The organism is Nitrospirillum goiasense (assembly GCF_034427435.1).
Classification (GTDB): Bacteria; Pseudomonadota; Alphaproteobacteria; order Azospirillales; family Azospirillaceae; genus Nitrospirillum.
The window spans coordinates 56,929-113,869 of record NZ_JAXQNP010000001.1; the positions used below are offsets into that span (position 1 = coordinate 56,929).

The 56,941-nt window shown below is 66.8% G+C and carries 44 protein-coding genes, 12 pseudogenes, 1 riboswitch and 1 other annotated feature (2 of these 58 running past the window's edge); of the genes and pseudogenes, 22 read left to right on the plus strand and 34 right to left on the minus strand.

Going from position 1 to position 56,941, the window contains the following annotated elements; genetic code table 11:
* Positions 1-545 carry the 3' portion of an NUDIX domain-containing protein gene (locus ULB03_RS00240; RefSeq protein ID WP_322481323.1) on the plus strand. The gene continues 34 nt to the left of window position 1, outside the view, so 545 of the gene's 579 nt are visible here — the last part of the coding sequence; its start codon lies off the left edge, out of view; the stop codon is at positions 543-545.
* A 26-nt stretch (positions 546-571) separates the two neighbouring features.
* Here ULB03_RS00240 and ULB03_RS00245 read toward each other — a convergent pair whose 3' ends face one another.
* The 4 genes from ULB03_RS00245 to ULB03_RS00260 all read right to left on the minus strand — a co-directional run bounded on the left by ULB03_RS00245 (position 572) and on the right by ULB03_RS00260 (position 4,274).
* Positions 572-958: a type II toxin-antitoxin system VapC family toxin gene (locus tag ULB03_RS00245; protein ID WP_322481324.1), complete on the minus strand. Its 387-nt coding sequence runs from the start codon at positions 956-958 to the stop codon at positions 572-574.
* Complete coding sequence (locus ULB03_RS00250; RefSeq protein WP_416210994.1) at positions 955-1,194, minus strand: type II toxin-antitoxin system Phd/YefM family antitoxin; 240 nt, start codon at positions 1,192-1,194, stop codon at positions 955-957. The genes ULB03_RS00245 and ULB03_RS00250 overlap by 4 nt, the downstream gene beginning before the upstream one ends.
* 129 nt (positions 1,195-1,323) lie before the next feature.
* On the minus strand, positions 1,324-2,712 hold the full coding sequence (locus ULB03_RS00255; protein WP_322481326.1) for a serine hydrolase domain-containing protein: 1,389 nt from the start codon (positions 2,710-2,712) through the stop codon (positions 1,324-1,326).
* 95 nt (positions 2,713-2,807) lie between these two features.
* Positions 2,808-4,274, minus strand: a complete 1,467-nt coding sequence (locus ULB03_RS00260) for a catalase (protein ID WP_322481327.1) — start codon at positions 4,272-4,274, stop codon at positions 2,808-2,810.
* A gap of 393 nt (positions 4,275-4,667) precedes the next feature.
* Between ULB03_RS00260 and ULB03_RS00265 the strand changes: the two are divergent.
* Positions 4,668-5,516 (plus strand): annotated as a pseudogene (locus ULB03_RS00265) (LysR family transcriptional regulator); the annotation flags it as partial.
* Between the two features lie 134 nt (positions 5,517-5,650).
* On the opposite strand, the gene folB reads toward ULB03_RS00265, so the two are convergent.
* A complete protein-coding gene (gene folB / locus ULB03_RS00270) occupies positions 5,651-6,103 on the minus strand; it encodes a dihydroneopterin aldolase (protein ID WP_322481328.1) in 453 nt (150 codons plus the stop codon).
* 130 nt (positions 6,104-6,233) lie between these two features.
* On the opposite strand from folB, the gene ULB03_RS00275 reads away from it, so the two are divergent.
* Complete coding sequence (locus tag ULB03_RS00275) at positions 6,234-7,340, plus strand: threonine aldolase family protein (protein ID WP_322481329.1); 1,107 nt, start codon at positions 6,234-6,236, stop codon at positions 7,338-7,340.
* Here the strand turns inward: ULB03_RS00275 and ULB03_RS00280 are convergent.
* A complete protein-coding gene (locus tag ULB03_RS00280) occupies positions 7,313-7,957 on the minus strand; it encodes a histidine phosphatase family protein (RefSeq protein WP_322481330.1) in 645 nt (214 codons plus the stop codon). The genes ULB03_RS00275 and ULB03_RS00280 overlap by 28 nt on opposite strands.
* Before the next feature lie 61 nt (positions 7,958-8,018).
* Positions 8,019-8,101, plus strand: a riboswitch (cobalamin riboswitch).
* A 52-nt stretch (positions 8,102-8,153) separates the two neighbouring features.
* On the opposite strand from ULB03_RS00280, the gene ULB03_RS00285 reads away from it, so the two are divergent.
* Together ULB03_RS00285 and ULB03_RS00290 are read left to right on the plus strand one after the other, a co-directional pair.
* Positions 8,154-8,372, plus strand: coding sequence for a CbtB domain-containing protein (locus ULB03_RS00285; RefSeq protein WP_322481331.1), 219 nt, complete (start codon positions 8,154-8,156; stop codon positions 8,370-8,372).
* Positions 8,373-8,405: 33 nt separating this feature from the next.
* Entirely contained in the window at positions 8,406-9,218 is an 813-nt protein-coding gene (locus tag ULB03_RS00290) for a CbtA family protein (protein ID WP_322481332.1), read from the plus strand.
* 4 nt (positions 9,219-9,222) lie between these two features.
* On the opposite strand, the gene ULB03_RS00295 is transcribed toward ULB03_RS00290, so the two are convergent.
* Positions 9,223-10,224 carry an RDD family protein gene (locus tag ULB03_RS00295; RefSeq protein ID WP_322481333.1) on the minus strand — a complete coding sequence of 334 codons (1,002 nt, stop codon included), beginning with the start codon at positions 10,222-10,224 and terminating at the stop codon, positions 9,223-9,225.
* 193 nt (positions 10,225-10,417) lie between these two features.
* Between ULB03_RS00295 and ULB03_RS00300 the strand changes: the two genes are divergently transcribed.
* Positions 10,418-11,272, plus strand: coding sequence for an EamA family transporter (locus tag ULB03_RS00300; protein ID WP_322481334.1), 855 nt, complete (start codon positions 10,418-10,420; stop codon positions 11,270-11,272).
* A gap of 21 nt (positions 11,273-11,293) precedes the next feature.
* Here ULB03_RS00300 and ULB03_RS00305 read toward each other — a convergent pair whose 3' ends face one another.
* A complete protein-coding gene (locus tag ULB03_RS00305; RefSeq protein ID WP_322481335.1) occupies positions 11,294-13,684 on the minus strand; it encodes a YbcC family protein in 2,391 nt (796 codons plus the stop codon).
* 85 nt (positions 13,685-13,769) lie between these two features.
* Entirely contained in the window at positions 13,770-15,269 is a 1,500-nt protein-coding gene (locus tag ULB03_RS00310; protein WP_322481336.1) for a proton-conducting transporter transmembrane domain-containing protein, read from the minus strand.
* 121 nt (positions 15,270-15,390) lie between these two features.
* Between ULB03_RS00310 and ULB03_RS00315 the strand changes: the two genes are divergently transcribed.
* A complete protein-coding gene (locus tag ULB03_RS00315; RefSeq protein WP_322481337.1) occupies positions 15,391-16,287 on the plus strand; it encodes a LysR family transcriptional regulator in 897 nt (298 codons plus the stop codon).
* A gap of 9 nt (positions 16,288-16,296) precedes the next feature.
* Here the strand turns inward: ULB03_RS00315 and ULB03_RS27330 are convergent, their stop codons facing one another.
* The 3 genes and pseudogenes from ULB03_RS27330 to cobA form a co-directional block, all read right to left on the minus strand.
* Positions 16,297-16,740, minus strand: coding sequence for a hypothetical protein (locus ULB03_RS27330; RefSeq protein WP_416210963.1), 444 nt, complete (start codon positions 16,738-16,740; stop codon positions 16,297-16,299).
* 89 nt (positions 16,741-16,829) lie between these two features.
* Positions 16,830-17,642: pseudogene (locus ULB03_RS27335) on the minus strand (cobyrinate a,c-diamide synthase); the annotation flags it as partial.
* The gene (gene cobA / locus ULB03_RS00325; RefSeq protein ID WP_322481338.1) at positions 17,635-18,423 is read right to left on the minus strand and encodes a uroporphyrinogen-III C-methyltransferase; all 789 of its coding nucleotides are present in this window, start codon (positions 18,421-18,423) and stop codon (positions 17,635-17,637) included. The gene cobA and the pseudogene ULB03_RS27335, both read right to left, overlap by 8 nt.
* On the opposite strand from cobA, the gene ULB03_RS00330 reads away from it, so the two are divergent.
* Complete coding sequence (locus ULB03_RS00330) at positions 18,422-19,579, plus strand: cobalt-precorrin-5B (C(1))-methyltransferase (protein WP_322481339.1); 1,158 nt, start codon at positions 18,422-18,424, stop codon at positions 19,577-19,579. The genes cobA and ULB03_RS00330 overlap by 2 nt on opposite strands.
* Here ULB03_RS00330 and cobM read toward each other — a convergent pair.
* Genes cobM through cbiE form a run of 3 tightly spaced genes read right to left on the minus strand, consistent with a single transcriptional unit; the run spans position 19,558 to position 21,976 of the window.
* Positions 19,558-20,319, minus strand: a complete 762-nt coding sequence (gene cobM / locus ULB03_RS00335; protein ID WP_322481340.1) for a precorrin-4 C(11)-methyltransferase — start codon at positions 20,317-20,319, stop codon at positions 19,558-19,560. The two genes, ULB03_RS00330 and cobM, sit on opposite strands and share 22 nt — an antisense overlap.
* Positions 20,316-20,756 carry a cobalamin biosynthesis protein gene (locus ULB03_RS00340; RefSeq protein WP_322481341.1) on the minus strand — a complete coding sequence of 147 codons (441 nt, stop codon included), beginning with the start codon at positions 20,754-20,756 and terminating at the stop codon, positions 20,316-20,318. The genes cobM and ULB03_RS00340 overlap by 4 nt, the downstream gene beginning before the upstream one ends.
* On the minus strand, positions 20,753-21,976 hold the full coding sequence (gene cbiE, locus ULB03_RS00345) for a precorrin-6y C5,15-methyltransferase (decarboxylating) subunit CbiE (protein ID WP_322481342.1): 1,224 nt from the start codon (positions 21,974-21,976) through the stop codon (positions 20,753-20,755). The genes ULB03_RS00340 and cbiE overlap by 4 nt, the downstream gene beginning before the upstream one ends.
* 29 nt (positions 21,977-22,005) lie before the next feature.
* Between cbiE and ULB03_RS00350 the strand changes: the two genes are divergently transcribed.
* Positions 22,006-22,749, plus strand: coding sequence for a cobalt-precorrin-6A reductase (locus ULB03_RS00350; RefSeq protein WP_322481343.1), 744 nt, complete (start codon positions 22,006-22,008; stop codon positions 22,747-22,749).
* On the opposite strand, the gene cobJ is transcribed toward ULB03_RS00350, so the two are convergent.
* The 7 genes from cobJ to cobW form a co-directional block, all read right to left on the minus strand.
* The gene (gene cobJ, locus ULB03_RS00355) at positions 22,725-23,504 is read right to left on the minus strand and encodes a precorrin-3B C(17)-methyltransferase (protein WP_322481344.1); all 780 of its coding nucleotides are present in this window, start codon (positions 23,502-23,504) and stop codon (positions 22,725-22,727) included. The two genes, ULB03_RS00350 and cobJ, sit on opposite strands and share 25 nt — an antisense overlap.
* The gene (locus tag ULB03_RS00360) at positions 23,501-24,280 is read right to left on the minus strand and encodes a precorrin-2 C(20)-methyltransferase (RefSeq protein WP_322481345.1); all 780 of its coding nucleotides are present in this window, start codon (positions 24,278-24,280) and stop codon (positions 23,501-23,503) included. Before ULB03_RS00360 ends, cobJ begins: the two co-directional genes overlap by 4 nt.
* A 5-nt stretch (positions 24,281-24,285) precedes the next feature.
* A complete protein-coding gene (locus ULB03_RS00365; protein ID WP_322481346.1) occupies positions 24,286-24,966 on the minus strand; it encodes a precorrin-8X methylmutase in 681 nt (226 codons plus the stop codon).
* Between the two features lie 14 nt (positions 24,967-24,980).
* A complete protein-coding gene (cobG, locus tag ULB03_RS00370) occupies positions 24,981-26,342 on the minus strand; it encodes a precorrin-3B synthase (RefSeq protein ID WP_322481347.1) in 1,362 nt (453 codons plus the stop codon).
* On the minus strand, positions 26,339-29,428 hold the full coding sequence (cobN, locus tag ULB03_RS00375) for a cobaltochelatase subunit CobN (protein ID WP_322481717.1): 3,090 nt from the start codon (positions 29,426-29,428) through the stop codon (positions 26,339-26,341). The genes cobG and cobN overlap by 4 nt, the downstream gene beginning before the upstream one ends.
* Positions 29,314-30,039 (minus strand): hypothetical protein, encoded by a 726-nt coding sequence (locus ULB03_RS00380; RefSeq protein ID WP_322481348.1) that lies wholly within the window; start codon positions 30,037-30,039, stop codon positions 29,314-29,316. The genes cobN and ULB03_RS00380 overlap by 115 nt, the downstream gene beginning before the upstream one ends.
* A gap of 145 nt (positions 30,040-30,184) precedes the next feature.
* On the minus strand, positions 30,185-31,234 hold the full coding sequence (gene cobW, locus ULB03_RS00385; RefSeq protein ID WP_322481349.1) for a cobalamin biosynthesis protein CobW: 1,050 nt from the start codon (positions 31,232-31,234) through the stop codon (positions 30,185-30,187).
* A 167-nt stretch (positions 31,235-31,401) separates the two neighbouring features.
* On the opposite strand from cobW, the pseudogene ULB03_RS00390 reads away from it, so the two are divergent.
* The 6 genes and pseudogenes from ULB03_RS00390 to ULB03_RS00415 all read left to right on the plus strand — a co-directional run bounded on the left by ULB03_RS00390 (position 31,402) and on the right by ULB03_RS00415 (position 40,501).
* Positions 31,402-32,552, plus strand: a pseudogene (locus ULB03_RS00390) (IS3 family transposase).
* Positions 32,553-32,766: 214 nt separating this feature from the next.
* The gene (locus tag ULB03_RS00395; protein ID WP_322481350.1) at positions 32,767-34,590 is read left to right on the plus strand and encodes an HAD-IIIC family phosphatase; all 1,824 of its coding nucleotides are present in this window, start codon (positions 32,767-32,769) and stop codon (positions 34,588-34,590) included.
* A gap of 281 nt (positions 34,591-34,871) precedes the next feature.
* Positions 34,872-36,179, plus strand: coding sequence for an ATP-grasp domain-containing protein (locus ULB03_RS00400; protein ID WP_322481351.1), 1,308 nt, complete (start codon positions 34,872-34,874; stop codon positions 36,177-36,179).
* Between the two features lie 35 nt (positions 36,180-36,214).
* Positions 36,215-37,330: a DegT/DnrJ/EryC1/StrS family aminotransferase gene (locus ULB03_RS00405; RefSeq protein ID WP_322481352.1), complete on the plus strand. Its 1,116-nt coding sequence runs from the start codon at positions 36,215-36,217 to the stop codon at positions 37,328-37,330.
* A 79-nt stretch (positions 37,331-37,409) separates the two neighbouring features.
* On the plus strand, positions 37,410-38,135 hold the full coding sequence (locus ULB03_RS00410; RefSeq protein WP_322481353.1) for a hypothetical protein: 726 nt from the start codon (positions 37,410-37,412) through the stop codon (positions 38,133-38,135).
* Positions 38,132-40,501: a glycosyltransferase gene (locus ULB03_RS00415; protein WP_322481354.1), complete on the plus strand. Its 2,370-nt coding sequence runs from the start codon at positions 38,132-38,134 to the stop codon at positions 40,499-40,501. Before ULB03_RS00410 ends, ULB03_RS00415 begins: the two co-directional genes overlap by 4 nt.
* 56 nt (positions 40,502-40,557) lie before the next feature.
* Here the strand turns inward: ULB03_RS00415 and ULB03_RS00420 are convergent.
* Positions 40,558-40,853 (minus strand): annotated as a pseudogene (locus tag ULB03_RS00420) (transposase); the annotation flags it as partial.
* 118 nt (positions 40,854-40,971) lie between these two features.
* On the opposite strand from ULB03_RS00420, the pseudogene ULB03_RS00425 reads away from it, so the two are divergent.
* From ULB03_RS00425 to ULB03_RS27345, 3 genes and pseudogenes are all read left to right on the plus strand, one after another.
* Positions 40,972-42,225, plus strand: a pseudogene (locus ULB03_RS00425) (IS3 family transposase).
* Positions 41,278-41,394: a sequence feature (AL1L pseudoknot), on the plus strand. (Overlaps the previous pseudogene by 117 nt.)
* Before the next feature lie 827 nt (positions 42,226-43,052).
* Positions 43,053-43,562: a hypothetical protein gene (locus tag ULB03_RS00430; RefSeq protein WP_322481355.1), complete on the plus strand. Its 510-nt coding sequence runs from the start codon at positions 43,053-43,055 to the stop codon at positions 43,560-43,562.
* Between the two features lie 246 nt (positions 43,563-43,808).
* A pseudogene (locus ULB03_RS27345) lies at positions 43,809-43,949 on the plus strand (transposase); the annotation flags it as partial.
* A 198-nt stretch (positions 43,950-44,147) separates the two neighbouring features.
* Here the strand turns inward: ULB03_RS27345 and istB are convergent.
* Entirely contained in the window at positions 44,148-44,996 is an 849-nt protein-coding gene (gene istB / locus ULB03_RS00435; protein ID WP_322481356.1) for an IS21-like element helper ATPase IstB, read from the minus strand.
* A pseudogene (locus ULB03_RS00440) lies at positions 44,993-45,322 on the minus strand (Mu transposase domain-containing protein); the annotation flags it as partial. The gene istB and the pseudogene ULB03_RS00440, both read right to left, overlap by 4 nt.
* A 114-nt stretch (positions 45,323-45,436) precedes the next feature.
* On the opposite strand from ULB03_RS00440, the gene ULB03_RS00445 reads away from it, so the two are divergent.
* Positions 45,437-46,993, plus strand: a complete 1,557-nt coding sequence (locus ULB03_RS00445) for an ISL3 family transposase (RefSeq protein ID WP_322481357.1) — start codon at positions 45,437-45,439, stop codon at positions 46,991-46,993.
* A 51-nt stretch (positions 46,994-47,044) separates the two neighbouring features.
* On the opposite strand, the pseudogene istA reads toward ULB03_RS00445, so the two are convergent.
* Positions 47,045-48,020 (minus strand): annotated as a pseudogene (istA, locus tag ULB03_RS00450) (IS21 family transposase); the annotation flags it as partial.
* 257 nt (positions 48,021-48,277) lie between these two features.
* Between istA and tnpB (ULB03_RS00455) the strand changes: the two are divergent.
* Complete coding sequence (gene tnpB, locus ULB03_RS00455; protein ID WP_322481718.1) at positions 48,278-48,436, plus strand: IS66 family insertion sequence element accessory protein TnpB; 159 nt, start codon at positions 48,278-48,280, stop codon at positions 48,434-48,436.
* A gap of 226 nt (positions 48,437-48,662) precedes the next feature.
* Here the strand turns inward: tnpB (ULB03_RS00455) and ULB03_RS00460 are convergent.
* The 6 genes and pseudogenes from ULB03_RS00460 to ULB03_RS00485 form a co-directional block, all read right to left on the minus strand.
* Positions 48,663-48,983 (minus strand): annotated as a pseudogene (locus ULB03_RS00460) (IS3 family transposase); the annotation flags it as partial.
* A 31-nt stretch (positions 48,984-49,014) separates the two neighbouring features.
* Positions 49,015-49,620, minus strand: a complete 606-nt coding sequence (locus tag ULB03_RS00465; protein ID WP_322481358.1) for a plasmid pRiA4b ORF-3 family protein — start codon at positions 49,618-49,620, stop codon at positions 49,015-49,017.
* A complete protein-coding gene (tnpC, locus tag ULB03_RS00470) occupies positions 49,617-51,197 on the minus strand; it encodes an IS66 family transposase (protein ID WP_322481359.1) in 1,581 nt (526 codons plus the stop codon). The genes ULB03_RS00465 and tnpC overlap by 4 nt, the downstream gene beginning before the upstream one ends.
* An 87-nt stretch (positions 51,198-51,284) precedes the next feature.
* Positions 51,285-51,632 carry an IS66 family insertion sequence element accessory protein TnpB gene (gene tnpB / locus ULB03_RS00475; RefSeq protein ID WP_322481360.1) on the minus strand — a complete coding sequence of 116 codons (348 nt, stop codon included), beginning with the start codon at positions 51,630-51,632 and terminating at the stop codon, positions 51,285-51,287.
* The gene (gene tnpA, locus ULB03_RS00480) at positions 51,629-52,063 is read right to left on the minus strand and encodes an IS66-like element accessory protein TnpA (RefSeq protein WP_322481361.1); all 435 of its coding nucleotides are present in this window, start codon (positions 52,061-52,063) and stop codon (positions 51,629-51,631) included. The genes tnpB (ULB03_RS00475) and tnpA overlap by 4 nt, the downstream gene beginning before the upstream one ends.
* A 72-nt stretch (positions 52,064-52,135) precedes the next feature.
* Positions 52,136-52,294 (minus strand): annotated as a pseudogene (locus ULB03_RS00485) (DDE-type integrase/transposase/recombinase); the annotation flags it as partial.
* 58 nt (positions 52,295-52,352) lie between these two features.
* Here ULB03_RS00485 and ULB03_RS00490 point away from each other — a divergent pair.
* Together ULB03_RS00490 and ULB03_RS00495 are read left to right on the plus strand one after the other, a co-directional pair.
* A pseudogene (locus tag ULB03_RS00490) lies at positions 52,353-53,598 on the plus strand (IS256 family transposase).
* Positions 53,599-54,097: 499 nt separating this feature from the next.
* A pseudogene (locus ULB03_RS00495) lies at positions 54,098-54,325 on the plus strand (transposase); the annotation flags it as partial.
* Between the two features lie 53 nt (positions 54,326-54,378).
* Here the strand turns inward: ULB03_RS00495 and ULB03_RS00500 are convergent.
* Together ULB03_RS00500 and ULB03_RS00505 are read right to left on the minus strand one after the other, a co-directional pair.
* The gene (locus ULB03_RS00500) at positions 54,379-55,554 is read right to left on the minus strand and encodes a glycosyltransferase family 61 protein (RefSeq protein ID WP_322481362.1); all 1,176 of its coding nucleotides are present in this window, start codon (positions 55,552-55,554) and stop codon (positions 54,379-54,381) included.
* Between the two features lie 136 nt (positions 55,555-55,690).
* Positions 55,691-56,941 carry the 3' portion of an MFS transporter gene (locus ULB03_RS00505; RefSeq protein WP_322481363.1) on the minus strand. 72 nt of this gene lie beyond the right edge of the window, so the window shows 1,251 of its 1,323 coding nt (coding positions 73-1,323); its start codon lies off the right edge, out of view; the stop codon is at positions 55,691-55,693.

The window sequence follows — 56,941 nt, forward strand, 5'->3', positions numbered from 1 at the left end:
TCCTGTCCAAGGGCTGGTCCGAACTCCGCAGCGTCACCTTCGATTACCGCCGCCGCGACGGCGATTGGCAGACCATGACGCGCGAAGTTTATGATCGCGGGCACGGCGCCGTTATCCTGCCCTATGACCCCACGCGCGGCACCGTGCTGCTGGTCAGCCAGTTCCGCTACGCCGTTTACGTCACCGGGCATGACGCCCCGCTGATCGAGGCCATCGCCGGCCTGCTGGACGACACCTCGCCGGAGGAGACTATCCGCCGCGAGGCGGAGGAGGAGGCGGGGTGCCGCATCGGCGAGGCGCGCCGGGTGTTCGAGGCCTTCATGAGCCCCGGCTCCGTCACCGAAAAGCTGACCTTCTTCGTCGCCCCCTACAGCGCCGCCGACCGCGTGGGCGCCGGCGGCGGCCTGGCGGCGGAAGGCGAGGATATCGAGGTGCTGGAACCCACCTTGGAGGAGGCCTTGGCCATGGTGGCGGACGGCCGTATCATGGACGCCAAGACCATCATGCTGCTGCAATACGCCAAGCTGAACGGCCTGGCGGGCTGACGATCTGCACCGAGGGCTCGGGCTGGTCAGACGCGCCTGACCAGCCCGCAATAGCCTGCAACGATGGGGTCCGCCGTCAGAAGGGGAATACCTTCGGCATGGGATTGGGCGATCAATATTCGATCAAACGGATCCCGGTGCAGGGGCGGCAGATCTTGCACCGCCAACGCATGGGCCCCCGTGATCGGCAGTTCCTCATAACCGTTATCCAGAAGCCCTCGCCGTAACAGATTTGGGTCCACTTGAAAGTCTGGGCGTCCCAGCCCGCGCTTAATCACGACTTCCCAAAGGCTGGCGACGCTGAATAGGCAGTCATTGTTAAGGTCACCCAACAGGGTTCGGATATCGTCCGACAGGCGATGCGGTTCGCTGGCGGCCCAGAGAAGGATGTGGGTGTCGAGCAAAACCTTCACGGCGTACCGCCGGAAAACAGGTCGGTAATGGTATCGCCACCCATGCGGTCGAAGTCGTCCGGAACGTGAATCAGCCCCGCCAGAAAACCTAGGCGCTGCGGCGCATCTGAATCCTTTTCCGCCAGCGCGATGACCTTCACCATTGGTTTGCCGGCCTTGGCGATGATGAAGGATTCGCCCTGAGCCGCTTGGTCCACCAGACGGGACAGATGCGTCTTGGCTTCATGAATGTTCACCGTGCGCAAAGAGGCCTCCATCTGTGAACCAAGTCCCCTTAGTTTAGTCCGGTTCTCCCCCTGCCGCCATTCTCCTTTCCATCCGCTTTCACCGCCCGTCTCTCGTCAACTGGGCGGTGCGCGCGGGTTTCAATCCACATAGATCATGAACTGCTCGTACCGTCCGGCATCCGCCCGGGCGACGATGCGCACGCTGCGGCTGGCGAAGGTGGCCTGGTAGATCTCTTCGGTGAAGCCGCCGCGCAGGCGGCGGGCGATCGGCTTCACATCCTTCAACGCGCCCAGCGGGCCCAGGGTGGCGGCATAGTCGGCCAGGGCGGCCGGGCTGAAATAGGCGGCGCCATTGGCCGTCAGGTGCGCGGTGTCGGCGCGGCCCTGGGCCAGGCCTTCCAGGAAGGCGCGGGCGGTGGCCGTCTCCGCCGCGCTGGGCTGGGTCGACAGCGGCAGCGCCGCACTGATCTTCTGGGCGATGGCGGCGGGGTCGCCATAGTCGCTGTTGACCAGCACGACGATGGCCATGCCCAGGTCCGGCCACACCCGGTTCTCCGCCAGGAAGCCTGAGACCTCGCCACCATGGCGCAGCAGGCGGGCGGCACCGTCGCTGGTGACCGTCAGCCCCAGCCCATAGCGCGTGTCCTGTCCGTTGTTCAGGCGCACGCTGGTTTCCATGGCCGTCCAGCTTTCCGGCTTCAGCAGCTTCCGCTGCATCAGGGCGATGTCCCAGCGCGCCAGGTCCTGGGGCGTCAGGGCCAGTTGGGCCGCCCCGACCAGCCAGCCCGCCGCCTCCTTGGGCGCGGGGCGCGGCTGGCCCAGGGCGAAGCGGGTGTAGCCGGCGGCGTCCCTGGGTCCCAGCGGGCCTTGGTCGATGTCGGCGGCATCCAGCCCCAGGGGCTTCAGCACCCGCTCATTCAGGAAGGTGAAGAAGGGCTTGCCCGACGCCTTCTCCACGATGCGGGCGGCGATGGTGAAGCCGGTGTTGGAGTATTGCCAGGACTCGCCGGGCTGGAAGTCCAGCGGCACCCGGGCCCAGCGGTCGAAGATGCCATCGGTGGTGATGGGCTTTTCCATCATGGCCGGGACATAGTCCTGCGGCCAGAAGTCCCGGTAGCCCGCCGTGTGGCTCAGCACCTGGCGGATGGTGATGTGGTCGCCATCGGTGAGGTTCGGAATGAACTTGCCCACCGTGTCGTCCAGCGACAGCGTCCCGTCCTCCACCAGCAGCATCAGGGCGGCGGCCGTGAACTGCTTGGAGACGGAGCCGATGGCGAAGCGCTGGGCCGGTGTCGCCGCCACCGCCGGGTCGCGGCGGGCCTGGCCATAGGCATGGACATAGGCGATGGCGCCATCGCGCACCACGGCGATGGAGGCCGCCGGCGTGCCTGTGTCGGCCAGCGCCTGCGTCACCGCCGCGTCGATCTTGGCGTTCACCTCGGGGGCGAGATCCGCGCCGATGGCGGGGCCGGACAGGGCGCCGCCGATGAACAGGGAGGCGAGCAGGGGGACGAACGGGAACCGCATGGATTTTCCGGACCGTGGTGGGAAGAGGGTGGCCATATTCCCACCACGGCCCGGTTTAGGAAACGGGGCTTATGGCCGCCCCCCGCTTGGCTTCCTCAGCGCGCCGTCGCCACCGCCAGGGCGCGCAGGGCCAGGGCCACGCCCTCGCCATAGGCCGGGTCGGCCTTGGTGCAATTGGCGATGTGCCGCTCCTGGATGGCGACGTCCGCCCCGCCCAGGGACCGGGCGGTGTTCTCGAACAGCAGCTTCTGCTGCGCCGGACTCATCTTGCGGAACAGGATGCCCGGCTGCTCCCAATGGTCATCGTCCACGCGGTGGTCCCAGTGGGTGGCCGTCCCTTCCAGCGGCAGGGGCGGCTCGGCGAGGTCGGGATGGTCCCGCCATTCGCCCTGGCTGTTGGGGTAGTAGTGCGGCGTGCCGCCCAGGTTGCCGTCGGTGCGCATGGCGCCGTCGCGGTGATAGCTGTGGAACGGGCACTTGGGCGCGTTCACCGGGATGTGGTTGAAGTTCACGCCCAGGCGATAGCGCTGCGCGTCACCGTAGGAGAACAGGCGGGCCTGCAGCATCTTGTCGGGGGAGAAGCCGATGCCCGGCACGATGTTGGCGGGGGAGAAGGCCGCCTGCTCCACCTCGGCGAAGACGTTGTCCGGGTTGCGGTTCAGTTCCATCACCCCGACCTCGATCAGGGGGAAGTCCGCCTTGGGCCAGGTCTTGGTCAGGTCGAAGGGGTTGTGTTTGTGCGCCTTGGCCTGGGCCTCGGTCATGACCTGGATGGACAGGGTCCAGCGCGGGAAGTCGCCGGCCTCGATGGCGCCGAACAGGTCGCGCTGGTGGCTTTCGCGGTCCTTGCCGATGACGGCTTCGGACTCCGCGTCCGTCAGGTTCTCGATGCCCTGCTGGCAGGTGAAATGGAACTTCACCCAATGGCGCTCATTGGCGGCGTTGATCAGGCTGAAGGTATGGCTGCCGAAGCCGTGCATGTGGCGATAGCTGCGGGGGATGCCGCGCTCGCTCATGACGATGGTGACCTGGTGCAGCGCCTCGGGCAGCAGGGTCCAGAAGTCCCAGTTGTTGTTGGCGCTGCGCATGCCGGTGCGCGGGTCGCGCTTCACGGCGTGGTTCAGGTCGGGGAAGCGCAGGGGGTCGCGGAAGAAGAACACGGGCGTGTTGTTGCCCACGATGTCCCAGTTGCCTTCCTCGGTATAGAACTTCACGGCGAAGCCACGGATGTCGCGTTCCGCGTCCGCCGCACCGCGTTCCCCGGCGACGGTGGAGAAGCGCACGAACAGGGGCGTCTGCTTGCCAACCTCGGAAAAAATCCGGGCCTTGGTGTAGCGACTGATATCCTGGGTCACGGTGAAGGTGCCGTGGGCGCCGCTGCCCTTGGCATGCATGCGCCGCTCGGGAATGACCTCCCGGTCGAAATGGGCCAGCTTCTCGATCAGCCAGATGTCCTGCAGCAGGGCTGGGCCGCGCGGGCCGGCGGTCTGGATGTTCAGGTTGTCCACCACCGGCGCGCCGGTGGCATGCGTCAGGGCGGACTTTGGCGGCGTGTCGGACATGGGATGCGGGCTCCGTGGCGTCATAGGGGATGCACCCGGGATGCGTCCCGGGGCTCACGCGTCGGATTTGGCCGCCAAGCACCCACCGGTTTCATTCACAACCCGGCCCCGCCGTTGTTGCGCCCGGCGCACCGTCGCGCCGCCGGATGGAAAAGTGCGCACTCGCAACATTTAACAGGGCTTAACGTCAAATCGGTGCAGGTCCGGACAAGAGTGATGCGCCGGCCGCACCTACAGTGGATGGCGGTAGGGGGTTGAACCGCCGCCTGGTTGGGGCCTTGGGGCATGTCGCCCAGGACCTATGGCGTCCCCCGTGATCATGAGGCCAGGGACCGCGATTCCCGGATCGCCGGCCCAAACAGAGATGAGGGACGCGAGATGTCAGACGTTGCGATGAAATACTTCTACGCCACCGCCATCCATGGCTCGATGCGGGCGGCCAGCCAGAAGATGAACGTGGCGGTGTCCTCCGTCAGCCGCCAGATCGCCCAGCTAGAGGCGGCGATGGGCATGCCCCTGCTGGAGACGGGCCGCCGCTCGGTCAAGCTGACCACCGCCGGGCAGATGGTGTTCGACTATTACCAGGCGCAGATGGCCGACCGCGAGGCTTTCTCCGCCCGGCTGGAGGCCCTGCGTGGCATGCGCATGGGCACGGTGGAATTGGCGGTGGGCGAGGGATGCACCGTGCAGGCGGTGCAGGCCGTGCTGGACAGCTTCCAAAGCCGCTATCCCGGTGTCGAGCTGGCCTTGCACAGCGTCTCCACGGCGGAGCTGTTGCGCATGGTGGTGGATGACGAGGTGCACATCGCCATTGGCGCCTTGATCCCCTGTGATCCCAAGGTGCGTGTCCGCACCACGGCCCGCCAGCCGCTGGTGGTGGTCAGCCGGCCGGACCATCCCGTGGCAAAGCGCGGGGCGGTGACCTTGCAGGATCTGTCGAGCCACGATTTGTGCCTATCCCCCCGCGACACCCGTATCCGCCAACTGCTGTCGGCGGCGGAGATGCGCCATCAGGTCTGGCTGCGCGCCACCATCACCACCAATTCCGTCCACACCATGCGGGACCTGGCGCTCAGCGGCCGCGCCGCCGCCATCCTGCCGCGCGCGGCCGTGCTGGCTGAGCTGGAGGACGGCTGCCTGGTGGCCACGCCCTTGTGCGATGTTGAGGCGGACAGCACCACCGTCGACCTGGTGACACGCCTGGGCCGCCAACTTCCCCATGCGGCCACCCTGGCCCTGTCGCTGCTGGAACAGCAGGTCCACCGCTGGGGGCAGGGGGCGGCCAAGGCGGCGTGCGGCCCGAACGTCGGGTGGGCCCCAGCCTTGTGGTCGAGGCCGTGGCCTGACCCTTCCTCGTCGATATGGGCGGGGCGGGCTCAGCGACCGGCGCGGGCGCGGTGGATGCGCACCGACACGCCATCGATGATGGCGGGAACGGGTGCCGAGGGCTTGTCCACCTGCACCGTGATGGTGTCGATGCGGGGGAATTCCTCCAGCAGGGTGCCGGCTACGGCCTCCGCCACCGCCTCTATGGTCATGAAGCGCCGCGCGGTGGCCACCCGCGTCGTGGCGGCGGTCAGCTTGGCGTAGCAGACGCTGAGATCCCAGTCGTCGGCCTTGCCCGCCACCGACAGGTCCAGCGTGCAGTCCAGCGAGATGAAGAAGCGCTGGCCCAGCTTGGCCTCCTCCACCGTCAGCCCATGATGGGCGTAGATGGCGATGCGGTGGACCAGGATGTGATCGGTCATGGGACGCTTCCCTGTCAGGCCGGCGACGGCGGGGCACAGGCTGCCTTTTCCCACGGGTCCTGTCACGCGTTCATGGGTCACGCCGTTGCTGTCCCTGCCGCGCGGCGCTGTGGCATAATGTGGGCCGATGATTTGGCCGTTGCGCCGGCGGTGGCGGCATCGCAGGGTGGCTGGCCCCCACGCCCCTTGTCGACGACCGGACTGCCCGCCCATGCCTGCCGCCCCTGCCGGGACCCTCGCCGCCCATCGCCTGCGCCTGCGCCAGGACTGTGACATCGTGTTCCCGGGCTTTCGAACCTTGAGCCCGGCGGAGGAGTTCCGCGCCGTGGCCGATTGGTGCGAGGCGAACGGGGTCACTCATGACCAGTATGGCCAGGGTGACCTGCTGGCGGCGTTCGAAGGCACGGTGGCGGGACTGTTGGGCAAACAGGCGGCGGCCTTCATGCCCAGCGGCGTGATGGCCCAGTTGATCGCCCTCCGGCTGTGGACGGAGGTCAGCGGCGTTCCCCGCTTCGGTATGCCCCACACCTCTCATTTGGCTCTGCATGAGGAGGAGGCGTACCAGGCGCTGTTCAACTTCCATGGCGTGCCGGTGGGTGACCGCCGCCGTCCGCTTCTGGCCCGCGACCTGGCGGCGGTGGCCCAGCCGCTGGCCTGCCTGCTGGTCGAACTCCCCTTGCGAGAGATTGGCGGACAGTTGCCGGAGTGGGATGAGCTGCAGGCGTTGAAGGATCTGGCGCGGGCGCGCCAGCTGCCGCTGCACATGGACGGCGCCCGCCTGTGGGAAAGTCGCGCCTATTACGGCCGCAGCTATGCCGAGATCGCGGCCGGCTTCGCCTCCGTCTATGTCTCGGTCTACAAAGGCATCGGTGGGATCGCCGGCGCTGTGCTGGCGGGCGACGCCGACTTCATCGACAACGCGCGGCTGTGGCAGCGGCGCCTGGGCGGTACCCTGGTGCGGCAAAGCCCCATGGTGGCCACCGCCGCCATGCGGTTCGAGGCGCGGTTGGGCCAGATGGACGCCTGCTACCGCCGGACGCTGGACCTCGCGGCGGGCCTCTCCGCCCTTCCAGGCATCCGCCTGAACCCGGCCATGCCGCAGACCAATATGCTGCACCTCTTTTTCGACCGTCCCGCCGACCAGGTGGCCGAGACGCGCGACGCCATCGCCAGCAGCGACGGCCGCTGGGTGGCCGGGGAGATCCGCCCAACCGATGTCCCGGGCTGGAGCGTGACGGAGCTATATGTGGGCGACACCCTGCTGGGCCTGGACAACGCCCAGGTGCTGCCCTACTTCGCCCGGCTGGTGGGCTCCTGACCGAACTCCCGCGCGTCCACGCTGGTGGCGCGCACGGTCCAGCGCCGGTTCCACCGCAGGTCGGTCAGTGACAAGGGCGCGATGTCCAGGCGCCAGAAGGCCTGAAGGGGGGCGTCCAGAACCTGGATCACCGCCATCCGGATCACCGCCGGGTGGGTGACCGCCAGCATGTGACGACCGGCGGCATCATGGGCGGCGATACGCGCTAGCCACGCCGCTACCCGTGCCTGAAGTTGGACCAGCGATTCGCCCCCGTGGGGCCGGGCCTCCGGATCGCCCAGCCAGGCGGCCACGGCCTCCGCCTCCTCGGCCGACAGCGCCGCCAGGCTGTGGCCCTGCCAGGTGCCCACGTCCAGGTCGGTCAGCGCCGCGTCCTCCACCACCGCCACGCCCAGGGCGTCGGCCAGCGCCGCCGCCGTCTGCCGGGCGCGGTCTTCGGGCGCCGTCAATAGCTGTCCGACCTTCCGTAGCGCTCGCGTCTCCGCCCAGTGCCTGGCCTGCGCCAGGCCCGCCTCTTCCGCCGGCTCCGTCGCGGGCGCGAAGATCGCGTCGCGCTGGGCGCGGGTGGGGGCGTGGGCCAGCAGGATCAGGCGCCGGGTCGGATCGGATGCGGTCATGGGAGATAGTCCTTGAATGCGCGGTCCCCCCTCCCTACCATTCCATCCTCACTCGCGCATGGGGGAAGCCGGTGCAAATCCGGCACGGTCGCGCCACTGTAACCGAACCACTTGCCTTGCGGGTGGGGCGGAAGCCAGACCCCCCGTCGCATTCGGCACACCGCACACGGGACGCGTAATCCCAGGGAGCGTTTTCATGGCCCACGCCACCACCCATTCCGGCACCCCCGCCGTCGCCTTGCCCGTGATCTCGGCCGCCGAGCTGCTGCCCTGGGCCGTGTTCGGCGGGCTGCTGCTGGTGCTGATGGTCTATTTCGTGGGGGCGGAGCAGGGCGCCACCTCCCTGGTGCAGGGCCGCGCCGTGCATGAATTCGTGCACGACGCCCGCCACCTGCTGGGCTTCCCCTGCCACTAAGGCGGGGCGACCCGTCTCATCATGATTGGAATCTTGCTCGGCCGCGGGATGCTCATCGGCATCCTGGCGGGTTTGTTCGCCTTCGGTGTGGCCACGCTGATTGGCGAGCCGCCGGTGGAGCGCGCCATCGCCTTCGAGACCGCGCAGGGCGCGTCTCATGCTAATGACCATCACGACCACGCCGCACCCAGCGCGCCGGAGGGCGGCGGCCATGACCATCACCACCATCACGCCGACGCGGATGATGAGGGGGAGTTGTTCAGCCGCGGCACCCAGGCGGGCTGGGGCCTGCTGACCGGCCTGTTGGTCTACGGCGCCGCCGTGGGCGGCTTGTTCGCCCTGACCTATGCCTACGCCCAGGGCCGCATGGGCGCGCTGGGGCCGCGGGGCCTTGCCAGCGTGCTGGCCCTGCTGGGTTTCCTGGCGCTGGTGTTGGTGCCGGGCCTCAAGTATCCGGCCAATCCACCGGCCGTGGGCGACCCCGACACCATCCAGCAGCGGACGGCCCTGTACTTCATGCTGCTGATCCTGTCGGTCGCCGCCATGGTGGGGGCCGTGGTCACCGCCCGGCGGCTGGCCGCCCGCTGGGGTGCCTGGAACGCGGCCCTTGCCGGCGGCGTGCTGTTCCTCGCGGTCATGGTCGCGGCGGGCGTCGCCCTGCCCGAGGTGAACGAGGTGCCGGACGCCTTCCCCGCCCAGGTGCTGTGGCGTTTCCGCCTCGCCTCCTGGGGCATCCACGCCACCCTGTGGGCGGCGCTGGGCCTGGGCTACGGCTGGTTGTGCCAGGCGGCGCAGTCCCGTGACCTTCAGGCCCTGCGCCGGGGAGGCCGGCCGGCGCTGTTCTGATCAGTCAACCCGGCGCCATCTTGGTGATGAAGTCTTGCCAGGCCGCCGGAGTGCCATTGTCGCTGAAGCCCCGGAAGGAACTGGCGAAGCCGAAATCGAAGCCATAGTTCAGGGATACCACCATGCGGGTGGTCGGCGCGACCGGCGCCGCCTTCAGCACCACGGCGGCGACGCGGGCCAGTTCGCGCTGGCGGTCCTGCAAGGACCCCAGGGACTTCACGCGGGCGTTGATCGTCAGGATCTCGGAAGCCTCGGCGCTGCTGTTGGTGGCTGAGGCGCTGGCGACGATCATCTTCTGCTCCATAACACTGACGCTCAAAACCTCAGGTAGGTCATAGGCGGCGGCATGGGTCGCTAGCAGGGCGGGACTGAAGAATCGGTAAAACGCTAGGGGGGCCTGCAGCAGCACGATGGCGGGAATCGCCAGGCCCACCCAGACGCGGCGGCTGGGTGTGGTGGGGCCGGAGGGCAGGATGGCGGAGGCGGCGCTGACGACGCAGGAACGGCACAGCAGGTCATGCAAGCTGCGGCGGCTGGGCCGGTTGAAGAGGAAAAGATAGATCAGCGTGACGTTGCCACCCAAGGTGGTCAGTCCCAGAGCCCACCCCACGACTTTGGTGGCCACGTCGCCGGATAGTGCGGCTAGGCCATAGCCGTTCAGGAACCAGGGGCCTGTCAGCAGGGCCGCGCGCACCAGGGCGGTGCCCAGGTCCAGCGGGGCGCCGTCCATGCCCAGCACCCGTAGTTTCAGCAGGCGCTTGCCCACGGTTTGCCCGTTGGCGATCCGGCTGTTGAGCAATCCCAGATAGAGGATGGCGACGCCCCAGCCGATCAAACGGCCGTTGGCCCCCAGGGCGGCGGCCTGGTCGAAGAACAGGGTGCCCAATGTGAACCCTGGAATACCCAGGACAAGGCCGTCCACCGCAAAGGCGCCCAGGCGCCGCCAAAAGCCGGCGAAGGCTGGCGCCGTTATGTTGCCCTCGGTTGTCACCGCATCACCGCTCATGCTGTCCCCAACGGGCATTCGCCCACTTAAACGGTTAAATCCCCATCCCACCTATGCCATGGCGCGCGGCTATCCGCCAGCCCGGCACCGGGTGCCGTCGGTGGGGGAAGCAGCCATACCCCTCTGATCGGTGACAGCGGCGGGTCCCCACCCCTAAGAATGGGCGATCCGTCAGCAGGATCGCCCCGCGCCCATGTCCATCACCGTCTTCGCCATCGTGCTGTTCGCGGCACTGTTGCACGCCACCTGGAATGCCCTGGTGAAGGGGGCGGGGGATAAGCTGATGGCGGCCATCCTGGTGGCCGGCGGGGCCGCGCTCATCGCCATCGTGACCTTGCCCTTCCTGCCCCTGCCGGCGGCGGCCAGTTGGCCCTACCTGATGGTGTCCAGCCTGTTGCAGGTGCTGTACCTGACCCTGGTCGCCCGCGCCTATCACGTCGCGGACATGAGCCAGACCTATCCCCTGATGCGGGGAACGGCGCCGCTGTTGGTGGCGGTGGCCAGCGGGCTTTGGTTGGGGGAGGCGCTGTCCGTCCACGCCCTGCTGGGGGTGGGGATCATCTGCGCCGGTATCCTCAGCATGGCGTGGATGGGCCGGCGCGGCGGGCCGGTCCCCATGGGCGGGGGCGCCGGCGGCACCCGGCTCGCCCTGCTGACCGCTGTCGTCATCGCGGGTTACACTCTGGTCGATGGCCATGGCGTGCGCCTGTCAGGGGCGCCGGCGTCCTACGTGCTGTGGGGGGTGCTGCTCAACGGTTTGCCGTTGGTGGCCTGGGCCCTGCTGGCCCGGCGGCCGCTGTTCCTGCAGCACGTCATCTGCCAATGGCCGCGTGGCCTGGCGGGCGGGGCCGGCACCCTGATCTCGTACGGCTTGGCGCTTTGGGCCATGACCGTGGCGCCGGTGGCCGTCATCGCCGCCCTGCGTGAAAGCTCCATCCTGTTCGGCACCGCCATCGCCGGCCTGGTGCTGAAGGAACGGGAGGGCCCCCACCGCCTGGCCGCCGCCTGCCTCATCGCCGTCGGCGCCATGGTGCTGCGCTTGGCGTGAGGCAGGCGGCGCCAGGCCACCTCAGGCGGCGCGGGCCAGCCCGGCCTCATCCCAGCCGGTGTCGCGGTGCCAGCGCGCGGTGATGCGCCCGTGCTCCAGGGCGAACAGGGTCAGCCAGCCGTTATCGAACAGCGCCCGCACCTGCGCGTGACGGGCCAGCACCTCGGCGATGGCATGCCGCGGCGCCTCCACCAGCACCGAGAGGCGCAGGGGCGCGTGGGCCAGCCTTTCCCCATCATGGACCGCCTGCCACGGCAGGCCGGTGCGCAGCATGCCGCCGTTGCCCTCCACCACGCCGATGCCGGCGGTGACATTGTGGATCAGCTTGTCCCCGCCACCGAACAGCGCGGGCGCCACAGCCGACCCGTAATATTGCAGGCTGATCCAGCTGGCCACCACCACCGGCGCCGTCAGGATCAATTCCAGCGTGGCGAAGTCGCGGTCCTCCCGCCAGTCGTAGGAGTGCAGGAAGGCCCGGCCTTTCAGGTCGCCCGAGGCGGTGACGGCGCGCGGGGCGGCGACGAAGGCGGCACATCCGGCCAGCCCCCATTCCGGCCGGATCTCCGCCCAGTTGTGGGCACGGGCGGCCAGCGACGCCGCGCTGGCGCCGGGAAGGCGTGCCGCCCGTTCCAGCCGCACCTGGCGCCCCGCCCGGTCCAGCCAGTCGCGGGCGCGGCGGATGTCCGCCTCATGATCACGGCCGGCGCCATCGGTGTAAAGGGTGACCTGGTCGGTGACCGTGTCATGCAGACCGGCTAGGAACAGGGTGTCGGCCGGCAGGTCGATGCCATGGGCCGGCAAGCCCGCCCGCGTCTCCGGATCGTTCAGCAAGCCCGCCAGCAGGCGGGCGGAAACATCGCCCTGATGGCCGCCGCAGGCGCCGCAGTGATAGGCGCTGTGGTGCGGGTTGTTGTGCAGTGTCGCCCCGTGGCCGATCAGCAGGACCAGGCGCGCATGCCCCTGGGTCAACGACATGGCCTTCAGCACCTGCGCCGCAGTCGCCGCCTTCGCATCGGCCGGCAGGGCGGGTGTGAAGGCCGGTGCCGGGTCGGATCCCCGCGTCCGGGCCAGCCCCAGGGCATCGCGAAGCAGCTTCACGGCGTACAGGGGGCCCGCCGACTCCACGAAGGCGAAGGAGGATACCGCCGCCTGGCGGAACCGCCCCAGGGCGCGGGCGGAGCGGGCGGCGATGCGCCGCTGCCGGTCCTGGGCGGGCGGCAGCGGCGTGCAGGACTGCACACGGGGCGGCAACAGGACGGGCAGCCGCGCCTCCTTCAGGTCGGACGCCGCCGGGTGGTGGTCCACGGGCAGGCCGAAGAAGCCGGCGAAGCCTAGCGTGCCGATGCCGGTGTCCAGGCTTTCCAGGGCCCGGCGGAAGGGCTCGGAGCGCACGTCGATGCAGAACGCGGCCTGCATCACGGGCCGGTGGTCCTGGTGGCCTTGGGGGGCCGCCGCGCCGGTTCCCCGCAGCACGGCGTCCAGCCCTCGCTGATAGGCCGTTTCTGCTGCCTGCTGCAGGATGGTGTCGATCACCAGGTCGGCGTCCGGCGTCACGGGCCGCGCGTGGGCGGCCAGCACGTCCGCCCAGGCCGGGGCCACCGCCGGCACATGGGCCAGCAGGGCTTCCTCCCACACCAGGCGGATCGCCAGCAGGTCGGCCAGCGTGCCGTCGCTCTCGCCCGCCAACTCGGCCTGCCATTGCAGCCAACGCGCATGCTGGGCCCAGCCCCCAAGATCGGTCAGCAGTCGGTGGAAGGTGGTCTCCGCCGCATCGGCCGTGAGGTCCAGGGCAGCCGCGGCGCGCAGCAGGGCGCGGCCGGGGGTATCCGGGCAATTGGCGACGTGGCGGCAGAAGCCCGTCAGGCCAGCCAGTTCGGGCGTCAGGTCATGGGTCGCCCATTCCCGCCAGGCGGCGAAGGCTGAAGACCCGGGGGCGGGCGTCCACAGGGCTTGTCCCCGGTCGAAGTGGCCCGCCGCCCACAGCCCCAGGCAGCGGCGGATGATCGCGGGCCAGTCGGTGCCGGAGGCGCGCGCCGCCAGTTCCGCGATGGTGGGCAGCGCCTGCGGGGCGGGTTGGGCCTGATGGGCCCGCGCCGTCAGGGCGGTCCCGTCGGCCGGCTTGCCCGGATGGGGGCAGGCGGCCAGCGCCGCCGCCAGGTCGTCGGCGGTGATCTCCCCGGCGGCGATCATGGCGGCATACTCCTCCCGGCTGCGGGTCAGGCGCACCCCGGCGACGCGGGCCAACCGGGCGGCGGCATGCGCCAGGTCTTCCCCGGTCTGGCCCAGGAAGGGATTGACGGCCACGGTGGCGTCCAGGGGAAAGGCCGGCGGGATGGCGCGCATCGCCACCTCGGCCGCCGCGAACAGGGCCTTGGCCGGTGTCGGCGCGATGTCGGGCTGATCGTGGAACATGGGGTGGTCTCCCAGACGGACGGTTTGCAGAAGGGCGGTTTGCGGAGGGATGGTCATCAGGACCGGACGGCGCGGAAGCCGCCGATCAGCCGGTCGAAGGCGGCGTTGAGGTAGAAGCCGTTGGCGATGTGGACCCGCAGGCCCGCCGCCGCCGGATGGTGCGCCCAGTGGGGAACAGCGCCTGCGCCACGGCCACGACGCAGAAGGAGGTGACGGTCAGCCCGATCAGCGCCCATTCCAGCGCCCCCGCCACCGGCGGCGCGGGCAGGGTGCTGCCCGCCGCATGCACCGCCAGGGCCTGCAGCCCGAAGTAGGAGAGGGTGACGGCGGTGGAGGCAATCAGCGTCCGCTGGGTCAGGGCCCGGGGTGCGGCATCCGCCAGCCCTTGCGCCACCAGGTAGGCGACGCCGGACACCAGGATCAGGCCCAGGGCCAGCGCTTGGGGTGACTTCGGCCCGGCCAGCAGGGTGAAGCCGACGGCGGCAAGGCCGTAGAGGGCCAGCGCCAGCCCGAAGGCTCGGACCACCGCCCCGACGCCGGGGGCCGCGACGGGGCCGGGGCGCCGCGTGGCCTGCACCGCGCGGATGGCCCCGCCGGAGGACAGGAAGGCGTGCGCCTTGTAGAGCGAGTGCGCCAGGATGTGCAGCATCGCCAGCGGCCACAGGCCCAGGCCGCATTGCAGCAGCATGAAGCCCATCTGCGCCACCGTGGACCAGGCCAGCGCCGTCTTGACCGCACTTTGGGTCAGCATGACCAGGGCGCCGAACAGGGCGGTGAACCCGCCCAGCAGCACCAGCGCCGCCATGGCCGCCGGGCTGGCCTGGACCAGCCAGGCCAGGCGGATCAGCAGCAGCCCGCCGCTGTTGATGATACCGGCGTGCAGCAGGGCCGACACCGGCGTCGGCGCCTCCATCACCTCGGTCAGCCAGCCATGCAGGGGGAAGGCCGCCGTCTTCAGCAAGGCGGCCAGGACCAGAAGGCCGACGGCCCCCTCGGCCGCCGGGGGAAGCGGCGCCAGCCGGGCGGCGGCCTCGATGGTCGCGATGTCCATGGTGCCATAGGCCAGCCACAGCAGGCCGGTGGCCAGGATCAGGGCTGCGTCACCGGCTCCCCAGACCAGGGTGAATTTCGCGGCCGCGCGCCGCGCCGGCGCCCGGTCGGGGAAGAACAGCAGCAACTGGCGCAGCACCAGGCCGATGGCGGCGAACGCCGGCACCAGCAGCGCCAGGCTGCCCGCCTGCACCTGCAGCAGCACCAGCCCCAGGACCGTCAACATCAGGGCATGGAACCGCCCCTCCCGCGCGGCGCCATCCAGATAGGTGCGGCTGTAGCGGGTGACCACCCAGCCGATGAAGGCGACGGCCGGCGCCACCAGGGCGTTGACGACATCCAGGCGCACCAGCGGCCCGTCATTCCCCACGCCCTTGAGCGCGAACTGCACCGCCCCCGCCAGGCACAGCGCGAAGGCGGCCAGCGCCGCGCCCTCGGCGATCACGGGGATGGGCTTGGGACGGCGGCCGGGGCGCAGCAGGGCGATGGCGGCGGCGGCTAACAACACGGCCGGGGCAAGGCTCGACAACGGCATCGAACTCTCCAGGGAAACGCGGCCCAGGATTGGAAACGCAGGCAGGAGATAGCGCTTGCTTAATTTCCAGAAAATTACATCTTTTAACGGAATCCATTCGATTTTTTGGAATGATGACGGCATGGCTTCGCTTAACCTGCATCACCTGCGCCTTTTCCGGGCCGTCGCGCGCGAAGGCACGGTGACCGGCGCCGCCCGACAGTTGAACCTGTCCCCCTCCGCCCTCTCGACACAGTTGCGCACGCTGGAGGACAGCCTGGGCCATGACCTGTTCGAGCGGCGGGGGCGGGGCCTCATCCTGACGGAGGCGGGGCGAATCGCCCTGGACCATGCGGAGGCCATCTTCCGCTCTGCGGAGGATCTGGCCGCGACCTTGCGCAACGCCCGGGGCGGCCAGCGCGCCTTGCGCGTCGGCGCGCTCGCCACCCTGTCGCGGAACTTCCAGATCGGCTTCCTGCATCCCCTGCTGGGTAGGCCGGACGTGGAGATCGTGTTGCGCTCCGGCTCCCAGGGCGAACTGCTGCGCGGCTTGGACAGCCTGGCCCTGGACGTCGTGCTGACCAACCTGGCCCCGCCGCGCGACGCCGCCAGCCCCTATCTGATCCACCGCCTGGATGAACAGGCGGTCAGCCTGATCGGCACGCCGGTCCGGCTGGGCGCCACCCCCGCCAGCGACTCTGGGGATGGCGCCGCGCTCGCGACCCTGCTGACCCGCCACCCCCTGATCCTACCCACGCCGGAGACGGCCTTGCGGGCGACGTTCGATGCCCTGGTGGCGCAACTGGGCGTCACCGTGCGCATCGCGGCGGAGGTGGACGACATGGCCATGATCCGTCTCATGGTGCGCGAGGATGCCGGCCTGGCCGTCATTCCCCCTATCGTCGTGCAGGACGAGCTGGGCAGCGGCCAGTTGGTGGAGGCCGGGCGCCTGCCCACCATGGTGGAAAGCTTCCTGGCCGTAACCCTGGACCGCCGCTTCCCCAACCCGCTGCTGACGGAGCTGCTGACCCGCGAGTGACGGGTGGCCTCAGTCCTGCGCGATCAGGTGCAGGAAGGACCCGGCGACGTTGCCCCGCCGGCTGCCCAGGGGGCCCAGGTCGGTGCCATCGGCCGCCTCCGCCACCAGCAGGGGGGCGTCGGTTCCCCGGGTCAGGACGCTGGCGTAGTGGAACTCGTGGCCGCGGAAGCGGCTGCCGGCGGGGCCCAGGGCCATGTCGGCCAGGGTGGTGATGCGGCGATAGCCCAGGTGCAGCTTGCGCTTGGCGAAACTGGTCTGGACGGACAGCAGGCCCAGCATCTCATGCGCCTGGCCGTCCGCATCCACCAGCACCTCACCCAAGGTCATGTAGCCGCCGCACTCCCCAAAGATCGCCGCGCCCTGAGCCGCCAGGGCGTGCATGCCGGTCTTGAAGGTTCGCGCCGCCGCCAGTCGGCCGGCGTGCAGCTCGGGGTAGCCGCCCGGTAGGACCACGGCGTCGGCCCCGGCGTCGGGCGCCTGGTCGGCCAGGGGGAGAAGGGCAGGATCTCCGCCCCCGCCGCGCGCCAGCCGGTAAGGACATGGGGATAGGCGAAGCTGAAGGCGGCGTCGCGGGCCAGGGCGATGCGCTGGCCGGGCGGCGGCAGCGCGGCCACGGCCGTGGTGCTACCGGGGGTATAGGGCACGGCCAGGGCTGCCAGGCGATCCAGGTCCACATACTCCGCCACCCAGGCGCCCAGGGAGGCCAGCCGTTCGGTCAGCGCCTCGGTCTCGGATGCCTGCACCAGGCCCAGGTGGCGCTCCGGCAGGGCATGCCCGGGGGTGCGGGGCAGCGCGCCCAGCACGGGGATGCCCAGCGCCAGGATGGCGCCCTCGATCAGGCTGCGGTGGCGGGGGCTGGCGATGTTGTTCAGCACCACGCCGGCCACGCGCACGTCGTCCCGGTAGGTGGCGAAGCCCTTCACCACCGCCGCCACCGACTGCGACGCCCCGCGCCCGTCAACCACCAGCACCACGGGCCAGCCGGTGCGGGCGGCAATGTCGGCGGCGGCGCCGTTGCCCCAGGCGCCCACCCGCGCCACCCCGTCGAACAGGCCCATCAGGGCCTCGCAGATCAACAGCTCCCCGCCGCTCGACGCCTGGGCCGTCAGGTTGTCGATCAAGGCCGGGGGCATGGCCCAGCTGTCCAGGTTCAGGCTGGGGTGGCCGCAGGCGGCGGCATGGAAGGCCGGGTCGATATAGTCGGGGCCGGACTTGGCGGCGCGCACGTCGATCCCACGCGCGCGGAAGGCGGCCAGCAGGCCCAGGGTCAGGGTGGTCTTGCCCGAGCCCGAGGCGGGGGAGGCGATGATCAGCCCCGGCGCCACAGGGCCGGTCAGGGCCAAGTGGTCAATCATGAGACGGGACCCCCAGCCAGTCCAGGGTGCTGCGCAGGGCGGCGATGGCGCCGATGACGATGATGGCCGGCGGCGCCAGGCCGCTGTCCGCCAGGTCGCGGGCGCAGGTGGCCAGCGTGCTGGTCAGCACCTTCTGCCGGGGCGTGGTGGCGTCGCAGATCACGGCCACAGTGGTTTCCGGTTCCAGGCCGCCCGCCATCAGGGCCTGGGCGATGTCCCCCAGGCCGCGCCAGGCCATGTACAGGATCAAGGGGGCCTTGGTCGCGGCCAGGGCCGCCCAGTCCGCCCCGTCGCCGGCCGAATGGCCGGTCGCCAGGATCACGGCCTGGTTGGCGGTGCGGTGGGTGGCCGGGATGCCGGCATAGGCGGGTCCCGCCAGGCCGGCGGTGACGCCCGGCACGACGCGGAAGGGCACGCCGGCGGCCACCAGGGCCAGCGCCTCCTCACCTCCCCGGCCGAAGACGAAGGGGTCCCCTGCCTTCAGGCGTAGCACGCGCAGGCCCTGGCGCCCCAGCTCCACCAGGCGCAGGCTGATATCCTCCTGCGCCGGGGAGGGCCGGCCGCCGCGCTTGCCGGCGAACTCCCTCACCGCGCTGGGGCTGGCGAAATCCAGGATGCGCTCATCCACCAGCGCGTCGTAGACGATATGGTCGGCCTGGCGTAGAGCATGCAGGGCCAACAGCGTCAGCAGGCCGGGATCGCCCGGTCCGGCACCCACCAGCCAGACGCTGCCGGGCTGGAACACGGGAAGATCGAAGGGCGGCAGGGTCGGGTCAGTCATGGATGGGAACGGCGATAGCGATGCGGAAGGAACGGTGGGGCGCGACCTGCGCCCCGGCTGGACCACCGGCGCCTGCGCCACGGCGGCGGCGGCGGCGGCGGCGGCGGCCCTGTTCGGCGGCGACTTCCCGGATCCGGTGACCATCACCCTGCCGGGCGGGCAACAGCCGGCTTTTGCCTTGGCTGTAGCCTCCCGGGGCGACGGCTGGGCCGAAGCGGGCGTGATCAAGGACGCGGGCGACGATCCGGACGTGACCCATGGCGCCCTGGTGCGGGCCCGGGTCTGGGCGGGGGTGGACGGCGGCGGTGTCCTCTTTCGCGCGGGCCCCGGCGTCGGCACCGTGACCCTGCCGGGCCTGCCCTTGCCGGTGGGCGAGCCCGCCATCAACCCCGTACCCCGCGCCATGATCCGCGCGGCGGTGTCGGCGGCCGCCCAAGCCGCTGGCCGGGCGGTCGGGGACCTGGGTCCCGATCTGGTGGTGGAAATCGGTATCGACAATGGCGAGGCGCTGGCCCGGCGCACCCTGAACGGCCGCTTGGGCATCATCGGAGGCCTGTCGGTGCTGGGCACCACCGGCATCGTCGTGCCCTATTCCTGCGGCGCCTGGATCGCCAGCATCCACCGGGGCGTGGACGTGGCCCGTGCGGCCGGCCTGCCCCATGTCGCCGCCTGCACCGGCCGCATGTCGGAGGCGACCGTGGCCCGGCACTATGGCCTGTCCGAACAGGCCCTGCTGGACATGGGCGATTTCGCCGGCGGCACGCTCAAGTATCTGCGCCGCCATCCCGTGCCACGCCTGACCATCGCCGGCGGCTTCGCCAAGCTGGGCAAGCTGGCCCGGGGCCTGATGGACCTTCATTCCAAGCGCCACGCGGTTGATTTGGACTGGCTGGCCGGCGTGCTGGCCGACCTCGGTGCCGACGCCGACCTGGTGGCCCAGGCGAGGGGCGCCAATACCGCCCTGCAGGTGCTGCACCTGGCGGACGCCGCCGGCCTGTCCGTGGCGGACCGGGTGGCGACGATGGCGCGGGACGTGGCGGTGGGCGTGCTGGGGGCTTCGCCCATCGCCGTCGACGTGCTGGTCATCGACCGCCAGGGCGGCATCATTGGGCAGGCTGGTGCGGTGGGTCAGGCTCACTCCCCCCTCCCGCGATAGCGCCGCTGATACCCGGCATCGTATAGGGCGCTGGCGCGGAAATCCTCCGTTCCCAGCGTCCGGCCCACCAGGATCAGGGCGGTGCGGTCGATGGGATTGGCGGCCACCTGGGCGCCGATGTCCGCCAGGCTGCCGCGCAGCACCCGTTCGTCGGGCCAGGAGGCGCGGTAGACCACCGCCGCCGGACAGTCGGCGCCGTACAGCGGCGTCAAGCGCGCCACGACCTGGTCGATGACATGGATGGACAGATGGATGGCCAGCGTGGCGCCGGAGGCACCCAGCACCTCCAGCGTCTCCTTGGCCGGCATGGCCGACGCCCGGCCGCTGGTGCGGGTGATGACCAGGGTCTGGCTGACCTCGGGCAGGGTCAATTCCCGGCCCAGGGCGGCTGCGGCGGCGGCGAAGGCCGGCACGCCCGGCGTGATGGTGTAAGGGATGCCCAGGTCCTTCAGCGCCCGCAGCTGCTCGCCCAGGGCGCTGTAGACCGACAGGTCGCCGGAATGCAGGCGGGCGACGTCCTGGCCGGCCGCGTGCGCCGCCTGGAACTCCGCCACGATTTCCTCCAGCGACAGCGGGGCCGTGTCGACGATGCGGGCGTCCGCCGGAGCATGGGCCAGCACGGCGGCCGGCACCAGCGACCCGGCATAGAGGCAGACGGGGCAGCGGGCGATCAGATCGCGACCGCGCAAGGTCAGCAGGTCGGGCGCGCCAGGGCCGGCGCCGATGAAATGCACGGTCATGGAAGGATGCTTTCAGAACAGGCCACGGCGCAGGTGCTGGCCGGCCCCTGGATGCGGGGCAGCACCAGGCGGGCCTGCGGGTTGCCGGGGGCGCCGCAGGCGACCAGGGCCGCCGCCTCCGCCACCGGGGGCAGGCCGTGGCCGGGCGCCGCGCTGGGGGTGAGGGTGGTCACGGTCTGCAGGGCGATGGGGTCCAGGCCCGCCAGGGGCACCTTCAGCCGGTCCGCCGCCTGAACCAGCGCCGGCTCCGTCCCCTTGCCGGCCAGGGTGCAGAGCACCAGGCCCTCCGGCGGCGCGCTCCAGTCCAGGTGCCTGAACGCCTGGGCCAGGAGATCCTGGATTTCGGCGGCGCTCACACCCTGGCGGCAGCCGATGCCGATGGCCCAGGGAGCAGGAAGTCGGGGCGCGGGAAGACGGGGGGTGGGCGGGGCGGTCATCGTGGCTTTTCCCCGCGCCATAGGGTGACGGGCATCAGGGGCCGCCAGCCGCGGAAATTCCCCAGGGGTACCGCGCGTTCCACCGACAGCCGCGTCAGCGACCCGCCCAGCGTGGTGTGCCATTGGGAAAGTGCGGCCTCCGTCTCCAGGGTCACGGCCGTGGCCACCAGCCGTCCGCCGGGGCGCAGCGCCTGCCAGCATGCCTCCACCACGCCGGCGCCGGTCAGGCCCCCGCCGATGAAAACAGCATCCGGCGGGGGCAGGTCCGCCAGCGCGTCCGGCGCCGCGCCCTCGCGCACGGTCAGGCCGGGCACGCCGAAGCCCAGGGCGTTGGCGCGGATGGCGACCAAGCGGTCGGCCCGGCTTTCCACCGCGACGGCGCGGTTGGCGGGATCGGCCAGCAGCCATTCGATGGCGATGGAGCCTGAGCCGGCGCCCACGTCCCACAGCATCTCCCCCCGGCCCGGCGCCAAGTAGGATAGCGCCACGGCCCGCACCTCCCGCTTGGTGATCTTGCCGTCGTGCTGGAACCAGTCGTCGGGCAGGCCGGGGCCGCGTGGCAGCACCCGGGCGCCGGGGGTGATGGTGCAGGTCAGCGCGATGGTGTTCAGGTCCAGGACGTTACCTTCGGTCCAATCGTCCGCCGTCGCGGTCTGCACATGCTCCCGCGGGCCGCCCATGGCCTCCAACACCGTCAGGACGCTGGGGCCGAACCCCCGCTCGCGCAACAGGGCGGCCAGCTTGGCCGGCGTGGTGCCGTCCCAGCTCAACAGCAGCAACCGCGACCCGGGGAACAGGTGGGGGATGACAGTTTCCAGCGGGCGGCCGTGCAGCGACAGGCAGGTTACCTCCTGCAGGGCCCAGCCCAGGCGGGATGCCGCCAGGGTGAAGGCGCCCGGTGCCGGGAACGCCCGTGTTTCCTGGGCCGGCACCAGGCGGGCCAGCGTGGCGCCGATACCGAACCAGTGCGGGTCGCCGCTGGCCAGCACCGTTACCCTCTGGCCGCGCCGGGCCAGCAGGGCGGGGAAGGCGTCGCTGAGCGGGCTGGGCCAGGCCAGACGCTCCTGTCCCGCCGTCTCCGGCACCAGGGCCAGATGGCGGGCGCCGCCCACCACCAGCGCGGCTTCGGTCACGGCGGCACGGGCGGCGGGTGGCAGGCCGTCCCAGCCGTCTTCCCCGATGCCCACGATGGTCAGCCAGGGGGCGGGGGTGCTAGTCATGGCGCGCACACGGTGGGAAAGGTGGGGCGATGCGGGTACTGGTGCTGGGCGGCACGACGGAGGCGCGGCAATTGGCGGGGCTGCTGGCGGGTGACGCCCGTTTCCAGACCACCCTGTCGCTGGCCGGCCGCACCCGCAAACCGGCGCCGCAGCCCCTGCCCACCCGCATGGGCGGCTTCGGCGGTGCGCAGGGCTTGGCGGATTACCTGAGGGCAGAAAGCGTCCAAGCGGTGATCGACGCGACCCATCCCTTCGCCAACCAGATCAGCGCCAATGCCGAAGCGGCCTGCGCCGCCGCCGGTGTGCCCCTGGCCGTGCTGACCCGCCGGCCGTGGGTGGCGGGATTGGGCGATACTTGGTGCCTGGTGCCGGACATGGGGGCGGCGGCCGGGGCGCTGGCCGATCTGCCCGATACTGTCTTCTTGACCGTGGGCCGGCAGGAGCTGGAGCCCTTCCTGGCCCTGGACCGGCGGTTCCTGGTGCGGGCGGTGGATCCGCCGGACGCCCTGCCGTCCAATGCCGCCCTGGTGCTGGACCGGGGCCCTTACACGCTGGACGGGGAAATAGCCCTGCTGCGTGCCCACGGCGTCGGCACCCTGGTGACCAAGAACAGCGGCGGCGATGCCACTGCGGCCAAGCTGGACGCCGCACGAGCCTTGGGCCTGCCCGTGGTTATGGTTGACCGGCCGCCGGCGGGAACGGCGCCCCGGCTCTACGCCGCGTCGGACGCTATGGCCTGGCTGGTGGCTCACCTGTCCTCCACCGCCGCATAGCCGCGCGGCGTGTAGACCCAGACGTCGCCGTCCTTACCCTTGGGCAACAGCCGGGTTTGGCTGGACCCGATCAGCACCAGGGTGCGCATGTCCGCCGTGGCGGGGTCGCAGTCGGCCAGGGTGGTGATGGTCACGTCCTCGTCATGCCGGCCCACGGCGCGGGCGAGGACCACCGGCGTGGCCGGGTCCTTGAGCGTGCGCAGGGTGTCCAGGGCGGCCCCCAACTGCCAAGGCCGCGCCTTGGAGATGGGGTTGTACAGGGCGATGACGAAGTCGCCCTCCGCCGCTAGGCGCAGGCGTTTCAGCACCAGATCCCACGGTTTCAGGTTGTCCGACAGGGATAGCACGCAGAAATCATGGCCCAGGGGGGCGCCCACCCGCGCGGCCGCCGCCAGCATGGCGGAAACGCCGGGGCACACCCGCACCGGCACCTCGGCCCAGGCGGGGTCGTCCGCGGACTCCAGCGCCTCGAACAGGGCGGACGCCATGGCGAAGACGCCGGGATCGCCGCCTGACACCAGGGCCACCCGGCGGCCCGACACCGCCAGGTCCAGGGCCAGGCGCGCCCGCGACAGCTCCACCCGGTTGTCGGAGCCGTGGCGGCGGTGAAAGGCGCTATGGGGGATGCGGTCGAGATAGGGGCCATACCCCACCAGGTCGGTGGAGTGCGCCAGCACGTCCGCCACCTCCGGCGTCAGCCAGCGATCAGGGCCGGGGCCCAAACCCACGACCGTCAGCGAACCGAGGGCGCTCATTCAGCTACCTCGGACTTGGTCGCCTGGCGTGCCGTCAGCACGTCGCCGCGCTTGCCCTGGCCGGGGATCAGGATCATGGCGAAGTAGGGGGCGACGTCCGGCGCCTGGGCCAGGGGGTGCACCCGCTGGGTCTCGGTCGTGCCACGCTCCACGTACCAGGCGCGGGCGGTCAGGCCCAGGCTCTCGATCACCCGGCGCACCTTGGGCAGGTTGCCGCCCAGCTTCATCACCGCCGCCGCGTCGGCCCGCGACAGGGCCTCGGCCAACGCCGCCTCCCCCAGGGTGCCGGGGATGACGGACAGCACGTCGTCGCGGATGGTCAGCGGGACGGGCAATTGCGCGGCGCAGCCCAGCAGCGAGGGCACACCCGGCACCACCTCCACATTGAAGCGGGGGGCCAGGCGCAGGTGCAGATGCATGTAGGACCCGTAGAAGAACGGGTCGCCCTCGTTCAGCACCGCCACCGACTGGCCCGCCGCCAGCAGGGCGGCCAGACGCTCGGCGGACTCGTCGAAAAAGCCCTCGATGGCGGCGGCATAGGCCGGGCTGTCGGGCGGCAGTTCGGTGGTGACCGGATAGACCATGGGCACCTCCTGCTGGGTGCCGTCCAGATGCGTCGCCGCGATGCGCCGCGCTTGGCCCGGCCCCCCGCGCTTGGCGAAATAGGCGACCACGGGGCAGGACCGCAGCAGCCGCACCGCCTTCAGGGTCATCAGTTCCGGGTCACCGGGGCCGGTGCCGATGCCGTAAAGGGTGCCGGGGATGGTTGGGGTCACGCCGATCACTCCCGGTCAGAGGCCAGGGCGTTGACCGCCGCCGCCGCCATGGCGCTGCCGCCTCGGCGCCCGGCCACAGCCAGGTAAGGCAGGCCCCAGGGGTTGGCGGCCAGCGCCTCCTTGCTCTCCGCCGCGCCGACGAAGCCGACGGGGAAGCCCAGGATGGCGGCCGGCTGTGGCGCGCCCGCTGCGATCATCTCCAGCAGGTGGAACAGGGCGGTGGGCGCGTTGCCGATAGCCACCACCGATCCCGCCAGATGCGGCCGCCATAGTTCCAGCGCGGCCGCCGAACGGGTGGTGCCCAGCTCGCTCGCCAGGGTGGGCACGGCGGGGTCGGTTAGGGTGCAGATCACGGCGTTATTGGCCGGCAGCCGGGCGCGGGTGACGCCGTGCGCCACCATTTGGGCGTCGCACAGGATGGGGGCGCCGGCGCGCAGGGCGGCCCGGGCGGCGGTGCCGACATCGGGCGAGAACAACAGGTGGTCGGCGGTTTCCACCAGGCCCGCCGCGTGAATGATGCGCACGGCCACGGCACGCAAATCCTCCGGCAGGTGGTCCAACCTGGCTTCTTCCCGGATGATGGCGAAGGACCGGGCATAGATGGCCGCCCCGTCGCGGATGTAGTCGTACCGTGCCGGAACCGGGGGAAGGGGCGCGCCGGGGTTGGGGGACTCAGGGCTGGACAACGGCGGGCATTCCTCTACGCGGCATGGGCCTCGACCAGGGCAGCCAGCTCGGCCGGTCCGCCCAGGCGGGTGATGAAGGCGGCCGGATCCTCATCCAGCCGCCTGCGGTCGGTATAGACAGCTTCGAGCGCCGCCACCAGCGATGTCGCGCGCGCCGGTGAGACGCCGCGCCATTGCGCCATCCCTCCGGCGGCGGCCAGCAGGCCGATATCATAAACCGGGTTGCCCGCCTGACCGTCCCGCGCCGTCAGGGTGACCAGCGCCGGTGCCGGGTGGGCGCAGCCCTTGGCGCAGGCCGACACGTGGATATGCCCGCGCGCCAGCAGCCGGGGCGCCACCTGGGCCAGGGCCAGCGCGTCCCGCCGCGCGTCCGTCAGTCCCGAATCACAAGCGCCACGGCCGCTGCACGCCGACAGGGCCAGGCGGGGATCATCAGGCGCCAGGATGAAGCCCAGCGGCTGGAAGATATCCACAGGCTCGTTCCCGCCGTTCCCTTCCAGCAGCAGGGCGCGCCAGGGTGTCAGGCGCAAGGCCGGTGTCATGTGGGCGACCAGCGCCAGCCGTTCAGTGCTCAGCCCGCCGAAGGGGAAGGCGAGCCCCACCCAACCCGCCTGGGCGCCCAGCACCTGGTTCAGGTGCAGACTTGGCAGAGAGGCGGTGACCGGCGGCGGCCCCAGGGAAACGTGTGCGGCCAAGCCGGACGTGCCCTCTGCCGCCACCAGGGCGGCCAAGCGGCGATAGCGGCCGGCGGATAGGCGGAGGTAGGCGCGGGCCAGGGTGAGGGCCGTGCCTACCACCGTGTCGGCGGCGCAGACGCCCAGGGGCGTGGCGCTCGCCTGGTCACCCCCCACCGCCACCCGGAACAGGGCGGTGCCGGGCAGGGCGTCGAAACGGATATCGCCCACGGCATCGGCCAGGGGCGCTTGACCACCACCGTTCAGGACAAAGCTGAACTTGGCGGGAAGGGCGCTCCACAGGTCGAGGCTGTCACTCAGGGCGACGTCCAGCGCCAGGGCCAGAGGGCGCACCGGCGCGCAGGCCGGGTCCAGGCCACAGGTGGGGCTGCACAGCACATTGCGCACCCGCTCCGCCGCCGGGTCGCCGTTGACCAGGCCCAGGTCGCGCAGGGCATCGGTCAGGGGGGACAGCGTTTCGGGGCGGACGCCGCGCAGTTGCAGGTTGGCGCGCTGACTCAAGTCCACCAGGCCGTTGCCGTGGCGCTCGGCCAAATCGCAAATCGCCGCCATCATGGGTCCGGTCAGCCTGCCGCCGGGGATGCGCAGACGTACCAGCAGGCCGTCGGCCACCGCCATGGGCACCAGGGCCCCCGGGCAGGCGCCGCGCACACGCGGCGGGTTGATGACGGCGGCGGTCATGTCAGTTCCTTGCGCAGGCGGGCCAGGTCTTCGGGTGTCGAGTTGCGCCGGGGATGCCATAGGCCCCGCTGCCAGGCTTCCTTGAACCGGTCCAGGATCTGGCGGGCGGCGTCTGGATTGCTGTCGGTCAGGAAGGCCCAGGTTTCCTCATCGGCCACATAGGCGTCAAACAGGCTGTCGACCTGATGCGACCGCACGGCGCCGGCCAGGGCGGCCAGGGCCACCGCGCCATCCACCGTGCGTGCCAGGTTGGCGGCGCCGCTGAAGCCATGGCGGCGCTGCCCATCGATCCAGCGCGGGTTGGCGGCGCGGCCGCGCACCACCCGGGCCGCCTCCTCCGCCAGGGTGCGGGGCGTGATGCGGTCCGGCTCGGCGCTGTCGACATGGTAGAGGATGGGGGCGTTGCCCAGCAGGCCGGCGGCGGCTGCGAACCCGCCCTCGAACTGGGTCATGCCGTCATTGTCCAGCACGTCGGTCTCGCGTTGGTCCTGGATATGGACCAGGGCGTCGGCCAGGCCCACGCGGCGTCGGAACAGGGCAGGCAGGGGTACGCCGTTCAGGTCCAGGCCATAGGCATGACAGCCGGTGTCGAGATAGGCGGCACCCAGCTGATCGCGCGCCTGCCAGTCGCCGGTGGCCAGCGGTTGCGCCAGACCGGTGCCATAGCCGCCGGGGGCGGCGCCATAGACGCGGGCGCTGGCGTGGCGTGCGGCGGTAGCGGCGTCCAGGCCACTGGCCATCAGGACATCGCGGTCGGCCCGCACCGCCGCGGCCAGGGGGTTCACCGCGTCCGCCTCCTCCAGTCCCGCCACCTTGCGTGCCGCCTGGTCGAACAGCGCCAGCTGCGCCGGGAACATGTCGCGGAACAGGCCGGAAATGCGCAGGGTCACGTCCACGCGCGGCCGGCCCAGGACTGTGGCCGGCAGCACCTCGATTCCCGTCACCCGGCCGCTGCCGGCCTCCCACAGGGGGCGCACGCCCATCAGGGCCAGGGCCTGGGCCAGCTCCTCGCCGCCGGTGCGCAGGGTGGGGCTGCCCCAGCAATCCACCACCAATTGGCGGGGCCAGTCGCCCTGATCCTGCAGGTGACGGGTCAGCACGGCGTCCGCCCCCTTCCAGCCCAGGGCCCAGGCGGTGGGCGTGGGCACGGCGCGGGGGTCGATGGCGTACAGGTTGCGGCCGGTGGGCAGCACATCCGCTCGCCCCCGCGCCGGTGATCCACCGGGGCCGGGGGCGACGAAGCGGCCGTCCAACCCCGCCAGCAGGGCCGCCATTTCGGCTGGGCCGCTGGCGCCCAAGACGGGCGGCACCTCGGCATCCAGGGCGGTCAAGCCTTCGCGTGTTTTATTCCATTCCGTATCCGGAATAATCTTGCCCGTCACCAGATCCCGCACCATCCCATCCAATGCAGCCCGCACCCGGCCCGCACTGGGGGCTTTTCCGGTTCGCACGGCCAGCACTGCTGGCAGGGGATGGGGCCAGGGGGTGGCGGTCTCACCCGCGAACAGGTCCTCTAGCGTGCCGGCCAGGCCCAGGTCGCGGGCCAGCGCCTCGGTCAGCGCCGGCTGGCCCCGGCGGGGGAAACGGGCGATGGCGGCCAGGAAGGCCGCCTGGGCATCTTTGTCCGGCGCTACTCCAAAGACATGCAGCCCATCACGGATCTGCATTTCCTTGATATCGCAGAGATGGGCGTCCAGCCGGGTCAGAGCGTCGTCGGGCAGGTCGCCCGTGGTGGGGTCCTGGGCCAGGTTCAGGTCGCGGGCGACGCCGGCCTGCCACGCCAGATCGCGGATGCGGGCGCGCAGCGTGGGCAGGCGGCGCGGATCCAGGCTTTGCGCCTGGGCGTATTCGTCCAGCGCCTGCTCCAACTCCGCCAGGTCGCCATAGAGGCCGGCCGGCACCGGCGGCGGCGGCAGGTGGCCGACCAGCACCGCACCCAGGCGGCGGCGGGCCTGCACCCCTTCCCCCGGGTTTGTGGCGATATAGGGATAGAGGACGGGCAGGGAACCGGCCAGCCGCTCCGGCCAGCAGTCGGCGGACAGGGCCACGGCCTTGCCCGGCAGCCACTCCAGCGTGCCATGGGCGCCCACCTGGACCAGGGCGTGGATGTCCACGACATGGCGCAGCCACAGGTGAAAGGCGGCGTAGCCGTGGCTGGGGGGTGTGTCGGGATCGTGATGGGCGGCGCTGTCGATGGCGCCGTGGCCACGGCTGGGCTGCACCGCGACCAGCAGGTTGCCACAAGCCTGCACACGGAAGCGCAGGACGCCGTCGTGTGCCAGCGGGTCGGCCTCCGGTGGGCCCCAGCGGTCGGTGATGGCGGCCAGGGCCGCAGGTTCCATCAGCCGGGCATAGTCCGCTAGGCCCAAGCCCGGCGCCAGGGTGTCCACGGGCCGGCGTAGATTCGCCATCAGGGCGGCGCCGTCGGCCGGCCTATCGCTCACCGCATAGCCAGCGTCGGCCAGGGCCGCCAGCAGGGCCAGGGTGCTGGCCGGTGTGTCCAGCCCCAGGGCCAGGCCGATGCCGCCGCGCGCCGGATAGTCGGACAGCACCAGGGCCACGCGGCGCCCGGCCGGCGGGGTCGCCGCCAGGCGGGCCCAGGCGGCCGCCTTGTCGGCCAGCGCCTCCACCCGGTCAGCGCGGGGGCGGCTGACCATGGGGGCGTATTCCAGCGCGGGGTCCCAGTCCGCCGCCGCCTTGAAGGCGATGGCCGGGCCGGCCAGGCGCCCATCCATCTCCGGCAGCACCACGTTCATGGCCAGGTCGGCGGGGCCCAGGCCGGCGCGGGCCTTTTCCCATAGCGCCTCCGTCCCCGTCGACAGGGTGACCTGCACCACCGGCACGCCGGCGGCATCCAAAGGGGAGGCATCGTCGGGGCCTTGCCGGGCGGAAAAGAATGTGGCGTTCAGCACGATGGCGGGGCGCAACGTCGCCAACTCCGATGCCAGCCAGCGGGCGGCATCGGCTTCCTTCAGGCTGGCCGCGTAATAGAGGTGGGGCGCCAGGCCGCGCCGGTCCAGCGCGTCGGCCAGGGCATGCAGGGCTGGGAGATTGCCGGCCTGCAGATAGGATCGGTAGAAGACCAGGGCGGCGCTTTGCCGGGGGGCGGCCCGCCGTCGGTTCTTTTGGACATCCATCCCTGATGGCGGCCGAAGCGGGGCAGGGGCTGCGGCTCCCCAGCCGCCAGGTCGGCCGGCGCGGGGCATCCCGCCAGATGGGCGGCCAAGGCCAGCAGGCGCGCCATGTTTTCCGGCCCACCCTCGACGAAGCAGCGCCACAGCCGTTGCGCGACGCCCAGGTCCACGGTGCAGGCGGCGTCCAGCCCGGGGTCCGCCTTGGCTTCGCCCGGCAGGACGGCCAGGGGAATGCCCTGAGTGCTGCATGTCTCCGCCACCTGCTCCAGGCCATAGCGCCAGTAGGCGGCACCGCCGTTCAAGCGCAGGATGACCAAGCGCGCCCGCGACACCACGCTCTCGACATACAGGTCGACGGACAGCGGGTGACCCAGGCGCGACAGGTTGGCCAGGCGCAACGTGGGGCGCCAAGGGACATCACCCAGGCCATGATAGGCGGCCGCTACGGCCGACAGGTCGCTGTCGGAGAAGGACAGCAGCACGCAGTCCGCCGGCGTCTGCCCCAAATCTTCCGCCTGGGGCGACGCCAGCAGATCCTCGGCCTGGGTGGGCAGCAGGTGCATGGGAAGGGCGGGACCCGTGGGAGACGACACTGAGAGACGAAAAGCGAGCGCTACGCCGCTCTAGCCTCTCTACGCCGTCAATTCAACAGGTGGATTGGTCAACAGGCGGATTGGGGTTTATGTCCACGCCCAACCGCATCGCCCGTCAGGCGGCCAGCGCCGCCTCGATGGCCGCCCTGTCCAGGCCCGTCTCACCGATCACCACCAATCGGCTGCGCCGCGCCTCGTTCGGCGCCCACAGCCGGTCATAGCTGGTCTGGATACGGGTGCCCACGCCCTGGACCAGCAGGCGCATGGGCTTGCCCGGCACGTCGACGAAACCCTTGAGACGCAGGATGCCGAACCGCTGGGCGACCTCGCCCAGCCGACGGACCAGGGTCTCCGGGTCGGCCTGGGAGGGCAGGTCGGCCACGAAGCTGGTGAAGTCGTCGTGGTCGTGGTCATCCTCGTTGTCATGATGACTGATTCGGGCGTCCAGGTCGGCCTCGGCCGCGGCCGACAGGCCCAGCAGCACGTTGGGATCGACATCGCCATGGGCCACGCGCACCAGGGGCGGGGCGGTGGGACGCAGGGCGCGTACGGTGTCGGCCACGGCGGCCAAACCGGCCTCATCCACCAGGTCGGTCTTGCTGACCAGGATCAGGTCGGCGCACAGCACCTGGTCCTCGAACACCTCCTGCACCGGGGTCTCGTGTTCCACCGTGGCATCGCCGGCCTCCATGGCCGCCTTCTGCCGCGCCAGGGCCTCGGCATCGGGGGCGAAGCGGCCCTCGGCCACGGCGTCGGCCGCCACCACCGCCACCACGCCGTCCACCGTGACGCGGGACCGCACGGCCGGCCAGGTGAAGGCGCGCACCAGCGGCTTGGGCAGGGCCAGGCCGCTGGTCTCGATCAGGATGTGGTCCGGCGGATCATTCCGGTTCAGCAACGACTCCAGCGCCGGCACGAAATCATCCGCCACCGTGCAGCACAGGCAGCCGTTGGCCAATTCGATCACCCGATCCTCCGGGCAGGCCGTATCGCCACACCCTTTCAGCACCGCGCCGTCCACGCCGACGTCACCGAATTCATTGATGATGAGGGCCAAGCGGCGGCCGCCCGGGTTTTGCAGCAGCCCGCGAATCAGCGTGGTCTTGCCGGCACCCAGGAAGCCGGTGATGACGGTGGCGGGGATTTTGGCGGTTGGGGTGGGCATGGGCGTGTCTTTCAGGCGATGTAGTGTGTAAAATAGTGTCTCTGAGTGAGACTCTTTATCACGTGCACAGATGTACCGCAGACATAGACTGAGCTGGCCCCGAAAACCTGGACAGGTGGTTAAGCTCGGTTTTTGCTGTCCGGCAACGGAGAGAGGATGCAAGAAGCATGAGCAAGTCGACAAGACGCAACCACAGCGCGACGTTCAAGGCGAAGGTAGCGCTGGAGGCCCTGCGGGGTGAGCAGACGGTGCCAGAGATCGCGGGCCAAGCACGGCGTTCATCATACGCTGGTGAATGAGTGGAAGCGGGCGCTGACGGCAGGAGCGTCGTCGGTGTCGAGCGGCTGGGGAGCGTTCTGCCAAGGAGGCGGAAGGGCTGACGGACGAGTTGTACAAGCAGATCGGCCAACAGAAGGTGCAGATTGATTTTTTGTCGCGCGCGCTCGGCAAATGAGCCGGGCGGAGAAGCGGGCGATGATCCGACCTGAGCACCCCGACCTATCGGTGGCGCCGCAATGCGCGCTGATCGGTCTTAACCGGTCGAGCTTTTATTACCGGCCGGTCAATGACAACGGGTCCGACCTGGCGCTGATGGACCTGATCGACCGGCAGTTCCTGGAGACCCCGTGCTATGGATCGCGCCGAATGACGGTGGTGCTGCGCCGGTCCGGCCATGCCGTCAACCGCAAGTGGGTGCGGCGGCTGATGGGGGGGGATGGGCTTGCCGGTGATCTGGCAGCAGCCGAACACTAGCAAGCCGCATCCGGCGCACAAAGATCTATCCCTACCTGCTGCGGGATCTGGCGATCGACCCGCCGAACCAGGTGTGGGCCACCGATATCACGTTCATCCCCATGCCGTGGGGTTTCTGTATCTGGTGGCGATCATGGACTGGTTCAACCGCAAGGTCCTGTCTTGGCGGCTGTCGAACACGATGGAGGCGGATTTCTGCATCGAGGCGCTGGAGGAAGCCCTGAGCCAGCATGGCAAGCCGAAGATTTTCAACAGCGACCAGGGCAGCCAATTCACCAGCGCGGCCTTCACCGGCGTGCTGACCGACGCGGGCGTCAAGATCAGCATGGATGGCAAGGGGCGATGCATCGACAACGTCTTTGTGGAGCGGCTGTGGCGCAGCCTGAAATACGAGGACGTTTATCTGCGGGCCTATGACACCGGGTTGGCGGCCCGCGCCGGGATCGGCGCTTGGCTGGCCGCCTACAACACCCAACGACCGCATCAAGGGCTGGCTTATAAAACCCCGGTGAGGTCTATTTCTGCTGCCCAGGGAGGACGGGGCTCCCTGGCTGTGGCAGCTTAAGAAACCATGAGAGCGGAACCCGAGCTTAATGACCGGTCAAACCTGTCCAGACAATGGGGACCAGCTCAGGTTATGCGGCTTTTTTCAGGGTGAACTGCGGCTCACTCGACTCAAACTGACCCATGGAAAGATTCCAGCTTCCAGGATAGATAGGATTAAAATATATTGCCACTAATCGCTGCGGTCGATGGGCCTTCATGGTTGGGAATTTCAGATGGTTATCACTAACAGTCATAAATTTTTTGCACCGACGGATCTGACCCTTAATGCCGGCCCGTTCAAGAAGGTTTTACTTGTCGGATCCTGTACGGTTTCATTCTCGGCGCATCACTTCAAAGAAATTTATGGTATAGAAACGACATTTATACATGTCGGCCTTATTGAGAATTCACGAACAGACATCAGCGGTGGTGATTTTGATTTCCAATTGTCGTCCATTCCCATGGACCACATCATGCATCTTAACAGCTATCTGGGGCAACCGCCCTTTGATAAAGAGGATGCAGAACGTAGATTCCAAGAGTCGCTGGCATCAATGTTTCGTCTGCTGGAAGCACTGCTGCGCTTCAATCAAGAGTTTGGCCTCCTAACAATTGTCAGTAACTTTCTCGTTCCGCAGCAAAATCCACTTGGCCGGTTGATGCCGCGCAATGATTTACGCAATCCCGTCTATTATATTGAGAAGCTGAACGAAAAACTTTCCGACTATATTGATCAGATCAACAACGCTTATGTCATCGACGTCAACGCCATCGCCAGCAGTATCGGCAAGCGCCACATTCAGGACGACTCGATCTGGAAGCTGAGCCACGCGGGCATCATGACCGACCAGGATTTTCGGGACTTCGAGGCGCAGCGGAACGAGTCCAATCAGCGTATCGAACCGATTACCTCCCTCCGCGAGACCGTTAGCATTCTTCCTGATGAGTTTTATCGCACCCTCTGCGCCGAAAGCGTGGCGATAGCGCGAACTGCCCGCCAAGTGGACTCTGTGAAGATCGTCATCATTGACCTAGACGATACACTGTGGCGCGGCGTGATCGCGGAAGAGAAGTCCTCCCTGGATCACAACTTCCTTTTCGAAGGGCTGCACTATGGCTTCCTAGAAGCGCTGTCCTTCCTGCGGCAGCGCGGCATTCTACTCGCCATCGCCAGCAAGAATGACCATGACAAGATCGCAGACATCTGGCAGGAACTGTTCCAACATCGCTTCCCGCTCAGCAACTTCGTCTCTGTCAAGATCAACTGGAGTCCCAAATCAGAGAGTGTCGCCGAGATCTTGAATGAGGTGAACCTTCTTCCGCGCAACGCCGTCTTCGTGGACGACAATCCTCGGGAACGTGAGGAAGTCAGGGCAGCCTTCCCCGATATTCGGATTCTCGGCGCCGAACCGTACGCGATCCGGCGCGTTCTGTTGTGGTCGAGCGAAACTCAGGTGGCTCACATCACCAAGGAAGCTCTAGGTCGTAGCGAAATGGTGCAGAAGCAGATTGCCCGCGAAATTGAAAGGAAGACCCTTTCAAAAGAGGAGTTCCTGCACTCCCTAAGCGTGAAACTGAGCTGCCATCGAATCAAGGACGCTTCACATCCGCTGTTTAAGCGGGCGCACGAGCTCCTAAACAAGACAAATCAGTTCAATACGACCGGAAAGCGTTGGGACGAGATGGAATTGAATGCCGTCATGAAGAATGGCGGCGTCATATACGCCTTTGAGGTCCAGGACCGCTTCACGAAGTATGGCGCCGTGGTAATCGCAGTCTGTGCCGGTGACGAGCTTCCGTCATTCGTCATGAGCTGCCGAGTTATCGGGCTCGAAGTCGAGTTGGCGGCCCTGATCCTCATCGCCGAGGATATGAAGCGGAGAGGCTCCTCTGAATTACGGGGCCAGATAATTGAAACCGATGCCAACGTCCTCTCGCGTGATCTGTATGCTCGTGGTGGCTTTCAGATCGAAGGCAGCCATTGGGTCCTTCCGCTGAATACAGCGCTGCAAATTTCTGAGCACATCAGCATAGATCCCGTCCCCGAATTGACCTAAGATGCTCGGCAAGATATTCTCTAGCTTATTTGAATTTGCCTGGAGAGCGGATTTCGCCTCCAGTGAGGGTTAGCGGGGCTGCAAGCGTCCTAAGCAGTATATCAAATCAGTCATGCATAAAGCAACGTATTTTATAAAAATTCTTTAGACCGGGATGATTATTTTGAAAGACAAGAGCAGACACCCTATTGATTCATCCTCTGATGGCTTCGTGATTCTGGATGCGGTCCGCCATGGGCGGTTCCGCAGACCGGCGGAGTCGTGTTGGCTGGAGGATTAAAGTGGTTAATGTCCTGGTCTTCCCCGCCGGCACTGAGGTGGGGCTTGAAATCGAGCGGGCGCTACGTCACGTGCGCGGCATCAATCTGATCGGCGCGACCTCTGCGTGCGATCACAGCGCCTACACCTATGAGCGGATGGCGCCTCACCTACCGTTCTTTGCGGCTCCGGACTTCATCGCGAAATTCGAAGAGACGAGCCGCTGTTTCGAAATCGAATATGTATTTCCCGCTCATGACGACGTCATAGTCACCCTGTCCCGCTGGGCTGCCGACCGTCCCGAGGGCCAAGCGCCTGGGATCATCAGCAGTGGCTACGCTACGGACATCGTGGCGCGCTCCAAGCGGGCGACCTATGCCGCTTTGTGCGACGTGGTCGCCACGCCCGAAGAATACCGTCCCGAAGACTTCCTCGGCACCGCTGACCGCCCCCTATTCGTAAAGCCGGATTGCGGCCAAGGCTCCAAAGGCACTAGGAAGATCGAGACAGGCGACCCGGTGGGCGGTATCTCCCGGGCGGAGTTGCTGCTGGAATTCCTGCCCGGTGACGAATATACGGTCGACTGCTTCACTGACCGGCATGGCGAGTTGCGCTTCGCCGGTGCCCGCCAGCGCGTCAGGACCAGCAATGGCATCTCAGTGTCGACGTGCGGGATCGAGGATGCCGCCCTGGTCGAGATGGCGCGGCGGATCAACGCGGCGCTGAGATTCCGAGGCATGTGGTTCTTCCAGGCCAAGCGACGGGCGGACGGTACCCCCGTGCTAATGGAGATCGCGACCCGAGTGTCCGGCGCTATGGGCTATTTCAGGGGGAAGGGCGCCAACCTCCCGCTGTTGGCCCTTTATGACCGTATGGGTAAGGACCTGACCGTGTTCACCAATGAATACGGGATGGTCAGGGACAGCGCCCTGTATCCGCGATATTATGTAGAGTTAATGTTCGATACGGTCTACGTCGATCTCGACGATACGTTGATCTTCCAGGATAAGGTCAACAGCGACCTGATGGGCCTGATCTATCATTGGCGCAATCAGGGAAAGCGGGTCCACCTGATAACCCGACATCGCGCGGTTCATGGGCGGGCCCCCCTGCATACGCTGGACAGCCTCTGCATCGCGGCCAGCCTGTTCACCAGCATCATTGAAGTGGAACCGTGCGCCTTTAAGTCCTCTGCGATCACAGGTAAGGCGTCGATCTTCATCGATGATTCAACATCCGAGCGCCATGACGTGCATTCGAAGTGCGCAATCCCAACCTTCACTTGCCAGCAAGCAGTTGAGGTACTCAGCCGGTCAAAGGGGAATTTTTGATGAAACGGACAAAGCCTCTCTATGTCGCGTCTCCCATGCTCCCCGAGCTGGGAGCGCTGGCCAAGATGATCGGAAATATCTGGGAAAGCGGTATTGTCACCAACCATGGCCCCTATCATGAGTTGTTGGAGGAACGCCTTTGCGAGGAACTGCGCGTCCCAACGGCGATGCTGTTCAACAACGGCACGAGCGCGCTGCTGGCCGCGCTGAAGATGTTCGACTTGGAACCGGGCGCGGAAGTCATCACGACACCGCTCACTTTCGCCGCCACGCCCCATTCCATCGCCTGGAATGGCCTGACGCCGGTCTTCGCTGACGTTGATCCCCGGACCATGACGCTCGACCCCGCCGCTGTTCGTAAGGCGATCACCCCACGCACGCGGGCGATCCTGGGCGTCCACACCTATGGCACTGTCTGTGATCTGGACGGTTTGGCCGAGGTGTCACAGGAATTCGGCCTGAAGATCATCTATGACGCTGCTCATGCATTCAGCGTGACGGTAAATGGCGCAGGCATCGGTGGCTTCGGCGACGCGACCGCCTTCTCGTTCCATGCAACGAAGCTCTACACCACCATCGAGGGTGGCGCCATCACCACGCCCAACATGATTGACGCGCGCAAGATCTACATGCTGCGTAACTTCGGCATCAAGAACGAGGAAGAGGTCATCGACGTTGGTATCAACGGCAAGATGAATGAGATCCAGGCTGCCATCGGCCTCCTGAACCTCGATCTCTACCGTGCCGAACAGCAGGCGAGGGCAAGCCTCAGGACCAAATACAACGAGTTCCTATCCGGGTTCGACGGCGTCTCCCTACAGGTGGACCAGCCCGGCGTTTCACGTTCGGAACAGTACTATCCACTGCGGATCGATGCGACGCGCTTCGGCGCGTCGCGTGACGATCTGTATTCCCACCTGAAGGATGTCGGCATCTTCGCGCGCAAGTACTTCTACCCGATCTGCACCGACTTTACGCCGTACATGTCCTGTCCAATCCACTGCCTGTCGAAAATACCAGTCGTCGAAACCCTGAAGAACCAGCTGATTTGCCTGCCCTTTCATAGCCGCGTCACCAACGAGGATGTGGAGATGATCAGGACCGTGTTCGCGAACACGGCCCAGAAGCGCCAATACCAGCCGGCGCTTTGACCGCAGTCGGCAAGCCCGGCTCGAAGCGGCTAAGTGCGAATTCCTACTCAAGTTTCCAACCTCAAGTGAACAAGGAAAAATGATGACGGCAGCCACGCCAGAAAAGAACGCCGACATCTCCACGGCCACTGGTTCCCCGGTGGGGCGAAGTCGCAAGCTGGCGCCTTCACCTGCCCTAAGCACTGAACTGATCGATCGTTTTCGCGAGCTTAGCGCCTTGACCCGGATGTTGGAGAATGAGAAGGCCTCCCACGAGCGGACGCGGGCGGAACTGGAGCGCGTGGCCGCCGCCGAGACGGAAGTCCGGACTGAGCTGGACTCCGCCCAGCGGAGCTATCTCGCTCTGCAGGAGGTTATGGAGGGAGCGCGCCAGGGTGAGATGCAGGCTCGCACCGAGATGGAGCAGCTCTCACGCGAAGTCGCCCAGCTTTGTGAGGCGCTGGAGAGCGCGCGCGCGGCCGAGCGGCAGTCGCAAAACGCGATGGAGTCCCTGGCGGCCCTCCACGAGGATGGGGAAAGGATTCTGGAGTCGGCGCGGGGGCCGTTGTTCAATGGAATTGGTCTACTCGTGCGCCTCGTCATCGAGGCACTCTCACGACATATGGGCCAGACGAGCGCCGAGATTGCCGTCGGCCAGATGCTACTCTCTTCCGGCCTGTTCGACCCCGACTGGTACCTAGCCGCCAATCCGGACGTCGCTGGGGGTGAGCTCGATCCGCTGGAGCATTACATCCGCTTTGGCCGAGATGAAGGACGCAACATCCTTAGCTCGCTGCGTGGCCTGACCAGAGAAGGCGCGCAATGACTGCAATTGCTTGGACGGACATCTTCGTCAGCTTGTACCGGTCTGATCAGTTCGACCCCGACTTCTATGTCCGCCGCTATCCGGACGTTGCGCTTAGCGGAGTGCCCCCCCTTGAGCATTATTGCAAATATGGGGTGCATTTCGGGCGTGAGACCCGGGCGGCCAGGCTCGTCTCGCATGAAGAGGCCGCGCCGCAGCTAAGGACAGCGACGTCAATAACTGAATCAGCGGACTGTTGCGAAACCGCGCGGGCAACCGGCAGCCGCTCTGAGATAGCAGCACTTGTTGATGTGCCTGTCCTAACGGTCATCTGCACGACCTATAATCACGCTAACTTCATTCGGCAGACGCTGGAGGGCTTCGTCGCCCAGCGTACGAACTTCCCGTTCGTGGTGCTGGTTTCTGATGATTGCTCGCCCGACGGCACAGGTGAGATCGTCGAGGAATACGTCCGGAAATATCCGTTCATAAAATCGGTCCGACGCGAGAAGAACGTCGGCTCAATCCCCAATCTCATGGATCTGGCCCGGCGGGTCCACACCAAATATGTGGCCCTCTGCGAAGGTGACGATTATTGGACGGACCCGGAAAAGCTGCAGCTCCAGGTGGATTTCCTCGATTCGAACCCGGAATATGCCCTCTGCTTCCATCCAGTGTCGATCCTCAACGAGGATGACCCGTCCTTGGTAGAGGTCTTTCCGCCTAAAGACCATCAGGACTTCACCCTGGCCACACTGGCCCGTAGCAACTTTATTCAGACCAACAGTGTCATGTACCGCTGGCGGTACGAGAACGGCCTTCCGGCGGAATTCGCCGAGATTCATCCCGGCGACTGGTTCATACATCTGGTCCATGCTGAGATGGGCAGGATCGGGTATATCAACCGCAACATGGGCGTTTACAGGAAGCATGGCGGTGGCATGTGGTCTGATGCCACCAAAAATCCACTCTTGCTACACCTGAAGTACGGCGCTGGCGAGATCCGAATGTTCGAGGCGATGAAATCGCATTTCGGCGGCCAGTACGACCATCTGATGTCGGCGATGCAGCGTCACGTCGTTGGCGAGGTGTTCCGGCACTTCGTCCTCTCCGGCGATATTCTGGGCCTGGCTGCCTTCATCCGCGCTGCTCAGCCGTGCGAAAGGCTCTTCCTCGAAATCTGCGGCATTCCTATAGGCGAGGATGGGGCGGTCGGTTCCGTCGAAGCCCTTGAGAGGTTACTGCGGAATCATCTCAGGATCAGTGTCGTCGTTACTGCCTACAAGCATCGCGACTATTTGCGGCTCTGCCTCGACAGCATCTTGGCGCAGGTGGGCGGATTCGAGATGGAGCTGATTATCGGCGACGACTGTTCGCGGGATGGCTCCCAAGAGATCATCGACGAATATCTGCAGCGCCATCCCGGTATCGTCAAGCAGATCAGAAGCAGCAGCAACGTCGGGATGCTTCAGAACATGAAGCGCTGCTTCGCTGCGGCCAGCGCGCCTTTCATCGCCATCTGTGAAGGTGACGATCACTGGATCAGCTCACAAAAACTGGCAAAGCAGCTCGTCTTCCTATGCCTAAACAGGGACTGTAGCATGGTCTTCAATTGGATCCTGCTGTACGAGGAATGGAGCACGCGTCTTATTCCACATACGCTACAGGGCCTGATAATGGGTGACCGCTTATCTTTCTCTGCCCTTGCCGCTGAGTCGCTAACGGCCAACTTCTCGGCCTGTGTCTATCGTGCCTCAACGATCAGGGCCATTCCGAAAAGCTATTACACCTACAAGGGGGCCGCTGACTGGTTGTTCAATCTCCATGCGGCAACGATAGGCGACATCGGCTTTATTCCCGATCTGATGTCTGTCTACCGAGTGCATCGCAATGGCCAGTGGAGCGGGTTGAGCACCCAGCAGCAGCAGAAACGGATCAAGGATATCAGGCGGGAATTTTACGAAATCTTCGGCACGGGCCTGGGCTTCGACGATCTGTCCGTCACCTATTCGATTCAGGAGGAAGCGGACATCACTGGTCAGGTCTTGGCTTGGCTCGAGACCCCGGTCGCCGGACAGACGGAGAAGATCAACGAAGGCTCGATCACCTTGCGCGGCTGGGCCATAACCGCGATAGGGGCGCCTGTAGAGATTATGGTCAAACACGGCGAGGTGCTCGAAGAGCACGCTACGACAGTTTTGCGCGACGATGTTGTCGACACCCTGAATTCGAGCCAGGCAATATCAATCGTGTCGCCTCGATGCGGTTTTTCGATCTCGGTGCCTTATGAGCGGAGCATGAGTGTGAATCTGGGCTTCCGCATCCATGGCCGCCCGCTCTGGTGGCGGACCATCACCTTGCAAGAGTGTCAATCAGCACCGAACTGAGGTGACGACATAGAACGGGCAGAAAACCACGCTGCCATTATCAACCTTAAGCGTCGTCTGTAGGCTGCCTTTACCGGTAGGAAGAAGCCGGGCCGGCATCCGACCCAGCGTGTGCCATCGGGGGACGGTCCCCCACCGGGCACGACACAATGGACATGCGGATGGTGGTGGAGGGTCTGACCCCAGGTATGGAGCACGGCAACAAGCCCGATCTCGGCGCCCAGGTGCTTGGGATCGGCGGCGATGATGCGCAGGTCTCTGCGGCGGCCTTGAACAGGATGGCGTAGACCACCGCCTTGTTCTGGAACGCGATTTCCGCCACGGGTGCTGGCAGCGTGAACACGACATGGAAGGTAAGCATGCGGTGTAGGCCGCAGGTTGGTGGCGATCAGCCGCCACGGCGGGGGCCGCCGAGGCTGAACCGCTCCGGGATTGTCGGAGGCTTCCACTCCTGAGAGATTGAAGCCACGATGAGCAAGACGACGAACAAGTTCTCCCCCGAGGTCCGAGCCCGCGCGGTTCGATTGGTGCTGGATCATGAGAAGGACCATCCGTCGCGATGGGCGACGGTGATGTCGATCGCGGCGAAGATCGGCTGTTCCGGCCAGACGCTGAACGAATGGGTGAAGAAGGCCGAAGTTGAAGCTGGCACGCGGGCCGGTGTTCCAAGCGAGACGGCGGAACGGCTGAAGGCGTTGGAACGGGAGAACCGGGAACTGCGGCAGGCGAATGACCCATAGGGCAGCGCGGAGCAGCAAGATCCTGCGCAAGGCCAGCGCGTATTTTGCGATGGCGGAGCTCGACCGCCGGTTCAAGCCATGATCGCCTTCATCGACGAGCATCGGGGTACGCACGGGGTCGAGCCGATCTGCCAGGTCCTGCCGATCGCCCCGTCCACCTATCATCGGCATGCATCCCGGCGAACCGATCCAGACCGTCTGCCGGAACGGGCCAGGCGGGACACGGCGCTGAAGATCGCGATCCGGCGGGTATTCGACGAAAACTTCGCTGTCTATGGCGTGCGCAAGGTCTGGCACCAGCTCAGGCGAGAGGGCCGAACTGTTGCTCGCTGCACGGTCGCCCGGCTGATGCGGGACATGGGCCTGCGGGGCGTGATCCGGGGCAAGCCGGTGAAGACCACGGTGAGCGACAAGGCGGCGCCTTGTCCTCTGGACCACGTCAACCGCCAGTTCCATGCACCCCGGCCGAACATGCTGTGGCTGTCGGACTTCACCTACGTCGCCACCTGGCAGGGGTTCGTCTATGTGGCCTTCGTCATCGACGCCTTCGCTCGGCGCATCGTCGGTTGGCGGGTGTCACGGACGGCCCATGCCGCCTTCGTGCTTGATGCCTTGGAGCAGGCCTTGCATGAGCGGCGACCGGTCAAGCACGGCGGGTTGATCCACCATTCGGACAGGGGCGTCCAATACGTCTCGATCAAGTACACCGAACGCTTGGCCGACGCGGGGATCGAACCCTCGGTCGGCAGCGTCGGTGACAGCTATGACAATGCCCTGGCGGAAACCATCAACGGCCTTTACAAGGCCGAGGTGATCCACCGGCGTGGGCCATGGCGTTCCTTCGAGGCCGTCGAGTATGCCACCCTGGAATGGGTCGACTGGTTCAACCACCGGCGGATCCTGGGGCCTATCGGCAACATCCCGCCAGCCGAAGCCGAGGCACGCTTCCACGCCATGCTGGACCAATCGGCAATGGCCGCGTGACTCAAACCAAACTGCCTCCGACAATCCCGGCGCGGTTCAGTCGTGGACGATGCCGAGCAGGAACCCGGCCAGCATGGAGCGTAGTGCCATCATCTCGTCGGTCATCGTGGTCACCCTCGGTTGGGGTTTTGTTGTGGTGACCAGACTTTACCGAAGACCCACGATGACCGCCCGCCGGGTCAGCCCTTCCGGCCGGCTACGCCGGCCTACAGGACTGACCCGGCGCAAGCGCTCCTACACCACTGGGCGGGACGTGACCTCCTCCGGTTGGATCAGCGCCTTATCCCGGTGTCATCCAATCCGGCAGCAGCCCAAGCCTTACCTATAGACAGAGACAGCAAATATTGTAGATTGCACCTTTTCAGCGGACTATGAAATATGAATAAAAATCCTAGGCTAAATCAGAATGAATCTCCGCTCGGGGGAGCCCGTCTGCAGATCCTCTTGCATGTCGGTCCGCATAAAACGGGGACGACCACGCTCCAGGATATGCTGAGGCTGCAATTTGCCGAGCCGAAGAAGGGAAAGCCCTGGTGCCCGCCTTATCTGGACCCGCACCACGCCGGCCATAACCATCTGGTTCGCGCCTACTGGAAGAATGAGGAAGGGGTTGTGAGCGATTATCGCAGCGTCTGGGGCGAAATATTCGCCAAAGCCGCGCAGGCGCAAGTCGAGCCCCTGATCCTAAGCACCGAATTCTTCATCCATGCGATCGAGGATGGGTTCGCCCCTCTCGTCTCACTGCTCCAATGGCATGACGTCCGTTTGGTCTTCACGCTCAGCCCTTATCTCCGCCGCAGCGTGAGCTACTGGCAGGAGACGGTGAAATGGGGGAGCAGGACACACTCGAGAACTGCACTTCCAAGATCTTTCGCAAAAAAGGGCCACTCGAACCTAAGATGGTTTCGCTTTTCATCAAGGCGCTGAAGCCGTCTCGGACCAGTCTCGTTATGGTGGATTTGAAGGCCCCTCCGGAAAGGCTCGTCAAGGACTTCTGGTCGGCGACCGGGCTTGGGCCGGTTCCGGACGATGTGTTGGAAGCCGCCAATGTGAAGAGGAACGTCTCCATCCGTTATGCGGAAATAGAGGTGCTGCGCGTTGCCAATAAGTATTCTGGCGATAACGGCGTCATCCGATGGCTTTTTCTTGAAAATTTATTCAAAGATGAGGTGTGGAAAAATAATATAGTCGATGCCCCTTTACCGATTCCGCAGAAGACAAAACTAGCAGCAGCTAGGGCATCATCTATTATGATAGCTGATGTAAAGAATATATCAGCGACCCATCCAATAGAAATTACAGGTGATCTTCAGTTTCTGGCGATCAGTGGTTATTAAGATAAATAGTCGTCCGTGAATGATTCCTAATACCGTCGACCGCTGATGCCGACTCTCGCTAAGGGGATTGAACGAACCCGCTGGCGCGGGAATGGCGCTGGTATTGGCGCATGAGGTCTCCGGTCTGAGGATTGTGGGTAAGCGTCCGGCCTTGACCGTGTTGCGCTGCTGACGAAGCTGCGGAAGTTTTGCCGTCGGGATTCCTTCTGTAGGGGTCCAGAAGGAGGGAACGTGGCAGAGGCGACAGTGCTGGCGCGGCGGCGGCGCTGGACGACAGAAGAGAAGGTGGCGTTGCTGGCCGAGGCTGACGCGGCAGGCGGCAAGGTGCCGGTTGTAGCGGAGCGGTACGGCGTTCCCCGCAGCCTGATCTATAACTGGCGGGCGGCACAGAAGGCGGCGGCATCGTTTCGGTCCGAAGCGCCGTTGGAGTTCCTGCCCCTGGGGACCGTTCCGGAGAGCGAGAGCCCGCCGCCGGGATCGGAGGCGGTGGTTCCTGGGGAACGGGATCGTGCTGGCCTGATTGTAAATGGCGAAGTGATTTTCCCCAGAAGTGGCGGTTTAAAACTCCCCAGATGGTTTGGTTGGTTAATTGATTGGGTGGGTTTCGGCGGGCCTCACTTTCGGCGGTCTTCCGCGTTTTCGGATGGCTTGGAGGGGTGTAGTGTCGGGTCTTCGCCGGGCGTTTTCGGGAATGAGGTCGGCATGCTGGCGTAACCTGTAGCTGGCGCCTTCGATCTGGACGACGACGGCGTGGTGGAGCAGCCGGTCGAGGAGGGCCGTTGCGACGACGGTGTCGCCGAAGACGTCGCCCCATTCGGCGAAGCCGCGGTTCGAGGTGAGGACCATGGCCCCCTTCTCGTAGCGGGCGTTGACGAGCTGGAAGAAGAGGTTGCCGCCCCCGGGCACGACGGGCAGGTAGCCGATCTCATCGACGATGAGGAGTTGGGGGCGGCAGAGGAAGCGCAGCCGCTCCCGCAAGGTGCCCTCGCGTTCGGCCTTGGCCAGGGAGGCGATGAGGTCGGCCAGGGTGATGAAGTAGACGGAACGCCCGGCCTTGACGGCCTCGACGCCCAAGGCCGTGGCAAGGTGGGGCTTGCCGCATCCGGGCTGCCCCAGAAGGTGGAGGACTTCGTGGCGGTCGATGAAGTCCAACTGGGCCAGGGTCAGGATGCGGTCCCGGTGGAGGGAGGGCTGGAAGGCGAAGTCGAAGCCCGCCAGCGTCTTGATGGTGAGCAGGCGGCCCATCTGGAGGGCGGCCTTGACCCGGCGAGCTTCCCGCAGTGCCAGTTCCTCGCCCAGCAGGGCGTCGATGGCCTCCAGGGTGGAGAGGGTTCCACGCTCGGCCTGACGCAGGATGTGATCCAGCGTTTCCAGGGCGCGCGGCATCTTCAGGCCCACCAGGTGGCGGCGGATGCTGTCGAGGGTCGCGGTCATGGCGTGCCCTCCGCCTGGACACCACCCTGGGCGAGGCGGCGGCCGATGGCGTCGTAGACGGCCAGGTCGCGCGGCGTGACCATCTCTCCCGGCCGCCGTGGAGGCGGCGCCTGGGGGGCGCCTTGCCGGGGTGTCGTGCTGTTGACCGGCGGCGGCAGGATGCGATGTCCGGCGATCAGGTGTCGGCGCCCGCGTCCCTCCAGCACCGGGTGGACGGCGATCCGGCGGCCCTCCTCCAGGATGTGGACCTGGTCGGCGGTGAGTTGGACCTCGACGGCGCGGCGCCGGGTGCTGTCCGGCACGGAATAGAGGTTGCCGCCCACCGACTGTCAATCGGCGGCGTAACGGGACCCCGTATCGGCGCCCAATAGGGGCTCTGACTCAATTTTGATGAAATCTGGGAGTCCTTTTGTGATCGCTTTTCCAATGGGATCAAGGCGATGCACCCAAAGACATTCCGCTCAACATTTGTCCTTCCTGGCATGGAGATCACAGACGTCGCTGATGACGGCACGGTGATCCGGCTCAGCGTCCATTCATCCAGCGCTGTCAGCCGTTGCCCTGGGTGTGGCTCGCCGTCCCGCCGGGTTCATAGTCGCTATCGACGCCGATTGATGGATCTCCCCGCCGCCGGTCGCACGGCTCAGTTGACCCTGCTCGCCCGCCGGTTCTTCTGTGATGCGGTTCTGTGCGGTCGGCGCGTCTTCACCGAACGGTTCGATCCGACCATCCTGACGCCTCGGGCCCGCCGGACGGCGAGGCTGGACAAGATCATTCATCACCTGGGCCTGGCGCTGGGCGGCCGACCGGCGGCGGCGATGGCGCAACGGCTGATGATGCCGGTGAGCAACGACACGTTGCTACGCGTGGTTCGCCGCCAAGGCAGTCCGAAGTTCGTGCCGCCGACCGTTATCGGGATCGATGACTGGGCTTGGCGCCGTAACCAGCGCTACGGAACCCTGATCTGCGACCTTGAGCGCCGCCGGACCATCGCGCTGTTGCCGGATCGCGAACCCGCGACCGTCCAGGCCTGGCTTGAAGGCCAACCCCAGGTCAGCACCGTCGCGCGGGATCGCGGGGGCGGCTATGCGATAGCAACCGCCAAGGCCTTGCCGGACGCGACCCAGGTGGCCGACCGCTGGCACTTGATGGAGAACGCCAGCCGCGCCTTTCTGGATGCCGTGCGCAAGTCGATGAAACAGATCCGCGTCGCGGTGGGCGCCACCACCATCGATCCCGCCCTGCTGACCGCGGCGGAGAAGCTGCAATACGACGGCTACGTCCGCCGTGAGGAAGCCAATGCCGCCATCCAGCGGCTGTCCAAGGAGGGCATGTCGATCCGGGAAATCGTCCGCCGAACGGGCCATAGTCGCGGCCTGGTGCGGAAAATCCTGCGTGGCCAGAGGTCGGACATCTTCCGCACGCGGGAAAGCTCCCTTGAGGTGCATCTTCCCTGGCTGGATCAGCAGTGGGCGGCGGGCCACCACAATGGCGCTGACCTCTGGCGCCGGTTGCGACAGCAGGGATTCCGGGGCTCCTTACGGGTGGTCGCCGAGTGGGCGACCCGCCGCCGCCGGGCTGATCAGATGGGGGCGGAGGCCCTGAGCCGCACGCCGTCGGCACGAACCATCGCCCGGTTCATGACCCTGGGGCGGGATGCCCTGACCAAGGCCGAAACCGTCCTCGTCGCCGCGATTGAAGGAAGTATCCCCACCTTGGTCGATACCAGGAACGTTGTCGCCGACTTCCAGGGTATGATCCGGCGCAAGTCACTCGCCGACCTCGATCCCTGGTTGGAGCGGGCCAAAGGCGGCCTGGTCGCGTCCTTCGCCAACGGCATCAACAAGGACCGCGCAGCCGTTGCCGCTGCCATCACGTCGCCTTGGTCCAATGGCCAAACCGAGGGGCAGATCACCAAGCTCAAACTCGTCAAACGCCAGATGTACGGTCGCGGGAAGCTCGACCTGCTCCAGGCCCGCGTAATCGGCGTCGGATGATCTGGCCATCACCAAAATTGCGTCAGAGCCCTTATTCCATGCCAATTCACACACCGACACCATGCCGTCCTTGGTGATGCGCCGTTCCAGGGACAGCACGGTGGTATACGGAACCGCGGGGATGGGCTTGAGGTGCGGGCGCTCCTCGGCGAAGTGCTCGATGACGATGCGCTGGGTGGTGGCGTGACGGCGGACATTGGCGATCTGGTCCAGCCATTGCCGCAACTGGCCGTTCAGGTCATCCAGATCGCGGAAGGTACGCCCCAGGAAGAAGTCCTGCCGGATGTAGCGGAAGGGCCGCTCGACCTTGCCCTTGGTCTTGGGCCGATAGGGTTTGCAGGCCTTGGGCAGGAAGCCGTAGTGGCTGGCCAAGTCCAGCAGGCGGGCGTTGTAGGCGATGCCGCCGTCGGTGCCGTCATCCCCCGCCGCCTCGCCCAGGACGGCGGTCTTCATGCGGTCGTAGAGGATGCGGGCGGGCACCCCGCCCAGGGCCTCGAAGGCGGCGATATGGCACCTCAGCACGGTGGCCAGGTCCTGGCGGGCGACGAAGCGCGCCCAGAGCATGCGGCTGAGGCCCAGCACCAGGGAGAACAGCCAGACCACACGTTCCGCGCCGGGTTCGTCGGTGAAGCTGGTCTTGAAGTGGGCGAAGTCCACCTGGGCCTGATGCCCAGGGGGCGTCTCGAACCGCTTTTCATAGCCTTTGGCCGTCGCCGGTCGCACGGTGCGCAGGAAGTCCTTCACCCGCCGTGTAGCCGCCGGGGTAGCCCAGGGCCTGAACCTCCCGCAGCAAGCGGCGGGCGCTCAGCCCGGGTACGGCGGTCACCCGCTGGCGCAGATAGGCCTCATAGGGACTGATCACCGAGGGCTGGGGTGGACGGGGTGTATAGCGGGGCGGTTCCAGCCCCCGGGCGATGTAGCGGCGCACGGTCTTGCGGTCCAGGCCGGTTCGCCGGGCGATGGCGGAGATGGTCAGCCCTTCACGGGCAAGGTCCAGGATCATGACGAGTTCCCCAAGTGTGACCACCGATCCCCTCCCTCGCGCCTGCGAGGGCAGTCTGGGCGACTGGCGGCCGCGAGGTCCCGGGGGGCATGCCCCCCGGGACCTCGCCGGTCAGCGAAACTGGGGAAAATTCAGGCGCCACTTCTGGGGAGTATTCACCCGCTACTGACACTGATCGAGGTCGAGCTTCCCAGCGGTGTGCGGCTGCGGGTGGATGCGCTCGTCAACGAGAAGGCGTTGTCGCGGGTGGTGCGGGTCCTGAAGGCTGCGTTTTGATCAGCGTGGCGCCCGGCACCAAGGTGTACCTGGCCTGCCGCCCGGTTGACCTGCGGAACGGCTTCGATGGGCTGGCGGCCAAGGTGCAGCAGGTGCTGAAGGCCGACCCGTTCAACGGTCATCTGTTCCTGTTTCGGGGCAAGCGTGGCGGTCACGTGACATAGTGCATCCTTCTGCTCAGAAGCCTGGTAGCTTAATCGACTTATCTTCCTGGAATCGCTTATAGAACTTTGGCCTTCGGGCTGCGATTTCCCGCGCGCCTGCCTTAACGGCGTCGGTTTCAAGCGCGGCTGTTGGGATCTGCCACGGCGCCGAGAACATGAGCTGTGTTGCGGGCAGGATGCCCTCTCTGGGCTGCTGCCGGATTGGATGACACCGGGATAGGCTCGTTCAAGCTACCCCAGTGTTTCGTTCGAAGTCGACGGGGCTGAGGTATCCTAGCGTCGAATGGCGGCGAGTTGGATTGTAGAAGCGTTCGATGTAGTCGAAGACGTCGGCCTTGGCCTGGTTCCTCGACTGATAGACCGCCTTGGCGACCCGCTCGGTTTTGAGCGAGGAGAAGAAGCTTTCCATGGCGGCGTTGTCCCAGACATTGCCCGCCCGGCTCATGGAACAGGTGATGCCGTTGTCGGTGAGCAGGCGCTGGAACTGCTGGCTGGTGTATTGGCTCCCCTGGTCGGAATGATGGAGCACGGCCCTGGGTTTCCCCCGCAGGGTAAGCGTCAGCGGGTGGACGATCGATTCAGCGGTTGACGGCTTTCTTCATTCTTGAAGCACTGGCGATCCGTTTGAATGCGAGGTGGATCTGCTCTTCGCTGATGTTGTCCGGGTCGTAGGGGCCGCCGTACCAGTCGAGGGCCTCCTTCTTCTTTTTGCTGCCTCTGCCCTTGTCGGGCCCGGCGATGTCTTCGAGGAACTCGTAGTAGCCGGGCAAACCGCCGCAATCCTCGGGCGGGCAGCGCCGCTCTCCGCCGAGGAACTGAGGGTATGGCTGGTCCGGCTGGGCGGCCTCGACGCGCTCAATGATGAGCCGGTGTTCCCAGTTGTCGCCCATGTCGTAGACGTAGCCGACGGTCTCGACGTCGGCGTCGAGCAGCTTCTGCAGCTTGACCGTGCTGGCGCGCTTGATGGTGCGGCCCCAGTCCATGCCATCGGGGTCGGGCAGGCCGTAGGTTGTCCCTTCCACCTCGAACTCCCAGAGATGGTAGTCGAGCCAGCCCATGGCGGCTTGGATGATCTTGTGGAGCGCCGCGAGGCTGGTGGTGCCGCGCACGGCGACACGCCGCCAGACCAGGGGCTCGGTATGAAGCAGTTCGATGCGCAGGATGGCGAGGGTGTCGGCGGTCATGCCGCGAGTTTGTCAGCCTGGCGCGTCCAGTTCCAGGGGAGAAGCTCGGCCAGCCGGTTGATGGGGTGGCCCTTGGCCATGCGGTCCAGGACGTCGGCCAGATAGGCTTCGGGATCAAGCCCATTCAGCTTCGCCGTCTCCAGGACGGAGTAGAGGAGTGCGGCCCTGTCGCCGCCCGCCTCGGAGCCCAGGAACAGGAAGTTCTTCCGGGTGAGGGCGATGCCGCGCAGGGAGCGTTCGGCGGGGTTGTTGTCGATGGCGATGCGGCCGTCGGCGGCATAGAGGGTGAGCTGGTCCCAGCGGGTCAGTGCATACCCGATGGCCTTGCCGAGTGTGTTCTTCGCCGACAGGCGCTGCCGCTGCGCCTCGAGCCATGGCTTGAGGTCGTCCAGGATGGGAACGGCCAATTGCCGTCGGGCGTTCCGGCGCTGGTCGGCCGACAGGCCGGTGATCGCGGCCTCGACCTCATAGAGGCGCCCGATCCGGCGCAAGGCCTCCTCGGCGATCGGTGACTTGGTCTTCTCGTACTGGTCGTAGAGGTGCCGCCGCGCATGCGCCCAGCACGCCGCGTGGACGATGGTTGGTGGTGCGATGCTGGACGGTCGCGTCAGGGCCTTATAGCCGGTGTAGGCGTCGGCCTGGATCACCCCGCTGAACCCGGCGAGATGGTCGCGGGGCCGCTCGCCCTTGCGGTCCGGGCTGAAGCGATAGAACGCCGCTGGCGCACGCTCGCCGCACCAGGGCCGTTCATCGACCAGATAGGTCCAAAGGCGACCAAGCCTGGTCTGGCCGTTGCCGGGGGCCAGCACCTTGATCGGCGTGTCGTCGGTGTGGATGATCGGCGCCGCCATCACATGGGCGCCGATCAGACCGGCCAGGGGCGCCACCCACCAGGCGGCATGGCCGACCCAATCAGCCAAGGTCGCGCGCTCGATCGCGACGCCCTCGCGCGCCAGGATCGCCGATTGCCGGTAGAGCGGCAGCCCGTCCAGATACTTCGACACCACGACATTGGCCAACAGGCCGGGCCCGGGGCGCCCCTTCTCCACCGGCAGGTCCGGTGCCGCTGCCTGGATGATCGCCTCGCACGCCCGGCAGGAGAGCTTCGGCCGGATGTGGCGGATCACCTTGAGCCGGGCCGGGACCTTCTCCAGCACCTCGGTCACGTCCTCGCCCAGCTTGGAGAAATGCGTGCCGCCACAACCGGGGCAGACATCACCGGGCGAGTGGATGACCTCCTCGCGCACCAGATGCTCTGGCAAAGGCCGACGCACCGGATGGCGCTGGTCCCGTGGGCGCCGTTCCGGGGCCGCGCTCCCCGCATCCAGCGACGGCGCCGTCCGGGCCGCTTCGCCTTCCTCCAGGTCTTCCAGCATTAGTTCCAGTTGCGCGATCTGCCGGTCCAGCTTCTCCGACGAGCGGCCGAACTGCATCCGGCGCAACTTGGCGAGTTGGGCCTTGTACTGTTCGATCAGGATGCGCGCGCCGGTCAGTTCCGCCCGCGCCGCGGCCAGTTCAGCCTCGCGTTCGGCAAGCCGGGCACGAAGCTCGGCGATCTCTCCGGCGGCATCGATCATGGGACCGGATTATACCCGAAACCGCCACCATCGGCAGGGTGGTGGACAGCATCCGAGTCACTTTGCCGCGTGGGGGCCGCGCGGGCTTCAGCACGCCGCCTCCGGCCGCCAGGTCCGCACCGGCGTCCGCCAATCGATCCCCTCCAGCAGCATGGAAACCTGGGCGGCGGTGAGCGCGACAGAGCCCTCCTTGGCCTGCGGCCAGACAAACCGGCCGCGCTCCAGCCGCTTGGCGAACAGGCAGAGGCCCTGGCCGTCCCACCATAAAATCTTGATCAGGTCACCGCGACGGCCCCGGAAGGCGTAAAGCGCGCCGTCATGGGGATCGAGCTTCAGCATCGTCTGCACCTGGGCGGCCAGGCTGTCGAACCCACGGCGCATGTCCGTGGCGCCGCACGCCAGATAAAGGCGAACATTGCCGGGAATGCCGATCACGACAGCGCCGCCAAAACCCGGCGCAAGGCGCCCTCGCTGACATCACCGGTGATCCGCAACCTCACACCGGTCGGCAGTTCGACCTCAATCACGCCTACGGCCATGGGCGCGCCCTCCGGCACCTCGGGCACGAGGGCCGGTTCGGGCAAAGCCCCGCCGTCAATGACCGAGACCGGCACGAACCCCGTCAACTCGCCTGACCGGAATTGCTTGCGCCAAGTCGATAGTTGGCCAGTGCTGATACCGTGCATCCGGCACGTCAGGCTTGGCGACGACCCCGGCGCCACACTCTGCGCCAGAACCCGCAGCTTCTCCTCAATGCTCCAACGCCGCCGCCGCTCCGGCCCGCTCAGAACCTCGCCCTGCAACTCCGCAGCGCTCGTATGAGCACTTCGAAGCGCCTCCTTGCTAATCACCGATACCGCGTCCATGCCCCCACCGCTCAAGCTGAGCAGCCAGCATGCCCATCAATAACGCCATGAGAAGGCGACCCTGCGCTGACGCTTACCCCGCCGCCACAAGGCCATGACGAGGGCGTCGGCGACCAGTTGGGCTGTCATGGTGTCGCTCATGGACCAGCCGACGACCCGGCGGGAATAGAGGTCAATGACGGCGGCGACGTAGAGCCAGCCCTCAGCCGTCCAGATGTAGGTGAAGTCCGCGGGACTGTCAGGAATTTCGTGCTCGGTGGGGTCATAATGAGGAAGAAGGAGACCCTCTATGGCCCGACGCAAAGAGCCAGTTATCCCCGACGCGATCCTGGACCAGTTGCTGGCCGGTGCGGACGCCAAGACGGCGTTTGAGCAGAACGGGCTGCTTGATCAGTTGAAGAAGGCGCTGACGGAGCGGGCGCTGAACGCGGAACTGGATCATCACTTGGTTGGTGACGAGAGCGGCAACCGGCGCAACGGCTATGGCCGCAAGACGGTGCTGACGGATGGTGGCCCGGTTGAGCTGGCCATCCCCCGGGACCGGACGGCGACATTCGATCCGCAGTTGATCGGCAAGTACCAGCGGCGCTTTCCGGGCTTCGACGAGAAGATCATCTCGATGTACGCGCGGGGCATGTCGACGCGGGAGATCACGGGGCACCTGCGGGAACTCTACGGCATTGAGGTGTCGGCCGACCTGATCTTGCTGCTCCGCGCTGCCCTTCGGGTCGACGGTCACGGACGCGGTGATCGAGGAAGTGACGGCCTGGCGGAACCGACCGCTGGAGGCGATCTACCCGCTGGTGTTCCTGGATGCCATCCGGGTGAAGATCCGGGATGAGAGCCTGGTGCGCAACAAGGCCATCCACGTTGCCATCGGCGTGCGGGCCGACGGCACCAAGGAGGTCCTGGGCCTTTGGATCGAGCAGAACGAAGGCGCCAAGTTCTGGCTACGGGTCCTGAACGAACTGAAGAACCGGGGCGTGGAAGACATCCTGCTGGCCGTGGTCGATGGCCTGAAAGGCTTCCCCGAAGCGATCGCCGCGGCCTATCCCGAAACCATCGTGCAGACTTGTATCGTCCACCTGCTGCGCCACAGCATGGAGTTCGCTTCCTGGAAGGATCGCAAGGCCATCGCCGGTGCCCTGAAGACAATTTACGACGCCGTGGACGACAAGGCGGCCGAGGCCGCGTTGACCGCCTTCGAGGTCGGCCCCTGGGGCGAAAAACACGCCGCAATCGGCAAGGCCTGGCGCCGGGCGTGGCAGGAGGTCATTCCCTTCTTCGCCGTCCCGCGCGAGGTCCGGCGGATCCTTTACACCACCAATGCCATTGAGGCCCTGAACTCCAAGCTGCGCCGGGCGGTCCGCGCCAGGGGGCACTTCCCCAATGACGAGGCGGCCCTGAAGCTGCTGTTCCTGGTCTTGAACCGGGCGGAGAAAGATTGGAAAATGCCACCGCGCGAATGGACGGCGGCGAAGGCCCAGATGGCTGTCATGTTCGGCGAGCGGTTCTCAAGGGCGATGAGCGCCTGAATGCGAAACCGACCCCGCCGAGCACGAAATTCCTGACAGTCCCCGATCACCATCCACGCCACGAACGGCGAAAGCACCCGGGACACCGCCATGCAATTGCCCGTCGCCTCGATCACAACCTCGTCGGTCGGCAACAGCCCCTTGCCAAACCCCTCCAGGGCCGTCCGGGTCATGTCCACCCGCCCGGCCCGCGTCAGTCGACCTTCCTCCCAGATCACCACCTCGCCAAAGGTTCGGTGGATGTCCATGCCGATCACCCGTCGCATCCGTCCCTCCCTCAACAGGTCGATGTGGGAGCGGCGGGGCAACACGACACCTACGGATCCGCGCTCTCGGCGCAACCGGGCCAGTCGCAGAGGCGGCCAGCTACTAACGCGAGCTAGAAGCTCATGGAATACATCGGCCTGCCCGCACCTTCGTGCTCCCGGTGCCTCCGTCCCGGATGGTCGCACCATACGCCACGACCCTCGCGGGCCACAGCCGGAACATAGGCACCTAGAGATTCATACCCGTTCCCAATGCCATCGAGGCCCTGAATTCCAAGCTGCGCCGGGCAGTCCGTGCCAGGGGGCATTTCCCCAATGACGAGGTGGCCCTGAAGCTGCTGTTCCTGGTCTTGAACCGGGCGGAGAAAGATTGGAAAATGCCACCGCGCGAATGGACGGCGGCGAAGGCCCAGATGGCCGTCATGTTTGGCGAGCGGTTCTCAAAGGCGATGAGCGCCTGAATGCGAAACCGACCCCGCCGAGCACGAAATTCCTGACAGTCCCGCCTGCTGCGCTATCCAAACAACGTGGTCAGTGCCCATTCCAGGCGCTGCGGCTCCATTACGAAGTCATTTCGGCCGATGGGGTGGTTTGTGACAACTCGACCAAAGATTTCGGCGTAGGCCATTCCCAACTGCCCAGCCACATCCCAGAAAAACGGGTCGATGAAGTCGCCGGGCGACAGGCATATCGCGGTCGCCTCGGGTTGGCAGAACACCAGATTGGCCAACGCCGCGCCCTTGACACCCATGGCGACCTCGGCGGAACCGAACAGTCGCGCCTGTTCAGTCAGCGACATCCCGCTGGTGAAGACCGTTCTAAAGCCGTACTGGTCCAACAGCCCCTTCAGTTCGTCCTCATTGGCCAGTTTGCGTGTGTCGGCGTCCGCCCGCGATAGATAAAGACGCTGGCCTTGGACCGCCTGCGTCCCCTTTTCCACGAACGCGGCTTTCAGCTTCGCCATCGCCAGCGGCCATTTGACCATGGGGGGGCGGTGCAGGGGGGTGACATAGAGCAGATTGGCGAACCGCCAGGTGGCCGTGTCCGGCATCTCGATGACGCGAGCGCCCGGGCAGATTTTATCGATCGTTTCCCGGACGATATTCCGCTGAAGCGGGCTCTCATTGGCGCCGATGACGACGGTTAAGGGGGTGGTGATAATCTGTTCCGCGAAGTGAGCAAGTATTGTGGCGCCATCCACCAGCCAGTGACCGTAATTCCGATACCATGGCCGCTTCACCAGAATGCTGGGCTCTTCTATTACCTTCCCTGGTTGGTGCGAGAAAATGAAACCTTGCCCTGATTGATCACGCCGAAAGCCATCCGGCACCTGATTGTGCGCCAGGTATTCAAGCGCGCTTTCCTGGACCAGCAGGCCATTGCGCGTAACGACGGTTCCTTGCCCGGAGACATAGGCATCAGCCAATATCGTGGCATTTATCTCTGAATAAAATTGCTCAGATATGGACGCATTGTATTTAAAATTTTCCACCAACTGCGGGTTGGTGTGAAAGGTGTCCATCAGGGCCATGGGCCGGCGTGAATAACTGCCTCTCGGTGCCAACTGGCTGACGTGCTTGATCCCCGCGGCTTCATGATGGGCCCGGTTCGATCCGTTAATAATGGCCTCGAGATTACCGACGGAGAGTGAGTCGGGAACGCCGGACGCCCCAGGGCCATGGTCAACCATCAAATGCCTCAAAATCATCTTCGGGAAAGCGGATGCCCGAAGAATCAACCAATGTCACCGCTTATTTGCGATCCAAGCGTTGGTTTGTTATGGCCCCCGCCGCGATTCAGCACAACCTTGGAGTTTTGTGTGGGCTTCATCGCCCATCCCCCGGTAGAGGGGTCAAGTCTGGCCCCATTGCCCGACGGCGATCAGCGGGTAGCCGGTGCATCCAGACCAGCGCGGCTGCGGTGATGTTCAATGCCATTGGTATCCATATGGCGGCGGCGCCAAGCGTCAGGAGGGCGATCCCGCTTTGCTGTGGGGCTGGGGCGGGTGTGTCGAAGCCCGCCATGCTGAGCGCGGTCAGCGCCAGCGCCGGGCCGATGGCCGCGGCCAGTTTGTCGGAGACGGACAGCAGGGCGGCCAGCGTGCCCATGTGGTCGATGCCGGTGGTCAGCCGGCGTTCGTCCCCGAGGTCGGCCATCATGGAGCGCACGAGCACCGGATCGGCGGATAGGAAGGTGCCGAAGAGTCCCAGGATGATGAGGCCGGCCGTCAGGCCGGACCAGGGGAGCAAATGTACGACCAGGCACATCAGGGCCATCCCGGAAAAGCCCAGCGCCATGGCCCGGTGCTTCTCCAACCGGTTCCCCAGCCAGCCCCAGACAGGTGCACCGACCATGGCCCCCGCCTTCACCGCGAACAGCAGGGCCGCCGTCCGCATCCGGTCGAGGCCATGGAAGGTGCCATAATAAAAGAAGAAAACGCCTCCGGCGGCATAGACGGCGGTGCTGGACAGGAAGTCGGCGGCCAGCAGGCGCGCTACGGCGCCTTGGCCGAGCAATCGCCCATAGTCCCGCCAAGCGGGCATGGGCCGGGGCCCCCCATCGCGTTCCGGCACCAGCAGCAGGGCGGCGGCCACGCCCAGGGGAAAACTGGTCAGCACGAACCATCCCATGGCGGGCAGCGTCGCCTGTGGGGCTATGCGCAACGGCGGCAGCAAGGGCAGGGCGGTGACCGCCAGCCCGCCGACCAGGAACAGCACCTGGCACCAGGCGAAAATGGCATTGCGGCCGCCATAGTCGCGGGACAGCGTGCCACCCCAGCCCAGATGGGAAACGAAACACAGCGACCACGCGGCATAGGTGCCGGCGAGGCATACCGCCAGATAGGAAAAGCCAGCGCCCGATGGCGGCATGAACAGGCCATGGACCGACAACATGAGCAAGGGCGTGCCCAGGGCCAACCACAGCCTGAACCGGCCATACCGGGATCGGGTGCGGTCGATCAAAACCCCGACCATCGGGTCGATGGCGATATCGGCCAGGCGCGCCACCAGGAAGGCCATACCCACCAGGCCTAAGGGCAGGCCCACCACCGTCGCGTAATAATCGGGCAGGTATAT

Bases quoted from the DNA above. Each gene is read 5' to 3' on its own strand.
- ULB03_RS00260 (WP_322481327.1), bottom strand. From the start codon at position 4,274: ATGTCCGACACGCCGCCAAAGTCCGCCCTGACGCATGCCACCGGCGCG.
- ULB03_RS00430 (WP_322481355.1), top strand. From the start codon at position 43,053: ATGGGGGAGCAGGACACACTCGAGAACTGCACTTCCAAGATCTTTCGC.
- ULB03_RS00405 (WP_322481352.1), top strand. From the start codon at position 36,215: ATGCTCCCCGAGCTGGGAGCGCTGGCCAAGATGATCGGAAATATCTGG.
- cobJ (WP_322481344.1), bottom strand. From the start codon at position 23,504: ATGAGCGCCCTCGGTTCGCTGACGGTCGTGGGTTTGGGCCCCGGCCCT.
- ULB03_RS00415 (WP_322481354.1), top strand. From the start codon at position 38,132: ATGACTGCAATTGCTTGGACGGACATCTTCGTCAGCTTGTACCGGTCT.
- ULB03_RS00330 (WP_322481339.1), top strand. From the start codon at position 18,422: ATGGATGGGAACGGCGATAGCGATGCGGAAGGAACGGTGGGGCGCGAC.
- ULB03_RS00410 (WP_322481353.1), top strand. From the start codon at position 37,410: ATGATGACGGCAGCCACGCCAGAAAAGAACGCCGACATCTCCACGGCC.
- ULB03_RS00500 (WP_322481362.1), bottom strand. From the start codon at position 55,554: ATGGTTGACCATGGCCCTGGGGCGTCCGGCGTTCCCGACTCACTCTCC.
- istB (WP_322481356.1), bottom strand. From the start codon at position 44,996: ATGACCGCGACCCTCGACAGCATCCGCCGCCACCTGGTGGGCCTGAAG.
- ULB03_RS00285 (WP_322481331.1), top strand. From the start codon at position 8,154: ATGGCCCACGCCACCACCCATTCCGGCACCCCCGCCGTCGCCTTGCCC.
- cobM (WP_322481340.1), bottom strand. From the start codon at position 20,319: ATGACCGTGCATTTCATCGGCGCCGGCCCTGGCGCGCCCGACCTGCTG.
- ULB03_RS00395 (WP_322481350.1), top strand. From the start codon at position 32,767: ATGGTTATCACTAACAGTCATAAATTTTTTGCACCGACGGATCTGACC.
- ULB03_RS00280 (WP_322481330.1), bottom strand. From the start codon at position 7,957: ATGACCGCATCCGATCCGACCCGGCGCCTGATCCTGCTGGCCCACGCC.
- tnpA (WP_322481361.1), bottom strand. From the start codon at position 52,063: ATGGACGCGGTATCGGTGATTAGCAAGGAGGCGCTTCGAAGTGCTCAT.
- cobW (WP_322481349.1), bottom strand. From the start codon at position 31,234: ATGCCCACCCCAACCGCCAAAATCCCCGCCACCGTCATCACCGGCTTC.
- tnpC (WP_322481359.1), bottom strand. From the start codon at position 51,197: ATGATCGATGCCGCCGGAGAGATCGCCGAGCTTCGTGCCCGGCTTGCC.
- cobG (WP_322481347.1), bottom strand. From the start codon at position 26,342: ATGACCGCCGCCGTCATCAACCCGCCGCGTGTGCGCGGCGCCTGCCCG.
- cobA (WP_322481338.1), bottom strand. From the start codon at position 18,423: ATGACTGACCCGACCCTGCCGCCCTTCGATCTTCCCGTGTTCCAGCCC.
- ULB03_RS00255 (WP_322481326.1), bottom strand. From the start codon at position 2,712: ATGCGGTTCCCGTTCGTCCCCCTGCTCGCCTCCCTGTTCATCGGCGGC.
- ULB03_RS00465 (WP_322481358.1), bottom strand. From the start codon at position 49,620: ATGACCGCCGACACCCTCGCCATCCTGCGCATCGAACTGCTTCATACC.
- ULB03_RS00305 (WP_322481335.1), bottom strand. From the start codon at position 13,684: ATGTTCCACGATCAGCCCGACATCGCGCCGACACCGGCCAAGGCCCTG.
- ULB03_RS00445 (WP_322481357.1), top strand. From the start codon at position 45,437: ATGCACCCAAAGACATTCCGCTCAACATTTGTCCTTCCTGGCATGGAG.
- ULB03_RS00275 (WP_322481329.1), top strand. From the start codon at position 6,234: ATGCCTGCCGCCCCTGCCGGGACCCTCGCCGCCCATCGCCTGCGCCTG.
- ULB03_RS00340 (WP_322481341.1), bottom strand. From the start codon at position 20,756: ATGACCGCCCCGCCCACCCCCCGTCTTCCCGCGCCCCGACTTCCTGCT.
- ULB03_RS00315 (WP_322481337.1), top strand. From the start codon at position 15,391: ATGGCTTCGCTTAACCTGCATCACCTGCGCCTTTTCCGGGCCGTCGCG.
- ULB03_RS00295 (WP_322481333.1), bottom strand. From the start codon at position 10,224: ATGAGCGGTGATGCGGTGACAACCGAGGGCAACATAACGGCGCCAGCC.
- ULB03_RS00350 (WP_322481343.1), top strand. From the start codon at position 22,006: ATGCGGGTACTGGTGCTGGGCGGCACGACGGAGGCGCGGCAATTGGCG.
- ULB03_RS00300 (WP_322481334.1), top strand. From the start codon at position 10,418: ATGTCCATCACCGTCTTCGCCATCGTGCTGTTCGCGGCACTGTTGCAC.
- ULB03_RS00310 (WP_322481336.1), bottom strand. From the start codon at position 15,269: ATGCCGTTGTCGAGCCTTGCCCCGGCCGTGTTGTTAGCCGCCGCCGCC.
- ULB03_RS00380 (WP_322481348.1), bottom strand. From the start codon at position 30,039: ATGCACCTGCTGCCCACCCAGGCCGAGGATCTGCTGGCGTCGCCCCAG.
- cbiE (WP_322481342.1), bottom strand. From the start codon at position 21,976: ATGACTAGCACCCCCGCCCCCTGGCTGACCATCGTGGGCATCGGGGAA.